The 57671-nt window shown below is 56.1% G+C and carries 51 protein-coding genes and 1 riboswitch (2 of these 52 only partly in view); of the genes, 31 read left to right on the forward strand and 20 right to left on the reverse strand.

Going from position 1 to position 57671, the window contains the following annotated elements:
• From iolE to WH298_RS23075, 3 genes are all read left to right on the forward strand, one after another.
• Nucleotides 1-58, forward strand: partial view of a myo-inosose-2 dehydratase gene (iolE, locus tag WH298_RS23065; protein WP_202883446.1) — the 3' end only. It extends 854 nt beyond the left edge of the window; the window shows 58 of its 912 coding nt (coding positions 855-912); its start codon lies off the left edge, out of view; its stop codon occupies nucleotides 56-58.
• A complete protein-coding gene (locus WH298_RS23070) occupies nucleotides 58-867 on the forward strand; it encodes an SDR family oxidoreductase (RefSeq protein WP_180824206.1) in 810 nt (269 codons plus the stop codon). Before iolE ends, WH298_RS23070 begins: the two co-directional genes overlap by 1 nt.
• Before the next feature lie 68 nt (nucleotides 868-935).
• Nucleotides 936-1268 carry a hypothetical protein gene (locus WH298_RS23075; RefSeq protein WP_180824207.1) on the forward strand — a complete coding sequence of 111 codons (333 nt, stop codon included), beginning with the start codon at nucleotides 936-938 and terminating at the stop codon, nucleotides 1266-1268.
• 10 nt (nucleotides 1269-1278) lie between these two features.
• On the opposite strand, the gene WH298_RS23080 is transcribed toward WH298_RS23075, so the two are convergent.
• Nucleotides 1279-2712, reverse strand: coding sequence for an amino acid permease (locus WH298_RS23080; RefSeq protein ID WP_180824319.1), 1434 nt, complete (start codon nucleotides 2710-2712; stop codon nucleotides 1279-1281).
• Nucleotides 2713-3261: 549 nt separating this feature from the next.
• On the opposite strand from WH298_RS23080, the gene WH298_RS23085 reads away from it, so the two are divergent.
• A complete protein-coding gene (locus WH298_RS23085) occupies nucleotides 3262-4536 on the forward strand; it encodes a Glu/Leu/Phe/Val family dehydrogenase (RefSeq protein WP_049851172.1) in 1275 nt (424 codons plus the stop codon).
• Nucleotides 4537-4774: 238 nt separating this feature from the next.
• Here the strand turns inward: WH298_RS23085 and WH298_RS23090 are convergent, their stop codons facing one another.
• Nucleotides 4775-5065 carry a hypothetical protein gene (locus WH298_RS23090; RefSeq protein WP_049851171.1) on the reverse strand — a complete coding sequence of 97 codons (291 nt, stop codon included), beginning with the start codon at nucleotides 5063-5065 and terminating at the stop codon, nucleotides 4775-4777.
• A 379-nt stretch (nucleotides 5066-5444) separates the two neighbouring features.
• On the opposite strand from WH298_RS23090, the gene WH298_RS23095 reads away from it, so the two are divergent.
• On the forward strand, nucleotides 5445-5657 hold the full coding sequence (locus WH298_RS23095; RefSeq protein WP_007891215.1) for a hypothetical protein: 213 nt from the start codon (nucleotides 5445-5447) through the stop codon (nucleotides 5655-5657).
• Nucleotides 5658-5711: 54 nt separating this feature from the next.
• Here the strand turns inward: WH298_RS23095 and WH298_RS23100 are convergent, their stop codons facing one another.
• Complete coding sequence (locus tag WH298_RS23100; RefSeq protein WP_180824208.1) at nucleotides 5712-6620, reverse strand: LysR family transcriptional regulator; 909 nt, start codon at nucleotides 6618-6620, stop codon at nucleotides 5712-5714.
• Between the two features lie 110 nt (nucleotides 6621-6730).
• Here WH298_RS23100 and WH298_RS23105 point away from each other — a divergent pair, with 110 nt between their 5' ends.
• Complete coding sequence (locus tag WH298_RS23105; protein WP_180824209.1) at nucleotides 6731-8098, forward strand: DHA2 family efflux MFS transporter permease subunit; 1368 nt, start codon at nucleotides 6731-6733, stop codon at nucleotides 8096-8098.
• A gap of 163 nt (nucleotides 8099-8261) precedes the next feature.
• Here WH298_RS23105 and WH298_RS23110 read toward each other — a convergent pair whose 3' ends face one another.
• Nucleotides 8262-8873 carry a hypothetical protein gene (locus WH298_RS23110; RefSeq protein ID WP_180824210.1) on the reverse strand — a complete coding sequence of 204 codons (612 nt, stop codon included), beginning with the start codon at nucleotides 8871-8873 and terminating at the stop codon, nucleotides 8262-8264.
• 241 nt (nucleotides 8874-9114) lie between these two features.
• On the opposite strand from WH298_RS23110, the gene WH298_RS23115 reads away from it, so the two are divergent.
• Nucleotides 9115-10419 (forward strand): MFS transporter, encoded by a 1305-nt coding sequence (locus WH298_RS23115; RefSeq protein WP_007891220.1) that lies wholly within the window; start codon nucleotides 9115-9117, stop codon nucleotides 10417-10419.
• Nucleotides 10420-10471: 52 nt separating this feature from the next.
• Here WH298_RS23115 and WH298_RS23120 read toward each other — a convergent pair whose 3' ends face one another.
• From WH298_RS23120 to WH298_RS23145, 6 genes are all read right to left on the reverse strand, one after another.
• The gene (locus tag WH298_RS23120; protein WP_180824211.1) at nucleotides 10472-11038 is read right to left on the reverse strand and encodes a hypothetical protein; all 567 of its coding nucleotides are present in this window, start codon (nucleotides 11036-11038) and stop codon (nucleotides 10472-10474) included.
• Nucleotides 11039-11160: 122 nt separating this feature from the next.
• Nucleotides 11161-11820, reverse strand: a complete 660-nt coding sequence (locus WH298_RS23125; protein WP_180824212.1) for an SDR family oxidoreductase — start codon at nucleotides 11818-11820, stop codon at nucleotides 11161-11163.
• 69 nt (nucleotides 11821-11889) lie between these two features.
• Nucleotides 11890-12606 (reverse strand): GNAT family N-acetyltransferase, encoded by a 717-nt coding sequence (locus WH298_RS23130; protein ID WP_180824213.1) that lies wholly within the window; start codon nucleotides 12604-12606, stop codon nucleotides 11890-11892.
• Nucleotides 12607-12641: 35 nt separating this feature from the next.
• Nucleotides 12642-14444, reverse strand: a complete 1803-nt coding sequence (locus WH298_RS23135; protein ID WP_180824214.1) for an ABC transporter ATP-binding protein — start codon at nucleotides 14442-14444, stop codon at nucleotides 12642-12644.
• Nucleotides 14441-15883, reverse strand: a complete 1443-nt coding sequence (locus WH298_RS23140) for a M81 family metallopeptidase (protein WP_180824215.1) — start codon at nucleotides 15881-15883, stop codon at nucleotides 14441-14443. Before WH298_RS23140 ends, WH298_RS23135 begins: the two co-directional genes overlap by 4 nt.
• Before the next feature lie 11 nt (nucleotides 15884-15894).
• The gene (locus WH298_RS23145; RefSeq protein WP_180824216.1) at nucleotides 15895-17028 is read right to left on the reverse strand and encodes an ROK family transcriptional regulator; all 1134 of its coding nucleotides are present in this window, start codon (nucleotides 17026-17028) and stop codon (nucleotides 15895-15897) included.
• Nucleotides 17029-17345: 317 nt separating this feature from the next.
• On the opposite strand from WH298_RS23145, the gene WH298_RS23150 reads away from it, so the two are divergent.
• From WH298_RS23150 to WH298_RS23170, 5 genes are all read left to right on the forward strand, one after another.
• Complete coding sequence (locus WH298_RS23150) at nucleotides 17346-18881, forward strand: ABC transporter substrate-binding protein (protein WP_180824217.1); 1536 nt, start codon at nucleotides 17346-17348, stop codon at nucleotides 18879-18881.
• Between the two features lie 18 nt (nucleotides 18882-18899).
• Nucleotides 18900-19820, forward strand: a complete 921-nt coding sequence (locus WH298_RS23155; RefSeq protein WP_180824218.1) for an ABC transporter permease — start codon at nucleotides 18900-18902, stop codon at nucleotides 19818-19820.
• The gene (locus WH298_RS23160; RefSeq protein WP_007891230.1) at nucleotides 19820-20686 is read left to right on the forward strand and encodes an ABC transporter permease; all 867 of its coding nucleotides are present in this window, start codon (nucleotides 19820-19822) and stop codon (nucleotides 20684-20686) included. The genes WH298_RS23155 and WH298_RS23160 overlap by 1 nt, the downstream gene beginning before the upstream one ends.
• Entirely contained in the window at nucleotides 20683-21624 is a 942-nt protein-coding gene (locus WH298_RS23165; RefSeq protein ID WP_180824219.1) for an ROK family protein, read from the forward strand. Before WH298_RS23160 ends, WH298_RS23165 begins: the two co-directional genes overlap by 4 nt.
• Nucleotides 21625-21835: 211 nt before the next feature.
• Nucleotides 21836-23068, forward strand: coding sequence for an MFS transporter (locus WH298_RS23170; RefSeq protein WP_007891232.1), 1233 nt, complete (start codon nucleotides 21836-21838; stop codon nucleotides 23066-23068).
• Between the two features lie 119 nt (nucleotides 23069-23187).
• Here the strand turns inward: WH298_RS23170 and WH298_RS23175 are convergent, their stop codons facing one another.
• Nucleotides 23188-24063: a LysR family transcriptional regulator gene (locus WH298_RS23175; RefSeq protein ID WP_007891233.1), complete on the reverse strand. Its 876-nt coding sequence runs from the start codon at nucleotides 24061-24063 to the stop codon at nucleotides 23188-23190.
• Nucleotides 24064-24186: 123 nt separating this feature from the next.
• Here WH298_RS23175 and WH298_RS23180 point away from each other — a divergent pair, with 123 nt between their 5' ends.
• A complete protein-coding gene (locus WH298_RS23180; protein ID WP_007891235.1) occupies nucleotides 24187-24912 on the forward strand; it encodes a pirin family protein in 726 nt (241 codons plus the stop codon).
• A 187-nt stretch (nucleotides 24913-25099) separates the two neighbouring features.
• The gene (locus tag WH298_RS23185; protein ID WP_007891237.1) at nucleotides 25100-26413 is read left to right on the forward strand and encodes an MFS transporter; all 1314 of its coding nucleotides are present in this window, start codon (nucleotides 25100-25102) and stop codon (nucleotides 26411-26413) included.
• Nucleotides 26414-26542: 129 nt separating this feature from the next.
• Here the strand turns inward: WH298_RS23185 and WH298_RS23190 are convergent, their stop codons facing one another.
• Nucleotides 26543-26980: a 6,7-dimethyl-8-ribityllumazine synthase gene (locus WH298_RS23190; protein ID WP_180824220.1), complete on the reverse strand. Its 438-nt coding sequence runs from the start codon at nucleotides 26978-26980 to the stop codon at nucleotides 26543-26545.
• Between the two features lie 319 nt (nucleotides 26981-27299).
• Nucleotides 27300-27419: riboswitch (TPP riboswitch) on the forward strand.
• A 129-nt stretch (nucleotides 27420-27548) separates the two neighbouring features.
• On the opposite strand from WH298_RS23190, the gene WH298_RS23195 reads away from it, so the two are divergent.
• From WH298_RS23195 to fepB, 8 genes are all read left to right on the forward strand, one after another.
• Complete coding sequence (locus WH298_RS23195) at nucleotides 27549-28493, forward strand: FAD-dependent oxidoreductase (RefSeq protein WP_180824221.1); 945 nt, start codon at nucleotides 27549-27551, stop codon at nucleotides 28491-28493.
• Nucleotides 28477-28674 carry a sulfur carrier protein ThiS gene (gene thiS / locus WH298_RS23200; RefSeq protein WP_007891245.1) on the forward strand — a complete coding sequence of 66 codons (198 nt, stop codon included), beginning with the start codon at nucleotides 28477-28479 and terminating at the stop codon, nucleotides 28672-28674. Before WH298_RS23195 ends, thiS begins: the two co-directional genes overlap by 17 nt.
• 3 nt (nucleotides 28675-28677) lie before the next feature.
• Nucleotides 28678-29436, forward strand: coding sequence for a thiazole synthase (locus tag WH298_RS23205; protein WP_007891255.1), 759 nt, complete (start codon nucleotides 28678-28680; stop codon nucleotides 29434-29436).
• A gap of 11 nt (nucleotides 29437-29447) precedes the next feature.
• Nucleotides 29448-30413, forward strand: coding sequence for a HesA/MoeB/ThiF family protein (locus WH298_RS23210; protein WP_180824222.1), 966 nt, complete (start codon nucleotides 29448-29450; stop codon nucleotides 30411-30413).
• The gene (locus WH298_RS23215) at nucleotides 30410-31126 is read left to right on the forward strand and encodes an ABC transporter ATP-binding protein (RefSeq protein WP_180824223.1); all 717 of its coding nucleotides are present in this window, start codon (nucleotides 30410-30412) and stop codon (nucleotides 31124-31126) included. Before WH298_RS23210 ends, WH298_RS23215 begins: the two co-directional genes overlap by 4 nt.
• Nucleotides 31110-31844, forward strand: a complete 735-nt coding sequence (locus WH298_RS23220; RefSeq protein WP_180824224.1) for an ABC transporter permease — start codon at nucleotides 31110-31112, stop codon at nucleotides 31842-31844. Before WH298_RS23215 ends, WH298_RS23220 begins: the two co-directional genes overlap by 17 nt.
• 9 nt (nucleotides 31845-31853) lie before the next feature.
• Nucleotides 31854-32783: an ABC transporter substrate-binding protein gene (locus WH298_RS23225; RefSeq protein ID WP_180824225.1), complete on the forward strand. Its 930-nt coding sequence runs from the start codon at nucleotides 31854-31856 to the stop codon at nucleotides 32781-32783.
• Nucleotides 32784-33054: 271 nt separating this feature from the next.
• Nucleotides 33055-34005: a Fe2+-enterobactin ABC transporter substrate-binding protein gene (fepB, locus tag WH298_RS23230; RefSeq protein ID WP_238344515.1), complete on the forward strand. Its 951-nt coding sequence runs from the start codon at nucleotides 33055-33057 to the stop codon at nucleotides 34003-34005.
• Here fepB and entS read toward each other — a convergent pair.
• From entS to fes, 4 genes are all read right to left on the reverse strand, one after another.
• A complete protein-coding gene (gene entS / locus WH298_RS23235; RefSeq protein WP_180824227.1) occupies nucleotides 34002-35264 on the reverse strand; it encodes an enterobactin transporter EntS in 1263 nt (420 codons plus the stop codon). The two genes, fepB and entS, sit on opposite strands and share 4 nt — an antisense overlap.
• A gap of 105 nt (nucleotides 35265-35369) precedes the next feature.
• A complete protein-coding gene (locus tag WH298_RS23240) occupies nucleotides 35370-43796 on the reverse strand; it encodes an amino acid adenylation domain-containing protein (protein ID WP_180824228.1) in 8427 nt (2808 codons plus the stop codon).
• Between the two features lie 104 nt (nucleotides 43797-43900).
• Nucleotides 43901-44122: an MbtH family protein gene (locus WH298_RS23245; RefSeq protein ID WP_049851145.1), complete on the reverse strand. Its 222-nt coding sequence runs from the start codon at nucleotides 44120-44122 to the stop codon at nucleotides 43901-43903.
• Nucleotides 44115-45473 (reverse strand): enterochelin esterase, encoded by a 1359-nt coding sequence (gene fes, locus WH298_RS23250; protein WP_180824229.1) that lies wholly within the window; start codon nucleotides 45471-45473, stop codon nucleotides 44115-44117. Before fes ends, WH298_RS23245 begins: the two co-directional genes overlap by 8 nt.
• 276 nt (nucleotides 45474-45749) lie before the next feature.
• Between fes and WH298_RS23255 the strand changes: the two genes are divergently transcribed.
• The gene (locus WH298_RS23255; protein ID WP_180824230.1) at nucleotides 45750-47936 is read left to right on the forward strand and encodes a TonB-dependent siderophore receptor; all 2187 of its coding nucleotides are present in this window, start codon (nucleotides 45750-45752) and stop codon (nucleotides 47934-47936) included.
• Between the two features lie 172 nt (nucleotides 47937-48108).
• The gene (locus WH298_RS23260; protein WP_007891284.1) at nucleotides 48109-48594 is read left to right on the forward strand and encodes a hypothetical protein; all 486 of its coding nucleotides are present in this window, start codon (nucleotides 48109-48111) and stop codon (nucleotides 48592-48594) included.
• 58 nt (nucleotides 48595-48652) lie between these two features.
• Here the strand turns inward: WH298_RS23260 and WH298_RS23265 are convergent, their stop codons facing one another.
• From WH298_RS23265 to WH298_RS23280, 4 genes are all read right to left on the reverse strand, one after another.
• The gene (locus WH298_RS23265; RefSeq protein WP_180824231.1) at nucleotides 48653-49282 is read right to left on the reverse strand and encodes a LysE family translocator; all 630 of its coding nucleotides are present in this window, start codon (nucleotides 49280-49282) and stop codon (nucleotides 48653-48655) included.
• A gap of 72 nt (nucleotides 49283-49354) precedes the next feature.
• Nucleotides 49355-49888, reverse strand: coding sequence for a GNAT family N-acetyltransferase (locus WH298_RS23270; protein WP_009128267.1), 534 nt, complete (start codon nucleotides 49886-49888; stop codon nucleotides 49355-49357).
• Entirely contained in the window at nucleotides 49869-50180 is a 312-nt protein-coding gene (locus tag WH298_RS23275) for a type II toxin-antitoxin system TacA family antitoxin (protein WP_009128269.1), read from the reverse strand. Before WH298_RS23275 ends, WH298_RS23270 begins: the two co-directional genes overlap by 20 nt.
• A 213-nt stretch (nucleotides 50181-50393) precedes the next feature.
• Nucleotides 50394-50705, reverse strand: coding sequence for a PTS lactose/cellobiose transporter subunit IIA (locus WH298_RS23280; protein ID WP_180824232.1), 312 nt, complete (start codon nucleotides 50703-50705; stop codon nucleotides 50394-50396).
• Between the two features lie 168 nt (nucleotides 50706-50873).
• On the opposite strand from WH298_RS23280, the gene WH298_RS23285 reads away from it, so the two are divergent.
• The 7 genes from WH298_RS23285 to WH298_RS23315 form a co-directional block, all read left to right on the forward strand.
• Nucleotides 50874-52208, forward strand: coding sequence for a PTS sugar transporter subunit IIC (locus tag WH298_RS23285; protein WP_049852816.1), 1335 nt, complete (start codon nucleotides 50874-50876; stop codon nucleotides 52206-52208).
• 9 nt (nucleotides 52209-52217) lie between these two features.
• On the forward strand, nucleotides 52218-53645 hold the full coding sequence (locus WH298_RS23290) for a glycoside hydrolase family 1 protein (RefSeq protein WP_180824233.1): 1428 nt from the start codon (nucleotides 52218-52220) through the stop codon (nucleotides 53643-53645).
• A 9-nt stretch (nucleotides 53646-53654) separates the two neighbouring features.
• Nucleotides 53655-53972 carry a PTS sugar transporter subunit IIB gene (locus WH298_RS23295; RefSeq protein WP_009128277.1) on the forward strand — a complete coding sequence of 106 codons (318 nt, stop codon included), beginning with the start codon at nucleotides 53655-53657 and terminating at the stop codon, nucleotides 53970-53972.
• A 78-nt stretch (nucleotides 53973-54050) separates the two neighbouring features.
• On the forward strand, nucleotides 54051-54824 hold the full coding sequence (locus WH298_RS23300; RefSeq protein WP_180824320.1) for an FCD domain-containing protein: 774 nt from the start codon (nucleotides 54051-54053) through the stop codon (nucleotides 54822-54824).
• Between the two features lie 503 nt (nucleotides 54825-55327).
• Nucleotides 55328-55960 carry an RraA family protein gene (locus WH298_RS23305; RefSeq protein WP_049852819.1) on the forward strand — a complete coding sequence of 211 codons (633 nt, stop codon included), beginning with the start codon at nucleotides 55328-55330 and terminating at the stop codon, nucleotides 55958-55960.
• Nucleotides 55961-56014: 54 nt separating this feature from the next.
• The gene (locus WH298_RS23310; protein ID WP_049852820.1) at nucleotides 56015-57355 is read left to right on the forward strand and encodes an MFS transporter; all 1341 of its coding nucleotides are present in this window, start codon (nucleotides 56015-56017) and stop codon (nucleotides 57353-57355) included.
• A gap of 41 nt (nucleotides 57356-57396) precedes the next feature.
• On the forward strand, nucleotides 57397-57671 hold the 5' portion of the coding sequence (locus tag WH298_RS23315) for a hydantoinase/oxoprolinase family protein (protein ID WP_180824234.1). Its footprint extends 1813 nt past the window's final position; the window shows 275 of its 2088 coding nt (coding positions 1-275); it begins with the start codon at nucleotides 57397-57399; its stop codon lies off the right edge, out of view.

Here is a 57671-nt window from a genome sequence, read left to right on the forward strand (position 1 = left end):
AACACTTCGTTCGGCGCTCGACGCAGCCGGTTATTCAGTCATTTCAGGAGCACTATGATGAACCAGTTAACAGGTAAAGTGGCCGTGGTTACCGGTGGTACGCAAGGCGTGGGCGCAGCGATTGCGCGTCAGTTTACGCAGTTGGGTGCTAGCGCAGTGGTGATTTGTGGTCGCAATCAGGAGAAAGGGACCAAGGTTGCCGAGCGTTTAAACGGGGAAAGTGAAACTAAAGTGGATTTCGTGCGCGCGGATTTATCTAACGTAGAGGATTGCCGTCACGTCATCGCCACCGCAGATAAACTGCATGACCGCGTCGATATTTTGGTTAACGCCGGCGGCATGAGCGATCGCGGTACCATTTTAGATACCGATCCCGAACTCTTCGACCGCATCTTCGCCACCAACGTACGCGGCCCGTTCTTCCTGATGCAGGAAGCCATCAAGCTGATGCGCCGCGATAACATTGCGGGCAGCATCGTGAATATCTGTTCGATGTCATCGCTGGCGGGGCAACCGTTTATCGCCGCGTACTGCTCTTCCAAGGGCGCGCTGGCCACCCTGACACGCAACACCGCCTACGCCTTACTGCGTAATCGCATTCGTGTGAATGGCCTCAACATTGGCTGGATGGCATCGGAAGGCGAAGATCGCATCATGAAGCAATATCACAGCGCAGAGGATAACTGGCTGGAGAAAGCGGCGGCGTCTCAGCCGTTTGGCCGCCTGATCCAACCGGAAGAAGTGGCGCGCGCGGTGGCATTCCTCGCCAGCGAAGAGTCCGGATTGATGACCGGCTCAATGATTGAGTTCGATCAGTCAGTCTGGGGTGGCTACGATCAAGCTGCTGCACCTGCTTCCCCGCTTTAAGCGCTTTCCTCAGCCTGTGAAAGCAGGCTGGTTCCTCATTTTTATCGACTCATAAAAGAGGATGCGACATGAATCTAAAACAACTCGATAGCATTGCTCACTTTTACCATCAGCTACTGCTTCAGGTTCGCTTTCTGAAATTCAGTAAGCGGCGAACACCAGAAGAGGAGAAAAAAGAGTTGCTGGTTCAGTGGCTGCTTAAAGAGAAAAAATTGAAAACCTTTGGTGAAGAGTGTCGCCATGAGATCGCCTATATGATCCTCGAAATAGAGAGCAGCAGTCTCAGCGACTTTGAAAGCAAAGTGGAGCATCTTGAGACGAACTGCGCTGCTATTCGACTGGAGATGGAAATGAGTCAGGCGCTAAAGTGGGAAACGTCAGCAAAATCGGGTTACGGCTAAGATGTCTGCCTCAGGACGAGGCAGATTTGGCGTTCAACTCACCATTCAACGATCGGGCCCGCTTCTCCTTCACCTTCCAGACCAACCACAACGCAATAAACCACGTCGGCGAAACCGCTAAAGCGGCGAGCGTGTCGGGATCGAACACCATAATCACTACCGAGAACAGGAAGAACATCAGCGTGGCCCAGGCCATGACGACGCCACCGGGCATTTTAAATTTCGATTTTTGATGCAGATCCGCACGTTGCCGGCGATACACCAGATAGGACACCAGAATCATTCCCCAGCAGTAGATCACCAGAATCGCGGCCAGGGTGGAAACGATGGTGAACAGCGTAGAGACATTCGGCACAAGGAACAGCAGCAGGGTACCGCTCAGCATACAGAAGCAGGAGAACAGCAGGCTGCGCAGCGGAATGCGCGTGGTGCGCGACAGAATGCGGAATTGCCCGTGCGCATGCTTCTCAACCGACAAGCCATACAACATGCGGGTACTGGAGTAGACGCCACTATTGGCGGAAGACATCGCCGAAGTGAGCGCCACGAAATTGATGATCGCTGCCGCCGCAGGCAGGCCTGCTTTAGCAAACAGCGTGACAAACGGGCTGGTGTCAGGCGAAACGCCCTGCCAGGAGGTGACCGCAATAATCACCATCATCGAGAGCAGGTAAAAAACCACAATACGCAGCGGCAGAGCGTTGATGGCGCGCGGCAGAATTTTCTCGGGATCGCGCGTTTCCGCGGTCATGGTGCCTAACAGCTCAATCCCGGTATAAGAGAAAATAGCGATTTGGAAACCTGCGAGAAAGCCGGTGATGCCATGCGGCATAAACACGGCGGGATCGGTCAGATTATGTAGCGATGCGGTAACGCCATCAGGCGAGGTCCAGCCGGTAAACACCATCCATCCACCGGTTAAAATCAGCGCAATGATGGTAATCACTTTGATCAGTGCGAACCAGAACTCCGCTTCACCAAAGGCTTTCACCGACAGCATGTTAAACAGACAGAGAATGCCTAAGGTAAATAGTGCCGGTATCCACGCCGACATTTCCGGGAACCAATACTGCATATAGGCGCCGCATACCACCACGTCGGCAATGCAGGTGACGACCCAGCTCAGCCAATATGACCAACCCAAATAGAAGCTGGCTTTCGGCCCGAGATAATCACCGACAAAATCGGCAAATGAACGATAGTCCAGCCGGGTCAGCAGCAACTCACCCATCGCGCGCATCACCATATAGCTGAAAAAACCGACCAGAATGTAGATGATCAAAATAGAGGTTCCGGCAACGGCAATATTGCGTCCTGCTCCCATAAACAGCCCGGTGCCGATGGAGCCTCCCAGCGCGATCATCTGAATATGACGTTCGCTGAGCCCGCGCTGCAGTTTTTGCGGGGCGTCATTAGCCCGAGCAGGCTGAATCTGCTCTCGTATCGGTTTGTTAGACACAATAATTCCTTCAGTCTGGCAAAGAGGCGCATAGCGATGCCTGCCCGCAAGCATCAGTGGCAAGTTAGGGTTTTATTCTTTCCGCAAAGGCATAGCTAAACGAATCTGTTAAGCGCAGTGAAACAGGCACGTTTAAATAGTTGAAAGAAAAACAAAACTAATAAAAGCCTAATTCATGATCGATATTTCCCGCTGAGTTTCACTCATCGTGGTTGCCTGAGTTAACAAAGTCAATGCGATAAAATAACACTTTATTCACTTTTTGATGACCATCAAAGAACTGAAAAATAGGAAAAAAATCCAATATTATGCAGTTTAGTGAATATTTTATGCATAAAAATGCACGCATTAAGGGGGGCGTTTCAATGCTTATTTATTCATTCACCAACGCGGTTTGGCATGGAAAAAATTAATGATTTCTTTTTTCGTCGTGATTCTGTTTTTTTAAAAGTGCTAAATTAAAGCCTGCCTAGTGCAATGCATTACCTTTCCACGTCTTTCCAATATAAATAACTCTGAATAAACAGGCTTCTCATGGAAAAGTTATCTTACGCGTCTGAAAGCAGTACATCTCCCTGGACTACCTACCTGAGCCAAATTGACCGCGTTGCGCCTTACCTCGGTGAATTGTCTCGCTGGATTGAAACGCTGCGTCATCCCAAAAGAGCACTGATTGTCGACATCCCGGTACAGATGGATGACGGCTCCATCCGCCACTTTGAAGGCTATCGCGTGCAGCACAACTTATCGCGCGGGCCAGGCAAAGGCGGCGTGCGTTACCATCCAGCGGTAGACCTAAACGAAGTGATGGCGCTCTCTGCCTGGATGACCATCAAGTGTGCGGCGGTCAACCTGCCATATGGCGGGGCAAAAGGGGGCATCCGCGTTGATCCTCATGCGTTATCAGAAGGTGAACTTGAGCGATTAACTCGCCGCTACACCAGTGAAATTGGTCTGATTATTGGGCCTCAGAAAGATATTCCAGCGCCAGATGTCGGTACCAACGGCAAAGTCATGGCCTGGATGATGGACACGTACTCGATGAACCATGGCACTACCATTACGGGCGTGGTGACCGGTAAACCGATCCATCTTGGTGGCTCGCTAGGCCGTGAAAAAGCCACTGGCCGCGGCGTATTTATCACCGGACGTGAAGTAGCGCAACGCTCTAACATCACCATTGAAGGTGCACGCGTGGCCCTGCAGGGCTTTGGTAACGTAGGTAGCGAAGCAGCCCGTCTTTTTGCCGAAGCCGGGGCGCGCGTGGTGGTGATTCAGGATCACACCGCTACCTTGTTCAACGAGGGCGGGATCGATTTGAATGCGCTGAGTGCGTGGCAGATTGAGCACAAGCAGATCGCCGGTTTCCCCGGTGCGCGTGAAATCGAGAAAGAGCAATTCTGGACCACGGCGATGGATATTCTGATCCCGGCGGCGCTTGAAGGGCAGATTACGCGTGAGCGTGCGGAAATTATCAGTGCAAAACTGGTACTTGAAGGGGCGAACGGCCCAACTTACCCGGATGCCGATGATGTACTGGCCAACCGTGGCGTGCAGGTGGTACCGGACGTGATCTGTAATGCCGGCGGGGTAACAGTCAGTTACTTCGAGTGGGTGCAGGATATGGCGAGTTTCTTCTGGAGCGAAGACGAAATTAATAAGCGTATGGATCGCATCATGACCGAAGCGATGATTCACGTTTGGGATAAGGCGGCAGAAAAACGCTGTTCACTGCGCACCGCCGCTTATATTGTTGCCTGCGAACGTATTCTTCTGGCACGTAAAGATCGCGGTATTTATCCTGGCTAATTTACTTTGTTGTTAACGCTGCTGTGCAAAACCGGGAGTGATACCATTTCCGGTTTTAAACTTCCTCAAATAACCGGCTTCATCAAAAAACACACTCTGTCTATAGTCGTAATATTACGCTTCGCTTTAATTGCTTTTTTTTGAATTAAACCCAGTGCATTTATTTGATTAATGTAAGAAAAGCTAAATGCATTGATAAAACGTCATCGCCGCTGCGAGAGGACGTTTATCCTGTCGTTCATGCCAGATTTACCCCACGCAGGCCTGACCAGCAGCGCGCCGCCGACTGGGTAATCATCACCGAGGGCTCCTCGCTAAACTCACTCACTAACGTAACAATTCTGTCGGTTAAACTCCTTATATTTTCACTGCCTACATAAACATATTCATTGGTGGGTAAAACGTAAGCATAACCTTTCTCACAGACCAGGCTACGCGAAAATCCATGTTCCAGCATGGCATACAGCAGTTCAATTTGCGTGCCTGCTGTGGGATCTTTCAGTTCGATGCGAATAGTGTAACTGAGCATAATGTCATCTCCGGCTAAATGAAATTTAAGTTTACTTAATTTTAATTCGTCCGAAAATTTTATTTCCAGTTTAAGATAAATCCTAACGAGCATTGAGCTATAAGCGAAGGGTGCAGGTTATTATTTTTAGTAATTATTGGCACTATTAAGCGCAGCGATATTCATTCATATGATATTAAATTAATTAACCTGGCGTTTATTCCGTTCGGCTTATTTAGTTTGTTATTTAATTAGAGGTGGCTGACTTCATAGGGCTATAATTAATTTATGGCTCATTCTGATTTGGTTGCTAAAAAAGCGTGCAAGACAGTTTCCGCAAAGGGCGATTTTTAAGAGTGGTGTTAATCCTATTTATCTTATGCCTCATGTGGAGTAGCAGATGAAATTAACCGTAACCGATTTCTACGTGTTTAGTCGGGAAGATGCTGATGGCTGCTGCTATCTTCATCGTGATGGCTGCCGTTTGAGCCCTGCCTACAACAATCGTGTGTTTATGGGATCCTTTTATTCGTCTGAACACGCCTGGCAATATTTTTATACCCATCACGGCGAGCACCGGGCAGCGCTTTGTCTGTTGTGTATGAAAGAGTGAGGTCAAGCTCACTCAGCCGAAACATGCCACAAACGGTGGGTATCACAACTGCCCCTAAAGCGGTTGCTGCGCAAAGGCCTCTTTAAGCGCATCAATCGCACAGCGAAGCCGCTGGGGCATCGCGGCGGTTTTCAACCACACCGCGTAAATCGGTAGGCTGTTACTGCGCGTTTGCGGCAAGACCTCAATCAGCTTTTTCTCCTCAATATCCCGACTGACCAGCCAGCGTGGCAACTGGGCGATGCCGTAACCTTGCTGCGTCGCCGCATACACCGCGCTCATGCTACTGAAGCGCAAGCGCTCGTCCGGCTGCCAATAAACCATCTCTTCCTGCGCGTTCTTCAGCAGCCACGGCTGGGATCGCCCTTGCTCAAGCAGGGTCAGATGCGGGAAGTGGGCCAGATCGTCAGTTTGTGCCAGCGCTTTACCCGCTGCCAGCAGTGCAGGGGCGGCGCACAGCAGCAGCGGTTGCTGGCCGATGAGGCGCGCGGTGAGATCGGCATGATGCCCAGGCGCGCCGATCCGTATCGCCAAATCCACACCTTCCGCTGCCAGATCGATACGCTGGGTGGAGAGTCGCACATCCAGTGACAAACCTTGCCAGCGTTGGGTGAGAGGCAATAACACCGGCATCACCCATTTTTCGCCCAGCAGAGGCGGAGCCGCGACGCGCAGCTGTCCTGTGGGTTCGCTGGCATGTGACATCAGCCGATTCTCTGCCGCGTCGAGGCTGGCGAGGATCTGCAAACAATCCTGGTAAAACTGTTCACCTTCACTGGTGAGCGACAGTGAACGGGTGGTGCGCTGGAACAGCTTTACCTGCAAACGTGATTCGAGGCGCGCCACCGCCTTTCCCACCGTTGAGCGTGATAATCCCAACTGCTCGGCTGCCGGGCTAAATCCACCGGCCTGCGCGGCCTGCACAAACGCGCGGATGCTGTTCAACCTGTCGACGTTAATCATCAGTAAGCTCGCTTTATTGGCGATTTTAATTCGTCAGTATGGCGAATTAATGGCGTAACTGGCGAATTAAAATCGTGGCAGGCTAAGGTTTTCCTCTTTGGAAACCTGGCATGACCCGTCCAATCTCACACTCTCCGGCAACCTTGATCAGGCTACAGCTCGGTATCTGCCTGGCCAGCTTTCTCGGCTGTATAGATTTCACAATTGTTAATACCGCGTTGCCCGCGCTACAGCGGCACTTTGGCGGTGATATTGAAGATGTGCAGTGGGCGATGACGCTGTTTGTGATGGCGCTCTGTTGCTGCATGGTGATGTCCGCCAGGCTGGCTGAGCGTTTTGGTGCACGTCGGGTGCTGTACGCTGGAATGTTGCTGTTTGGTATCGCCTCGCTGGGCGCTGGACTGGCATTTAACCTGCTGGCATTGAATATCTTTCGCTTGCTGCAGGGGGCGGGCTGCGCGGTGCTGTATACCGTTAGCGCCACTATTCTGATGGAGACGATGCCTGCAGCCAGACGGGGGAGCGCGCTTGGCTGGCTGTTTGCTGCCAACGGCCTCGGGTTGGCGCTGGGGCCGGTGGCGGGCGGCGTGCTGGTCAGCTGGCTGGGTTGGCGTGCGGTGTTCTTGCTGAATGTGCCACTGCTAGCGCTGAGCTTCCTGTTTTGCTGCGGCAGCGTGGCGGCATCAAAAAGATGTGCTGACACCCGGCTGGATATACCCGGCTGGCTGCTGATGACCGCTGGATTGGTTCCATTGCTAATCTGGACCAGCCATGTCACGCGCTGGGGCATGTTATCGCTGCCGTCAATTTTAACACTGACGCTATCGCTGCTGTTGCTGCTGGCCTTTGTCATGGTGGAGAGACGTTCGCTGCAACCGGTCATCGATTTCCGCATGCTGCGTAACAGCGGCTTTGCGGCCGCTTGTCTGTTGTCGGTGCTGCTGGCGATATTTTACTGCAGCGCATTTATGCTGATGCCGTTCCGATTGATTGCCATTTTCCATCTAAACGATGCGCAGCTTGGTCTGATGCTGCTGCCGGTGACGCTGGTGATGGCGCTAATTTCGCCCTTAGCCGGTCGTCTTGCCGATCGCTTAACGGCCTGGCCGGTGATGGCGGCAGGATTTGCCCTGCTTACCGCTTCTGCATTGCTGCAGAGCATAAGCAGCGCATCGTTATCCCATTACATGCTGGCATTTGTATTGATGGGAGCTGGCTGGGGCGCAATTCTTGGACCCTCAGTCGCCGCCGCGCTCAGCGCATTACCTGCGGCGCGCCATGCGCAGGGAATAGGCATCTCCTGGACGCTGCACAATCTCGGTGGCGCGTTAGGACTGGCGATAGCTACACAGATCTATCAAACCGCTGCGACCTTAGGTTTTCAAGCAGTGATGTGGGGGTTGGCGGGCAGCGCGCTGCTTGGCACGCTGGTAGCGATAAAGGGCGGAAGCCGTACTATGAGAGAAGTGGCTGAGTGATTTATTGGAGAGGATATACAAGCCTTATTTGTTATTAACGTGTTGTAACATTAGGGCATATTGGGCAGCCAGCTAATACCCTAAAGAAATTTTATCCACTTCATCAAGTGAACCCTGAATTATGTATATTATTTCCAAGGGTTCGTTAAAAATGTCACTTATATCAGTTTATCTGATAGGAGAGTATGATGGTTAACGGATGACCGTCTACGCTGTAGCTTGTTTCATTATCCAGAGATAAAATATTGCCACTATAAACTACGCGTACGCTATCTTTCGCGTCTTGTGTAATAGACGAAATACTGCCGTAACCTTCCATAAATGGAATCTGTTTTTTTAATTCCATTAGTAAATGCTGATTGGTGCCGAGTAAATGATCCGAAAGGTAGTAGCGATAAAGGGTGGACACTGTCGCGCCGCCGCTGTCGTTCATCGTCGTATAGAGCCATAAGTGGTCACTGATTCGATGGCTATTTTGTAATGTATCGTTGGCGCGATTATCACTTTGTGTATTTAGCCATAGCAAGCTGATGACACCTATCAATAGGCCAACTGTAATGGCGCAATGCAGCCATTTAGTAACCGAGTTGACGCGCATATTCGATGCCCTCACGGATAGCTCGTTGATCGATAGGGTCATCTCCATAAGGGGCATCGCCGTACCATCGGTTCCATTTTCCCCTTGCAGATGCCATTCCGTGCTCCTAAAATTTTCCCCGTTCTGACGATTATCATAAAACCTCCGTTTTATTGCGGGTATTAAAATAAATCTCACTAATGTGCTATACCCTTCATTCCAGAATAAAAATCATCCCGTTTGTCTGTTAAAACAGGATGCCTGCATTTTAGCGGCTAACTTTTTTACACCCTAAGATTTTGCAGTTGAATTATCTCTGCGCTACGCATTTATCACAGGTAATGGAGTTTGATCCTGTCTAAACAGAAATGCTTTGAATCTGTTGGTACTGTAACGATTATCTATTTTAATCCCTCACTTTCTCACGAGAGACTGCCGCATGCCGAAGCCCCACACTACATCTGATGCCCAGAAGCGCGCGTTGATCGCCGGTTCTGTGGGTAATTTCATTGAGTGGTATGAGTTTGCCGTTTACGGCTTTCTCGCCACGGTGATCGCGCAAAACTTCTTTCGTCTGCAGGGCGAAGCGGAGCTGACCGGTCTTATCCTGACCTATGCTTCCTTTGCGGTGGCCTTCTTTTTCAGGCCGTTGGGGGCGATATTTTTTGGCCGCATGGGCGACCGCCTTGGGCGCAAGCCTACGCTGATTTTCGTCTTGATCATGATGACATTGGTGACGACAGCCATTGGTCTCATTCCTGTCTATGCCAGCATTGGCGTGGCGGCACCGCTGATCATTACCGGGCTGCGTATTCTGCAGGGCCTGTTCGCTGGTGGAGAATACGGCGGCGCGGTTTCCCTGATGACGGAATTCGCGCCCAAAGGAGAGCGCGGACGCTACGGCGCCTGGCAATCTTTCACCGTGGCATTAGGCCTGCTGGCGGGGGCAGGCATTGTGGCACTGCTCTCTGCGCTATTGACGGCGGATGAGATGCACAGCTGGGGCTGGCGTATTCCGTTCTTCCTCGCCTTGCCGATGGGTGCAGTAGCGCTGTGGTTGCGCTATAGCATGGAAGAGACGCCGAGCTTTGTGCGTCAGCAACAGGCCAAACAACAGCGTCAACCTCAACCGGTTAGCGCCAGCGTGGGGGCAACGTTAAAAACTATCTTGCTGGCAATTAGCCGCGTGATGGTGTGGTCGGCGGCGGGTTATACCTATCTGGTGATTATGCCTACCTATTTACAGTCATCGCTGCACACCGGTTTTAATCAGGCGTTGCTGATTGCGGTGATCTCGAATCTTGGCTTTGCGGCGACTATCATTCCGGCGGGCATCCTCAGCGACAAAATCGGTCGGCGCAGCGTAATGGTGATCGCGGCATGCTTATTACTGGTGCTGGCGCTTCCATTATTGAAAGTATTACAGGCCGAATCTTCAACGCTGCTGATTAAAGCGATGGTGGTGTTTGTTGCGGGTGGAATTGTCGGATTGCTGGCCGGACCGGGCCCGGCGATGTTGGCGGAAATGTTCCCAACGCGCGTGCGCTACACCGGACTTGGACTGGCCTATTCATTATCCAATGCGATTTTCTCCGGCTGTGCGGGACTGATCATCACCTCGCTGATTAAACAAACGGGTAATCTGGATATTCCGGCCTGGTACATTATGGTGACCGCCGCGATCAGTATTCCAGCACTAATGACGCTAAATAAGAGAGATCATTTACGATCGCTGGATGAATAACAGTGAAGTCTGATGTAAAAGGGCGCCTTTGCGCTGCGCCCGGTGAAACCAATTAACTGCCGCCAACAAGGTGAGTACAACGTTTATTCACATCCCAGCTCGGTTCCGGCACCGTTTGGAATTCGGTAAAGACATTCGCGGGATTGGTCTTAGCCGTAATGGTGTACGACTGTGGAATTTCGCGCGCACCGTAGCGTGGGGCGAGGAAATAGCGCTTACCCGGTTTTGGAATCAACGAAACCCACTGGGTTATCACATAGCCAGATGGGTTATAGAGGTACTGTCCGGCGACCACGGCATTGGGTCCGCCGCCGGTCAGCTGCTGAAAAGCAACCAATCTGTTTGGCGGGACTTTACGGGTGATGACGCTGCCATCGGCGCCCAGCACGCTGGAGTCTAATTCGTAACGTTCAACGCGGTCATAACAATCGCCTTTCTTTTCATAGAAAGCGACATAAAGTGTGCCGACATGGCCTTTATATTCCTGCACCACCAAGGTTGCAGCATCAGCACCTGAATAATCTTTGTAGTCGAGCGGTAACAGCGCGGAGCAGCCTGCAAGTAGGCTAGCCGGAATAAAGGCCACCAGGCGTGACAATGATTGAATGGATAACAGCATGCGGTATTCCTTCCCTTATAAAATAACCGCAGCTGTTATCGGCACATTGTCGGTAAAGTTGATGGTAAAACGAAAAGCTATTCGGCCAATCCCGCCAGCCGAATAATGAGATGCAATAGGTTTTAGTGGTTTACCATTTGCTTAACCGCTTCCTGCACCGGCACCTCTCCACCTGTCAGCTCGATGATGATGCGGCTGACGCCTGGCTGCTCGACCAGCTCTGCCAGCGTAGCCGCGACGTCATCTCGGGAGATATCGCCATAAGGGATCGCCAGCCCGGCGCGCACCAGGCCGCTGCCTTTCTCATCCGTCAGCGTGCCGGGGCGCAGGATCACCCAATCAAGGTTACTTTCCGCCAGCGCGACGTCTGCCATCTTCTTCACGCGCATGTAGTTTTCAAAGGTGGCGGAGAGGTTCTTCGCTCTGCCGGCTTCCGGAAACGCCGAAACCAGCAAAAAGCGTGCAATGCCGGCCTGCTGCGCGGCGGCTACGGCGGTGTTTAATCCTTCGCCGTCAATAGCGTTTGTCATCTCTTCGCCACCTTTGCCGCCAGCCCCGGCGGTAAACACCACCACGTCGCTGCCCGCCATCAATGCTGCGAGAGAAGTCACATCCAGCGCGGTTAAATCGCCGTTAATCGGCTCGGCGCCCAGCTCACGTAACGGCTGTTCCTGTTCGGCTTTACGGAACAGTGGATGGGCAACATGGCCCTTTTTAGCCAATAGGGCAGCAAGGCGGCGACCAATATTTCCCGCACCGCCAATGATAAATACCTTGGACATATAGGCCTCTCTGGTGGGTTTGAAAGCTGGCAAGTGTAGGATGCGATTGTGGTTAGCGCCACTGGCGGCTTATGGAACACGGGTTGGGTCTGGAAAAAAACAGCGCAGTTTCTGCCGCTCGCGCCCGCTCTCATCGATATTCTCCGCCGCCAGCCAGCGGCTTAATGCCTGCTCAATCACTGGCCATTCGCTATCAATAATCGATAACCAATCGGTATCGCGATTGCGCTGTTTGCGCGTCATCGCCTGACGGAAACGGCCTTCGAAGGTAAATCCCATGCGCTCTGCCGCGCGACGCGATCCCTGATTCAGCGAGTCACAGCGCCAGGCGACGCGGCGATAACCCAGCGCGAAGGCCTGTTTGAGTAATAGAGTTAACGCCTCGCTGCCCAACACGTTGCGCTGCATCAGCGGCGACCAGGTGACATGGCCAATCTCGATTGCCCCGTTTTGCACATCGATATTGGCAAAGCACACCGCACCTACAGCCTGTTGGCGTGCATTGTCGATCACCGCATAACACACCAATGCGCTGTCGCTAATTTTGTTGAAAATCCACTGTTCCATCTCGATTAATGATTGCGGTTTGGCAGCGCCCAGCCAGGTCCAGTCGCGATCGTCCGGTGCCAGCGAGAAGGCAGTAAACAGCGCCTCGCTGTGCACCCGCTGCAGCGGGGCAAGCTGACAAAAGCGGCCCGTTAGCACTGCCGTGGGAGGAAAAGTGGCGGGTTGCCAGTCGGGTAAAGCCACACCAACGGGCTGACCATATTGATTGAGTCGCGTCACATCATCTCCTGACTATGCGATTAGTGAATGTGAGTTTACTCCATCACCCAATGCCCAGCGCTCACCTCGCGGTAGCGGCGCGTTTCCGGGACAAATCCCAGCGCGCGCACCGGACTTTTTAGTTCGCTGATGTCAATCTGACGTTTCACATGACGACGAGCCGGATCGGGCACCGGCACCGAGGACAACAGTTTGCGCGTGTAGTCATGCTGCGGGTTTTCAAAGATAGCCGCACGCGGGCCAATCTCGACGATCTCCCCCAGCAGCATCACCGCGACGCGATGGCTAATGCGCTCTACCACCGCCATATCATGTGAAATAAACAGATACGACAAGCCAAGACTCTGCTGCAGGTCGAGCAGTAGATTGATGATTTGCGCTTTCACCGTGACATCCAGCGCCGACACGGATTCATCGGCGATGATCATTTTAGGATCGAGCATTAAAGCGCGCGCGATGCAGATGCGCTGGCGCTGGCCGCCGGAAAATTCATGCGGATAACGTTTCATCATGCTGGCGGCCAGGCCAACGCGCTCCATCAGTGACGCCGCTTTTGCGCGCGCCTCGGCTTTGCTGCCTAAGCGATGCTGCAAAAAGGGTTCGGTAAGCGCCTCCAGCACCGACATACGCGGATTAAGGCTGGCGAACGGATCCTGGAAAATCATCTGCATGGCGCGGCGCAGGGTGCGCAGTTCATTGGCGGAGAGATTCAGCACGTCGTAACCATCAAAGGCCACTTCGCCCGCCGCTGGCGTGACAAGTCGGGTTAACGATCGTCCGGTGGTCGATTTGCCGCAGCCCGATTCGCCCACCAGCGACAAGGTTTCACCCGGCATTAAATCAAATGAGATGTTCTCCACTGCATGCACCGCGCCGGTTTTGCGGCTAAACACCCCTTCATGGATGCTGAAGCGGGTGCTGAGATTTTTCACTGATAGCAGCGGCTGGCGCGGTGTCGCGGCAGCTGCGGCGACTGCCGTTGCCTTCTCATCAAGGGAGAACTTACGCGGGCCATCAATGCCGCGCATCGCACCTAACTGCGGCACGGTGGCAATCAGCGTGCGGGTATAATCGGCGGCGGGTGCCGAGAAGATGGCGGCGGTGGTGCCGGTTTCTACTACATCGCCCTGATACATCACTAATGTACGATCGGACACTTCGGCAACCACGCCCATATCATGCGTGATAAACAGCACGGCGGTGCCTTCCTCTTCCTGCAACGTTTTAATCAGGTCGAGAATTTGCCCCTGAATCGTCACGTCGAGCGCGGTAGTGGGTTCATCCGCAATCAACAGCTTTGGCCGCAGCGCCAGCGCCATGGCAATCATCACGCGCTGACGCATCCCGCCGGAGAAATGGTGCGGATAATCATTAAAACGTTTGGCGGCATTCGGGATGCGTACCTTCTCCAGCAGACGAATCGTCTGTTCACGCGCGGCACGTTTACTGATTTTGCGATGATTGATCAGCGCTTCCGCAATCTGATTGCCGATAGTGAAGGAGGGATTGAGGCTGGTCATCGGCTCCTGAAAAATCATCGCCACCGCGTTGCCCCGCATATCGCGCATGGCGGACTCGCTCAGCGTCAGCAGATCAACGCCATTTAGCATAACCTTGCCGCTTACGCGCGCGTGGCGCATGTTGAGTAAGCGCATAATCGCCATTGAGGTAACGCTTTTGCCCGATCCCGATTCACCGACGATCGCCAGCGTTTCACCCGCCGCGACGGTTAACGACACATTTCTCACCACCTCGCGCCATTGATGGTCAACGCGGAAGGCGACCGTCAGATTTTCAATGCGCAGAACCGGTTCGACTGCTGCTGAGGCGCTGTTCATTTCGCTGCCACAAAACGCGCTGACAGGTGGCTTACCGGCAGGAAGCTGAAGTCGGTATCAAACGGGTAAGCAGGCTGCAATTTGCGCTTGCGTGTTAAGCGTTCCACATACTGATCGACTACGCCTTCCGACAGCGCCATTAAATTGGGATTAGCCAGCGGCGCCAGCTCCGGCGACAAATAGCCCGATTTGACCACCACGATTTTGGCGCTTGCCGGATCGAGGCCGAGCAGGGCGAAATCCGCCAGATTGTGATAGGGACGGCGACGATCGGCCACCACCAGCGTAATGCCGTCGATTTGCAGCAGCGCCTGTTTCGCCAGCGAACGGGCATCGTCGCTAAGATGCTTCACCACGAATTCGCCTTGCACTTTTCCGCCTGCCGGATCGAGTGAGGCACCCACGCTGAGCTGCAGCGTGGCGCCCACGCCAGCGGCAAACGCCGCATCGGTGGCGGGTTTATCGGTAATTCCTGCCACGATAACGTCTTGCGCCCGCTGGCGAATCAGTTCGGCCAACACATCAGCACGATCGCCCACGCCGCCGCCGGTAGGATTATCACCAGAATCCGCCAGAATGACCGGTGTGGTTTCACTGGCGATGGCCATGGTTACGCACTCTTCAATGCTGCCGGTAACGCAGCCAAAACTGAATTCCTCGCGTGCCTGCCAGTAAGCCAATGCCAGTTTGGCGGCTTGCTCAGATAACACATCGGCGTCGGTACCGGTCATGATTGCAGCGGCGGTGGCACGCGGTTCATCGGCCCAAACGTAGCCAACCATCAGCGACGCATCCCAGATGTGTTCCAGCGCATTAATTGCAGGTAACCGTGCATACAAACTTTTGGCTGGCTCATCTTCCGTGCTGGTACGTTCACCGGGCAACACTACTGGAATCGGCGCCCACACCACGCCCGGTTTAACCCCGCTTTGCAGGCTTTTAACCAGCATCGATACCGAGCGGCGCATGGTCTCTTCCACATCAATGTGCGGCGCAGTGCGATAGGTGGAGAACATATCGATGGCATCGATGATACGCTGCGTAACATTGCCATGCAGATCGTAGCTCACCGTAATCGGGCAATCTGCGCCTACTAACTCGCGGGTGGCGCTGATCCAGTCGCCTTCGGCATCTTCCATGCCTTCAACGTACACCGCACCGTGCATGGCGAGATAAACGCCATCCACCGGTAAATGTGCGGCCAGGCGCGTCAGGAAATCGTGCTTAAAATCTTCGTAGGTGATGCGTGCCACCGGGCCGCCGGCGATGGCGCGCGCGTGGAAGGTGGGCAGAAACTCGGCATCATAATCCTGCAGAAAGGCAAAGTAGGGGTTGGTAATCAGGTCATCACCGCGCACGATGCGGAAGTCGTCGGCATAATTCAGCACCGGATTGTAAGTACTGCACTCAGTATGAATTCCACCAAAAGCAATGCGCATAGCAGCCTCCGCTAGTCGGGTAAGTGAATGATAAAACGATACGCCGCCACACTGGCCGCGGCTCTGGCCCAGCTCTCTTCATCAATGACCATGCTGGATATCGGCGTTTTGCCGATAATCGATGGCAACACGTGGCTATCAATCGCCTGCAGCACCACGGTTTTTAGCAGCCCGTCAAACGCATCGGGCTGATGGGCAATCACAATCATTTCGGGGTCATTCATCTGGATTATGTTGGCGATCGCCAGGCCCAGCGCATGGCCGGCCTGATGTAAAATTGCGATCGCTGCGCTGTTGCCTTTCACCGCCAGCGCCTCCAGCTCGGCAATCGAGCCGCTCTCCAGCGCTTTATCGCGCATACTTTCGCGAATGGCGGTTAACGACGCCAATGTATCAAGGCAGCCGCGTTTGCCGCAGCGGCAGGGACGCCCGCCTGGTTCGATGGTGCAGTGGGCAATTTCACCGGCGCCGCCGTGCGCCCCGCGATGCAGTTGCCCCTGAAAAAAGTGCGCCGCGCCAATGCCATCACCATGGGAAATCAGGCTGAAATTGCGCGCCTTTTTCGCCACCCCGAATATCTTCTCGCTCACCGCCAGCGCTTTGGCATCGTTCTCCAGCGAAACATCCAGCCCGGTTTGCTGTTTCAACAGCTCGGCGAGCGGCACATTCTTCCAGCCCAGCAGCGCCGACTGCACGCAAACAGCCTGATTTTCATCGACAAAGCCGGAGAGGGTAACGCCAAGACCGATCAGCTGATCAGGCGAAATCGCTTTTTGCGCAATCAGCGCCGGAATCGCAGCTGCAATGGTCACCGCCAGCTGCTGAGGATCGAGATTCAGCGCCATGTCGGTGGAAGCCAGGGTGCGGCCATGCATATCAATCAACACTAAAACCACGCGCTCACCGAGCAGCGAAGCACCGAGAAAATAGGCGCTGTCGGCGCGCATTTTTAATAAAATTGATGGACGACCCTGCCCAGTAGATTCAGCAGCACTCTCCTCCAGCAGTCCGGCGCTCAGCATCTCTTTTACCAGCGGACTAATTGCGGCTTTGCTCAACTTCATCTTTTCCGCCAGCGCGGTGCGGCTCATCCCATGCGAGGCAATAAGCAAACGTAAAATTTGTTGCTGATGGGGATTGAGCATGCGGGTTCTCACAGCGTTAACACTTATGCGCTGACAATAATAAGGCCAGAAAACAAATACAACGATATTTAGTTAATTTTCTGAATGCAGATCTAATTATAAGTAAATTATATGAACCTACGTCTTGGCTTTTGTTTAGGGATTGTGGCTTATATAGCGCAATGTTTATCAACAAAGCAGTAGATATCGTATCGCTGCCCGCACATTTCGTAGCGGCGCAATTTATTGCGCAATAAATTGCGCCGCTACAGGTGGTGCGTGGTGGTAATGACGTGCATTCATTCACCGATCGTTTCAATGATTCATTGAGGGCCTTCATGGAAAGCAAACATAAGCATTTCAAGGTACTGACGCTGGCCGGTTGTCTATTGGCGTCACTGGCGAGCGCCTCCGTTTTCGCCAGTCAGCTGGTGATCATGCAAAACGAACCGCCGCGCAGCATGGACCCAGGCAACCAAACCGCGACCTTTACCGGTACGGTGCTGGATCCGATGTATGAAGGCCTGACGCGTCTCGGTGATGACGGCAAAATCATTCCGGCATTAGCGCTGTCGTGGACATCCGATGAAAGCGGACTCAACTGGACATTTACCCTGCGGCCCAATGTGAAATTCCATGACGGCACGCCATTTAATGCCGATGCGGTAGTAGAAAACTTTCAGCGCCATTTAAATACGCAGCGCGGTTTAGCGGGCAGCGGCAAAATTCGCACCTTTATTCAGGATGTGAAGAAAAAAGACGATCTGACTGTCACGTTTCAGCTGAAAAAAATTAACCCGGCATTTTTAACCGTATTAGCCTCTGGTCCGGGTTTAATGGTGAGCCCAAAAGCGGATAAAGACGGCACAATTAACAATAAAGCTGACGGCACGGGCCCGTATAAATTGCTGCAATATAAATCCGGCGAATATGTGCTTGAACAAAAGAATACCGACTATTGGGGAAAATCCTCCGGTCCGGATGAAATTAAATGGACGTGGAGCAGCGAACCTTCAGTAATGAATATGGCGCTGCAATCGGGGCAGGTCGATATTATTAACCCGGTGCCGCCGCAGTTTGCTGGCATGTTGAAAAACAATGCCAACGTCAATCTGAAACAGTCGCCGGGTGCGGCGGTGTTCTGGGTCGATCTCAATACCCAGAGCAAAGCGCTCAGCGATGTCCGCGTGCGCCAGGCGTTGAATTTCGCCACGGACCAACAGGCGCTGGTCAAAGCCATCATGTTTGGCTATGCGCAACCGGCTAACTCTGCGCTGGCACCGGTTGATCCAAACTACGACAAGAATCTGCACGACTATCCGTACGATGTGCAGAAAGCCAAAGATCTGCTGAAAGCGGCGGGCTACGCCGATGGCTTTGCGCTTTCGATTGCGGTACAGGCGCCGGATGCGCGCACCGCGCAGGTGTTACAGGGCATGTGGAGCAAAATTGGCGTAAAACTTACCGTGCGCCAGATGGAGAGCGGCGTATGGACCAAAGCCGCCTTTGCCGATGGCAAAGAGAAAGCCGCGCAGGGGACCGATGCGGTGCTGGCATCCTGGTCTTCCGGCTTATACGGCTCAGACCTGCAGTTGCGTCCGTTGTATCACACCAGCAGTTTCGCGCCGGGCGGCGCCAACCTCGGCTTCTTTAGCGACAAACAGACGGATGAACTCATAGATACCGCAGCCTCCACGCTCGACGATGCCAAACGCAAAGATCTCTATTTCCAGGCACAAAAGCAGATCAGCGGATTAGCGCCGCAGGTGCTGCTGTTCTATCAGGACGATCTCTATGCCGCACGTAAAAATATCAGCGGTGTGATCATGCAGCCGGGCGGACAAATTGTCGTGCGCGATGCGGTGAAGCAATAAACCAATGGCTGATGTGAAATGAAAGCGTACGTCGCAAAAAAGGTGCTTTCGCTGCCGCTCATTATCTTCGGCGTGTCGATCATCGTGTTTATCGCCATCCGTGCGCTGCCGGGCGATCCGGCGCGGCTGATGGCCGGCCCGGAAGCGCCGCAGGAAGCGGTGGACAGTATGCGCGTGCGGCTGGGGCTGGATCAGCCCTTGCCGCTGCAATACGTCAAGTTTGCCGGGGAAGCGCTGCATGGCAAACTCGGATTGTCGCTGCAGTCGCAGCGTCCGGTGATGACGGAAATCAGTGAGCGGTTGCCCTACACCTTATCGCTGGCGGCGCTGGCTTATCTGCTGGCGATTGCGATTGGCGTACCGGCGGGGATGACTGGCGCAATTTATCGCCAGCGCATTCCCGACCAAATCGTTATGGTGCTAACCATCGCCGGTGCGTCGATTGCTAACTTCTGGCTGGCGCTACTGGCGATGAACTACTTTGCCGTAGAGCTGGGCTGGCTGCCGCTGCTGGGCGCTGATTCATGGAAAAACTACATCATGCCCACCGTCACGCTGGCGATCTTGCCGATGGCGATGATTGCCCGCATGACGCGTTCCAGCATGCTGGATGTGTTGAGTCAGGATTACATTCGCACCGCCAAAGCCAAGGGATTGTCCTCTGGCAGCATTCACTGGAAGCACGCGCTGCGTAATGCGCTGATCCCCATCGTCACCATTGTCGCCCTCAACTTCGGCAGCCTGATTGGCGGCGCGGTGGTCACCGAATCGGTGTTCAACTGGCCGGGGATTGGCCGCTTGCTGGTGGATTCAGTGCGTTACCGCGACTATCCGGTGATTCAGGGCGTCACCCTGGTTGCCGTAACCGGCGTGGTGTTGATGAACCTGGTGGGCGAAATTTTGATTGGCTTGCTCAACCCGAAAATAAGGTTCGACTGATGAACAGTATTGAAAGCGCCGCGCTGCCGCCGCGTTCGCGCAGCCGAAACCTGCTCAGAATCCTGATCGCCAATCCGTCAATTGCCATTGGCGGCGCGCTGGTGCTGCTGGTAGTCCTCGCCGCCGCGCTGGCTCCGCTGATTACCCATTGGGATCCGGTCGAGCAGGATTTACTTAATACCTTACAAGCGCCTTCGGCCGCACACTGGTTTGGTACCGACGATTATGGTCGCGACATTTTTTCACGCGTGATTTACGGTGCGCGCATCACGCTGTTTGAAGTGAGCCTCAGCGTGGCAATATCCATGGTGATCGGCATTCCGCTCGGCATCATCTCCGGATTGGCCGGGCGCAAGATTGATGCGCTCATCATGTGGGTGATGGATATCATCTTTGCCTTTCCCGGCATTGTGCTGGCGATTTTGATTGTTAGCGTATTGGGCGAAGGACTCACCAATATGCTGATCGCCATCTCGCTGTTCTCGATTCCGGTGTATGCGCGCCTGAGCCGCAACCTGACCCTTGGTCTGAAGAATATGGAGTACATCGAAGCGGCGCATATGCTTGGCGTGCGCTATCCGCGCATCATCACGCACTATATTTTGCGCAACTCAATTGGCCCGCTGATTGTCCAGTCGACGTTAACGGCGGGCGCAGTGGTGCTTTCTGCCGCCAGCCTCTCTTTCCTCGGCTTAGGCGTGCAGCCGCCAATGCCAGAGTGGGGTACAATGATGAGCGACGGGCGCAACTTCCTTGGCCTGAATATCTATGTGTCACTCTTTCCCGGATTGGCGATTTTGATTACCGTACTGGGCTTCAACGTGCTCGGTGATGGATTACGTGATGTGATGGATAAACGTTTATGAGTGAACAACCTGCGGTAATTTGCCTCGATCTGGGCGGCTCATTTATCAAGTTAGGCGCGATGGATGCGCAGGATCAATTAACCCTGCTCGATCAGCAACCGATCCCAGCCGCCAGCTGGGAAGATTTCACCGCGCTGGTTAGCCAGATGATTGTCCAACATCAGGCGCATTTTGCCACCCATAGCCCGCTGGCGATCTCTACCGCCGGCATTGTGGCGCCAGAGTCAGGCGAGATGTTTGCCAGTAACATTCCCGCGTTTCATCAGCGCAGTCTGGCTAACGAACTGGGCGCGCTGCTGCACCGCCAGGTGGTGGTGCATAACGATGCCGACTGCTTCACCCTGGCCGAAGCGTTAGCCGGTGTCGGCAAAGGGCATAAAGTGGTGTTTGGCGCCATTCTCGGTTCAGGCGTGGGCGGCGGATTAGTGGCGGATGGCCGCATTATTACCGGACAAAATGGTTTGACCGGCGAATGGGGACACGGGCCGATTACACTCACCGAAGTGGAAATTGATGGCACAACTGTGCGCCTGCCGCGCCTGAGCTGCCCATGCGGACAAAAGGGCTGCCTCGACAGTTACGGAGGCGCGCGCGGTCTTGAGAATCTGCATCAGACGTTACATAACTGCACCGCCAGCAGCGTTGAGATTATTACACGCTGGCAGCAGCAGGATGCGCTGGCACAGCAAACCATCAAGGCGTGGCTACAGCTGGTCGGTCAGCCGCTGGCATACAGCATCAATATCACCGGCGCCTCATGCGTGGTGGTGGGGGGCGGATTGGCGTCCGTAACATCGCTGATCGCAGCATTGGACGAAGTGGTGCAGGGCTATGTATTACGCCGCACCTCACAGCGTTTAGTGATCCCCGGCGAGTTCGCGCATCACGGCGGCATGATGGGCGCCGCGCTATTGGCCCGGCAAAGTCGCCAATACTGAATTCAGGCACGTTTTGTAGCGGCGCGATTTATCGCGCGAATCATTGGCTGCAGTGTGCCAATTCCTATTTTGCGCAATAAATTGCGCCGCTACGGCATGTGCGGGTTTTTACGCTATCATATGCCGCTTACTTAACTCAGTTGCGACGATGGTTGCTGTTTAATGCGTCCACGATCCTGACTGAGTTCTTCACCTGTGGTTCGGAAAACTCATGTCATCAGTACAACCCCAACTTACTCAGCTGCCGAATGAGGCATCGCTGCCGCGTCAGAGCGTGCTGAAGGCCCTGTTCGCGCTCGGCACCGGCGGCTTTGCCATTGGTACCGGCGAATTCGTCATCATGGGCCTGCTGCCCGATGCAGCCAAAGGCCTCAACGTATCGATTCCCTCCGCTGGGCATCTCATCAGTATTTATGCCCTCGGCGTGGTGATTGGTGCGCCACTGCTGGCGGTGTTAGGCGCGCGCGCCTCACGTCGTAACTTCCTGATGACGCTGATGGGCCTGTTTGCCGCCGGTAACCTGCTGAGTGCGATTGCGCCCGGCTATTACTCGATGCTGCTGGCGCGTTTCCTTGCCGGTTTCCCGCACGGCACCTTCTTTGGCGTGGCGGCGCTGGTGGCTGCTGGCCTGGTCGAGCGCAAAAAGCGCGCGCAGGCGGTGTCGATGGTGCTGTTTGGCCTGACTATCGCCAACTTACTCGGCGTGCCCGCCGTCACTGCCATCGGTCAATGGTTCGGCTGGCGTGATGCGTTTGCCATTGTCGGCGGTCTGGCGCTGGTGACCTTACTGTTGATTTGGCTGTGGGTGCCGAACGTGGCTGGCGACAAACAGGCCAGCCCGCTGCGTGAACTCTCCGCTTTGACGCGCAAACAGGTGCTTCTAACGCTGGCGATTGGCGCGGTGGGCAGCGGCGGTTTGTTCTCGGTGTTTAGCTACGTTAAACCGACCATGACCGAACTGGCGCAGATGCCGGTGAGCTGGATTCCCGCCGTGCTGGCGCTGTTCGGGCTGGGCATGATTATCGGCAACATTGCCGGTGGCCGTCTGGCCGATCGCGGCATTGAAAAGACCATCCGCATTTTGCTGATCTGGTCATTTCTGGTGCTCAGCGCCTTTGTGTTTGCCGCGCACTATGCGCTGGCGGGTGCCATCAATGTGATGCTGGTGGGCACCATGGTGGCGCTGGCGGCGGTGCTGCAAATCCGCTTGATGGACGTCGCCGGTGATGCGCAAACCATGGCGGCAGCGATGAACCACTCGGCGTTTAACCTGGCGAATGCGCTCGGCGCGTGGCTGGGCGGCGTCACCATTTCAGCTGGCCTGGGCTGGCAGTCAACCGGTTGGGTGGGCGCGATTCTGGCGGTGTTAGGCCTGCTAATTCATGCGGTGGCGATGCGCGATGCGCGCCGTAAATCCATCACTTTTGCTCACGAAAGTCACTGATACTTATTAATAAGCACACACCGTAGCGGCGCAATTTATTGCGCATTGCCAGGATGGGCATAGTGCCTCCATTGGTAAACGCGATGAATCGCGTCGCTACGTTTGGTGCAAGTCATTGATTACGCCAGCTTCTCCTGCAAAAAAGCCATAAACACCCGATTAATTTCACTGCGCTGGCGATGCTGTGGATAAAGCGCATTCAGATTCAGCGTTGCCGGTTGCCACTCTTCCAGCACTGTAATCAGCTCGCCACTGGCTAATGCCGGCGCCACGATGAACTCGGGCAGCAGAATCAGCCCCAGCCCGGCAACGGCCGCATCACGCAGCATCTCTCCGTTATTGCTGACCATCGGCCCTTGCACGCTAATCACTTTGCGCTCATCGCCTCTAAACAGTTCCCAGCCCGTTTGGCTTTCGCGCCCGTAGCGCAGGCACAAATGCTCGGTGAGCGCTTCTGGCGTGCGCGGTGCGCCGGCGCCCTGCAGGTAGGCCGGACTGGCGCAAATCACTCGCCGGAACTCGCCGAGTCGTTTGGCGATCAAACTGGAATCGGGTAGCGTGCCAATGCGGATCGCCATATCGAAACCTTCGCCCACCATATCGACATAGCGATCGGCCAGTTCAACCTGGAACTGCAATCCTGGATGCAAGCTGAGAAACTCGGCGATAAACGGCGACAGATGGCTGATGCCAAACGACATCGGCACGCTGAGGCGGAAACTGCCTTGCAGCGCCTGACGGCGTCCCGATACCGCCAGCTCGGCTTCCTGCACATCATCGAGAATGCGCTGCGCGTGCTGCGCAAACAGCTGTCCGTTATCCGTCACCGATAACTTACGCGTATTACGATTGAGCAGACGCGTGCCAAGCGACTCTTCCAATGCGGCAATACGGCGGCTGACATATTGTTTCGACAGCATGAGCTGTTCGGCGGCGGCGGTGAAGTTACCGGCTTTGATTACGGCTACATAAATGCGGAGATCTTCAATCTGCATATTGTCCACTCATCGGTGACACTCATTGTCATTTGAACGCATTGTTAGGCAAAACAGTTTACGTATACTTATCTGCAACGGGAAGGGTAATCGCCCTCCAACAGCACATTTGAGGAGCAGATCATGATTGAACAACGCCTGTCAGAACAACGCGGAGTGGGTGACCACGGTTGGTTGAACTCACATCACACTTTTTCATTCGCTAACTATTGGGATCCGCAACAGACCGGCTTCTCCGATCTTCTGGTGATCAATGATGACCGCGTTGCCGCGGGCCGTGGTTTTGGTGCGCACCCGCACAACAATATGGAAATCATCTCCTATGTGCTGGAAGGCGCGCTGGAGCATAAAGATTCCATGGGCACCGGTTCGGTGATTGTGCCGGGCGATGTGCAGCTGATGAGCGCCGGTAGCGGCGTCACGCACAGCGAGTTTAACCACTCGAAAACGGATAAGGTGCACTTCCTGCAGATCTGGATTGTGCCTGCTGAACGTAACACGCAGCCGGGTTATCAGCAGGTTTCCGTGGCAGAGAGTGACAAGCGCGGCCAGCTGCGTTTGATCATTTCGCCAAACGGCGACAACGGTTCGCTCAGCGTACATCAGGATATTCGTATTTATGCCGGACTGTTTGACGGAGCAGAGCAGCAGACTTTCGAACTGGATGCCGATCGCTACGCCTATATTCACGTGGCACGCGGCAGCATCGAAGTGAACGGCGTGACGTTCAAAGAGGGCGACGGTGCACGGGTTCGCAACGAAACTGCGCTGCAGTTCGCTAACGGTGATGATGCGGAAGTGCTGGTATTTGATTTGCGTCCGCTGGAAGTGAATCATCCGCAGCGTTAATGATTAAAAAGAGCGCAAAGAGCAGTGCGAGCCATCGCGCTGCTTTTTTTTATGCGCGATCACAGCGTATGTAACACTTTTTCTTAACATTAATTGCAGTGATTAAGATCGCAATAATTATTTCCATACTCTCTTTAATAGATAGCCATTGAACCTAAGCATCATGGCTAAACATGGAGAGGGCAGCATGCACGAAAAAATCCCCGGAACGCGTTGGTATCGCGTCATTGCCCCAATTCTTATCACCTGCATTGTTTCATTCATGGATCGCGTCAATATCAGCTTCGCGCTGCCTGGCGGTATGGATCAGGATCTGGCGATCACCAGCCAAATGGCCGGTGTGGTCAGCGGCATCTTCTTTATCGGTTATCTGTTTTTACAAGTGCCTGGCGGTCGTATCGCGGTGAATGGCAGCGGGAAACGTTTTATTGCCTGGTCGCTGGCCGCGTGGATGGTGGTCTCCATCGCCACCGGGTTTGTCACCAATCACTATCAGTTGCTGGCGCTGCGTTTCGTGCTGGGTATTTCCGAGGGCGGCATGCTGCCGGTGGTATTAACCATGGTCAGCAACTGGTTTCCGGAAAAGGAGCTGGGACGCGCTAACGCCTTTGTCATGATGTTCGCGCCGCTGGGCGGCATGTTCACCGCCCCGATATCGGGCTACATCATTAACGTGCTGGACTGGCGCTGGCTGTTCATTATTGAAGGTCTGCTTTCTGCCGCTGTGCTGCTGGTGTGGTGGCTGGTGATCGCCGATCGTCCTGAGGATGCGCGCTGGTTACCCGCCCGAGAAAAAGAGTATCTGCTGCGCGAATTGGCACGTGAAAAGGCCCAGCATCTTAAAAAGGAACCGGTCAGCAAAGCGCCGTTAAAAGCGGTGTTCCGTAACTCGGGTCTGATGAAGTTGGTGGCGCTGAACTTCTTCTACCAAACCGGGGATTACGGTTACACGCTGTGGCTGCCGAGTATCCTGAAAAATCTTACCGGCAGCAATATGGCGGGCGTTGGCTTGCTGGCGGCGATTCCGTTTGTCGCCACAGTTCTGGGCATTTACGCCATTTCCTGGTTGAGCGATCGCACCGGCAAGCGGCGTTTGTGGGTGATGGTATCACTGTTCTGTTTCGCCGCTGCGTTGCTGGCTTCGGTGGTGCTGCATGACAACGTCGTCGCCGCCTACATCGCGCTGGTGGTGTGCGGCTTCTTCCTGAAAGCGGCGACCAGCCCATTCTGGTCGATTCCCGGACGTATCGCCGCGCCGGAAGTGGCAGGTAGCGCACGCGGTGTCATTAATGGTTTAGGCAACCTGGGCGGATTCTGTGGGCCGTATCTGGTGGGCATCATGACGCTGCTGTACAGCCAAAACGTGGCGATTTGCTGGCTGGCGGGATCGTTAGTGATCGCGGGCATCTTTACGCTATTACTGCCAAAAGCGTGCGATATCAATCCTTCCGAGCCGCGCCGACATTTGAAGGAAAATCATTTGATGAGTGTGAAACATTAAGTCGAGGCAAGTCAGGAAGGGGGACGGATAATTGCCGTATATGCAGCTGGCACTATTCTGAAATTTAACCTTGGGTAGGCGGAATAATTAAAAAGGGAGCAGCTAATTCGTTGCTCCCTTTTATACGTTTCAATCAATCGAAAGATTATGAATAGCCAGCACAGCACGCGCGGCTTCTTTGCCTTTCTTGATGAAATGCTCGGTATAGAAGTTTTCGATGACCTCAACCGGCTGGAAATTATGCGGGGTTAATGACACGGAAAACACCGGCACGTTGGTCGTCAGCTGTACGTTCATCAGGCCATCCACCACGGCTGCCGCGACGAAATCATGGCGATAGATACCGCCGTCCACCACCAGCGCCGCGCAGACAATCGCATCGTATTTGCCGGTTTCTGCCAGACGCTTAGCCAACAGCGGCATTTCAAATGCGCCAGGCACTTCCAGCACTTTTAATTGCGCTTCAACGGATTGATCGGCTAATTCTTTTTCGAAACCCACCAGAGCGTTATGGACAATTTCTTTGTGCCATCCGGCTTTAATAAATGCAATTTTAATATTGTTCATGATTATTCCGACATCACCTGTAATTTGTTCGCGCTATTAAATTAAGAGAGAAATCCATACTCTCAGCAATAATGTGTTTGTATACCATATGTTACGTTTATGATCCACCGACGCGAAACCCGTCATACTTCGAGCTGCAGGTGCGTTGGCTGCGCGTGTCCACCCCAGTCACATACTTCAGTATGCTCCTGGGGATGAACCCACTTGCCGCCTTCCTGCAACTCGAATTATTTTGGGTTTAAGTATGGAGAAAACAATTTAACCACACCCTTAATGTAGTTATTCCGCGCTTGACGGCGACCATCGCCTGCAATACAAATAGACGCGTCGGGGGAGTCTCGCCACAGAGACTGAGAGGCTAATAGCGCACTGCGCGGCTTAGCGACCCTTTGAACCTGACCCAGTTGATACTGGCGTAGGAAGACTGACAGCTTGTTAGTTTGGCTGTCTGGCGCTAAGGCAAGCTCGATGGTTGGCGCCCTTTCCCTTCTCCTGTATCTGCGGGTCTCAGTCAACACTGAGAGGCCGATGTGAACTTCCCCTTTTTAAACATCCTGGAACAGGCGCTGTGAGCCGCTGGAGCGTGCTCGGCTGCGGCGTGGCCGGCTTGTGCGTGGCAACGTTGCTGGCGGAACGCGGTGAAGACGTTGAGGTGATCGGCGATGCATCGCGGCGTCCGGCTTCCTGGTTTGCGGGTGGCATGCTGGCGCCCTGGTGCGAATCCGAAAGCGCACCGCGCGAGGTGATCTCCCTTGGACAGCACTCTGCCGCGTGGTGGCAACAGCGCGTCAGCAGCGTCGAGCATCAGGGTACGCTGGTGGTGGCGCCGCCACGCGATAGCCAGGAACTCAACCGTTTCGCCCGCATGACCGAGCAACATCAATGGGTCGATCCCTGCCACATCGAACCGGCGCTGGAAGGGCGCTTTGCGCGCGGTCTGTTCTTCGCTCAGGAAGCGCATCTCGATCCGCGCCTGGCGCTGCAGGAGATGCGTGAAAAGCTGATCGCCCACGGCGTAGTCTTCAGCTCGCATGCGCCAAGCGGTCAGATTATTGATTGTCGAGGTATCCATGCGGCGCCCGAACTGCCGCGCCTGCGCGCAGTGCGCGGTGAGATGCTGATTTTGCACAGCGATGAGGTGCAGTTTTCCCGTCCGATCCGCCTGTTGCATCCGCGTTTTCCCTGCTATCTGGTGCCGCGTCGCGGCGGCCATTTCATGCTCGGCGCCACCATGGTTGAGAGCGACGATGCCAGCCCAATCAGTGCCCGCGCCATGATGGAGTTACTCAGCGCCGCTTACGCTATTCATCCGGCATTAGCGGAAGCGCGCGTCATCGAGAGCGGCAGCGGGCTGCGTCCGGCCTATCCGGCCAATCTGCCGGAAATTCACTTTCAAAATGACACCTTTTATCTCAACGGCATGTATCGCCACGGTTTTCTGCTGGCACCGATGCTGGCAGAGCAGCTGATGCAGCGCCTATCTGGAGAGCAATCCTATGAACATTCAGCTTAATGGCCGCGCCATCAGCACCCAGGCCACCAGCCTGAGCGAATTGTTGATCGAGCAGCAAATTGATGTGGCCTGCGTGGCCACCGCCTTTAACGGCGCCTTCGTGCCGAAAAGCCAGTACGACACGCAGCTGCTGGATGAAGGTTGCCAGCTGGAAGTGCTGTCACCGATGCAGGGAGGCTAAGCGATGTTTTACGATCATGATCCCCAATCACGCTTCCTACTCGGCACCGCGGGCTATCCTTCGCCGGCGATTTTACAGCAGGCGATTGCCGCGTCTGGCAGCGAAATCATCACCGTTAGCCTGCGACGTGAAGGCGCTGCCGGTGCAGCATTTCGCGATCTGCTGACCGGACTCAACATCCGCGTGTTACCGAACACCGCCGGCTGTCACACGGTGAAAGAGGCGGTCACCACCGCACATATGGCACGGGAACTGTTCAATACCGCGTGGATCAAGCTGGAAGTGATCGGCCACGCCGACACGCTGCAGCCCGATCCGTTCGCGCTGGTGGAAGCGGCGCGCATTCTCTGTGCAGACGGCTTCCAGGTATTTCCCTACACCACTGAAGATCTGATCGTTGGCGAAAAGTTGCTGGCGGCAGGCTGTGAACTGTTGATGCCGTGGGGCGCGCCGATCGGTTCCGGCCAGGGATTGCGCAATATCGACGGCCTGCGCGCGATGCGCGCCTGGTTTAGCGATGTTCCGCTGATCATTGATGCCGGGATTGGTGCGCCGTCGCAGGCGGCGCAGGCGATGGAGATGGGTTTCGATGGCATTTTGCTGAATACCGCGGTCGCCAAAGCGGGCGATCCCATCGTGATGGCCAACGCTTTCCGTCAGGCGATTGAAGCCGGGCGAGCGGCATGTAGCGCCGGATTGATGGAGAAGCGCGATATGGCGAGTGCGTCCACGCCCATCTTTGGCCTGGCAAATCTCAACTGATGGGCGGCGATATGGAACGCTATCAACGCCAGATGATGCTGCCGGAAGTGGGTGAAGACGGGCAGCGCAAACTGCGCAACGCGCGCGTAGTGGTGGTGGGTGCCGGCGGGTTAAGCGCGACGCTGCTGCCGCAGCTGGTGGGCGCGGGCGTCGGCCATATTCGGCTCTATGACGACGACGAAGTGGCGCTGCATAACCTGCATCGGCAAACGCTGTTTACTCTGCAGGATATCGGCCAGCCCAAGGTGCTCAGCGCACAGCAGGCATTACAGCAGCGTAATCCCGAGGTGCAGATCGACGCGCTGCAGCAATCACTGAGCGCCAGCAATGTGCAGCAGGCGTTGGCGCAGTGCGATCTGGTGATCGACGCGGCGGATAATTTTGCCGTCACCTATCAGCTCTCCGATGCGTGCATGCTAACGGGCATCCCGCTGATCAGCGCCTCGGTTCTACGCAGACAAGGTTACGTGGGCGGTTTTTGTGGCGGAGCGCCGAGCTATCGCGCGGTATTTCCCCGCTTGCCCTCCTCGGCGGCGAACTGCAACACCGCAGGCGTGATGGGTCCGGCGGTCGCTGCATTGGGCGCGATGCAGGCGCAGATGGCGCTCAGCGTGCTGCTTGAGCTGCAGCCATCGCCGCTTGGCTGTCTGGTGAACTGCGATTTTGTTAACTGGCACTTCCGCCCGTTCCGCTTTGATCAGGCCGAAGAACCGCAACAGGCGGTGCCGTTTATCGATCGGCAACTGCTGGCGGCGGATGACTGCATTGTCGAACTGCGTAGCCATGAAGAAGCGCCAGTCAGCGTCGCAGAGAGCGTTGAACGCCTTCTGCCGCAGGCGATCGCCACATGGCAGCCACCGACGCAGCAACGCATTGTACTGGTGTGCGCCAGCGGCATTCGTGCCGCGCAGGCCGCCGCAGTGTTGGCGCAGCGTGGCTTTAACCAGCTGGCGATTCTGGCGGCAAATCGCCCATGAGCCACGACATTTTTTTCAACGACGTGAGCTTTAGCTGGGGCGATAAACCGCTGTGCCAGCAGCTGAATCTGCAGCTGCGCGGCGGCAAAACCACGGTGATGCTGGGACGCAGCGGCATCGGCAAAAGCACGCTGCTGCGCTTGATCGCGGGATTACTTCAGCCGCAACAGGGCGCGGTGCAGGGATTGAGCGGCAATGTGGCGTGGATGGGGCAGCAGGATCTGCTCTATCCGTGGCTGACGGTGCTGGAAAACGTGATGCTATCGGCACGACTGGGCGGTGAAAAAGCAGATCGTCCGCGCGCGCTGGCGCTGCTGGAGCAGGTAAAGCTCAGCGAGGTGGCACACGCACCGCCGCATCAACTCTCTGGCGGTATGCGGCAACGCGTGGCGCTGGCGCGCACGCTCTATGCGCAGCGTGAGGTGGTGCTGATGGATGAGCCGTTCGCCACGCTTGATGTGATGACCAAACTTAGTCTGCAGACGCTGACCGCACGCTTACTGCAAGGCAAAACCGTGTTGCTGGTGACCCACGATCCCCTTGAAGCCTGCCGCATGGCCGATGACATTTTACTGCTCGATGGCCAACCGCTGGACATCGAAAACTGGCCGGTGCCTGACGGTGTAACACCGCGACCGTTCGATGATCCCGGCGTGTTGCAGGCGCAGGCGCAACTTTTCTCCCGATTGAATACTCATGAAAACACTGTTTAGCGCGATCTATTTGTGCGTGGTGCTGCTGTGCGGCTGGCTGCTGGCGCGTCACAGCGGCGTGCCGACCTTTTTACTGCCCGCTCCGCAGGCGGTGCTTGACGCGCTATGGCTGCATCGCCAACTGCTCTGGCATCACACGTTGTATACGCTGGCGGAAATTGTGCTGGCGCTGCTGCTCGGCGTGGGTGCCGGCGTGACGCTGGCGGTGCTGATGGCCGCCAGCCCGCTGTTGCGTCGCGTGCTGTTTCCGCTGGTGACTGCCAGCCAGGCGATCCCGGTATTTGCCCTCGCGCCGCTGCTGGTGCTGTGGCTCGGTTTTGGCATTGCGTCGAAAGTGGTGGTGGCGGCGTTGATTCTGTTTTTTCCGCTGTGCTTGTCACTGTTCGATGGGCTGTGCCGCACGCCGAGCGGCTGGCTGGAGCTGGCGCAAACCACCACGCCATCGCGCTTCCGCATCTTCTGGCGCGTGCGCTGGCCCGCCGCCTTACCGCAGTTTTTTTCCGGCTTACAGATGGCGGCAGTGCTGGCACCGATCGGCGTGGTAATCGGTGAGTGGGTTGGGGCGAGTGAAGGGCTGGGCTATCTGATGATGCAATCGAACGCTCGCCTTGAAACCGCCACCAGCTTTGCTGCGCTGCTGCTGTTACTGATTCTGGCGCTGCTGCTTTCCGGCAGCGTAGCGCTTATTCGTAAGAAAACCCTCTGGCAAACTCTATAAGGATGCACCTTGAACACCCTACGTATCGCCATCACCGCTTTGCTGCTGCTGACGACCAGCAGCGCGCACGCTGCAGAGAAAGTTCGTCTGCTGCTCGACTGGTTTATCAACCCGAACCACGCGGCGATTTTTGCTGCCCAGCACAGCGGCGCCTTTAAAAAAGAGGGGCTGGAGGTGGAGATGATCGCACCAGCCGATTCAGCATCCGTGCCGCTGCTGCTGGCGGCGGGGAAAGTCGATCTCGCTATCAGCTACCAGCCGCAGCTGTATACGTTGGTGGAGAAACAGGTGCCGGTGATCCGCGTCGGCACCATGGTCAACCAGCCGTTGAACACGCTGACGACGCTGTCGAGTGATATCCACTCGCTCAAGGACTTTGCCGGGAAAACCCTGGGCTACGCCGTGCCGGGCACCGAGGATGTAGCGATCCGCAATATGCTGAAATCGCAGGGCGTTGATGCCGATAAAGTGAAGCTGATTAACCTGAATATGGACGGTGAATCGGCGCTATTGACGCACAAGATTGATGGTGCGATGACCATTTTCCGCAACTATGAGCTGTTGGATCTGCAGGACAAAGGCGCCCATCCGACGGTGTTCAAGCCGGAAGATCATGGTGTGCCAGCGTACGACGAGCTGATCATTTTGGCGAACCAGAAAACAGCGGCGCAGGATAAACGTATTCCGGCGTTCCTGCGCGGTCTGGATGCCGGCGTGGCGTGGCTGCGCGCGCATCCGCAAGAGGCGTGGCAGGCGTTTATCAAGCAATATCCGGAGCTGAACACCAAACTGAATCATCAAGCGTGGCAGGCGACGCTGCCGTACTTCGCTGCGCACAGCGCAGAGTTTGATCGGGCGCGCTATCAGGCATTTGGCGAATATATGAGAGCGAATGGGGTGATTAAGGATGTGGCGCCGATGAATCGGTATTCATTGTAGTGCGATAAGGAGTGGCGCGGTAAGGTGCGCTGGGTCCCTCACCCCAGCCCTCTCCCGCGCGCGGGAGAGGGGGCCTATGGTGCTCACCATAAATATCGCCACTCCACCTAAACATTCCACTCCACCTAAACATTATTCTCTACCTAAACATCCCCTCTCCCGCTTGCGGGAGAGGGCTAGGGTGAGGGCATCCGCTCTCCAATTTCCCTTGCACACCGCTGTATTTTTGATAATGATATTTATTCTCAACTATCAAGTCATGGACAACCTGATGCGTTTCCCCGCTCTTTCTCTGCTGCTCAGCCTATTTGTTATCTGCACTAACGTCCAGGCCAACGCCAGCTGGCCGCGCACCATCGAAACACCGCAAGGCCCATTTACGTTGCAACAGCCGCCGCAGCGTATTGTTTCGACCAGCGTCACGCTGAGCGGCACCTTGCTGGCCATTAACGCGCCGCTGATCGGCTCTGGCGCCACCAGCCGCAACAGCAGCGTCGCGGATGCGCAGGGCTTCTTTACTCAGTGGAGTGAAGTGGCGAAAGCGCGTCAGGTAAAACCGCTGTATGTGTCGCAGCCGAACGCCGAAGCGATTGCTGCCGAAGCCCCGGATTTGATTGTGATGGCCGCTACCGGCGGGGATTCGGCGCTGCGTCTTTACGATCAGCTACGCACCATCGCACCGGTTTTAGTGATCGATTACGGCGATAAGAGTTGGCAGGCGCTGGCCTTGCAGCTGGGCGAGATCACCGGTCACGACGCGGATGCGCAACAGGTCATTACGGCGTTCGATCAGCGCGTTGCCGCGGTGCGCAAAAAGATTACGCTGCCGCCGCAGCCAACCTCTGCCTTGGTCTATTACGAAGATGGGCGGGGTTTAAACCTGTGGACACCGGCGTCGGCGCAGGGCGCGTTGTTAAAGGATTTAGGTTTTACCTTAGCCGCGCCGCCCGCCAGTTTCCAGGGCAGCACCAGCATGGGCAAGCGCAATGACATTATCCAGATGAGCGGGGAAAACATGGCCGATGGCATCACCGGCAACACCCTATTGCTGTTTGCCGCCGATGAAAAAACCGTGCCGCAGGTGGCGAAGAATCCGTTCCTCGCCCATTTGCCAGCGGTGCAGCAGCACGACATTTTTGCCATGGGTAACGACACTTTCCGCCTTGATTACTACAGCGCCAACAATATGCTCAGCAGCATCGAGCGGCAGTTCTCGCATTAAGCATCGGCGGTGGCCGGCTGCGGTGTCTCCGGCTGATGGTTAAGACGCGCGGTGCGCAGGCCGCGCGCCGCCAGCGACAGCAGGACCAACAGGCCCGCGGCCAGGCCGCCAAACCACAGCACGCTGCTCAGCGGCGCCAGCGCCCGTGCCAGCGCGCCTAAACCCAGCGCACCCACCGAATCGCCGGTGACATCCTGTGCCGTTCCCAGACTGTTCACGCGGCCCAGCAGCGCATCCGGCGTATGATGCTGCGTCAGCATAAACTGCAGCAGCGAGGCGATGGCGTTACTGTAGCCGTAACACACCAGCGCCAGCAGCGCGGGCAGCAAATGGCTGTAGAGACCGAGCGAGGCGATGCAGGCAAACGCCAGCAGCGCGCAGCCAATCAGCACCAGCCCCGGACGCGTTAACTGTCGCACCCAGCCGCTGGTAAACGCGCCAATCATCGCACCCAGCGGCACCGCCGAGTACATCAAACCTAATGCCGAGGCATCGGCGTGAAACGCCAGCGCCAGCGCCGGGAACAGGATACGCACCGCACCGACCATGCTCAGCAGCAATCCAACCAGCACCACCGCGCCGACCACTTTATGCTGGCAGACAAACTGCATGCCGCTCGCCAGCGCGCGCAGCGGATGCTCTGGCTCCTGCTGTTCAGGCTGCATCGTCGGTAAACGCACCAGCGGAATTAGCGTGGCGAGCGTGCCGATAGCGGCGACGGCAAAGGCCCAGCCGACGCCTGCTGCGACGATGATCATGCCGCCGAGCGCGGGTGACAGAATCGCGCCGAGGCGTACCGTCAGCATGCTGAGTGCGCCGGCTTCCGCCAGATGTTCGCGACCGACAATTAGCGGGATAACCGCCATCAGCGCGGTCATGCCGAGGGCGCCAAAGAAGCCATCCCAAAAGGCGAGGAAATAGAGCGCCAGCAGCGAAGGCGCCGGGCTGAAGGCATTCAGACTGAGCAGCACAAAGCCGATACCGCAGGTGCCGCGTGCGAACAGAATCAGCTTGCGGCGATCGTAGCGATCGGCCAGCACGCCGCCGAGCAGCAGGCCGATAAACATGCCGATGCCATCGAGCATCACCGCCACGCCCACCTGCAGCGTGGAACCGGTCATCGCCTGAATCTGCACCGGTACGCCCACTGCCAGCATGCCGAGCGCAAACACCGATAGCATGCGAGCGCAGAAAATCGCGCGGAACGATGCGTTGTTTTTCAACAAACTAAAATCTAAAAATATCGAGGGCTTAGCCATATATCTCCAACAATAAATCCCATTTGCATCACCCGTAGCGGCGCAATTCATTGCGCGTCTTTAAAAAGAGCGCGATAAATCGCGCCGCTACGGTGTGTGCCTTGTTTAACGCCCAGCTAACAGCTGATTTATCAACGGCCCCAACACTTTCAGCGAATCCGCTGAGAGAATATCGGCGTGTTCGCAATCCAGCGGGAACAGGGTGAGCTCATCCACAAACGGCGCCCAGCTGGCGCGGACATCCATATCCGGCGGCACGGTTTTTTGCGCCATAAACAGCGTGGCGCTGCCGGCATAACGCGGGGTGCGCGCTTCCGCCAGGCGCGCTACGGCGTCTTTGTAGTTGGCCACGATGGTGCTAAACATCGCCGCTTTCTCCGCCCGCAGCTGTGGATCGCGTTCGTCTTCGGTCGCGGCCATAAACTCGGCCTGCTCGCGTGCCACTTCGCGCTCCGCCTCATCGGCATCCGGCGTGCGCCAGTCCTGACCTTCTGCCGGATAGGTATCCAGCAGGCCGAGGAAGGCCACCTCTTCACCTAACGCCTGCAAACGTGCGGCGATACCTTGCGCCAGCGTGCCGCCGAGTGAATAGCCGAGCAGGAAGTAAGGCCCGCGCGGCTGCTGCTGGCGGATCGTCGCCAGATGCTGGTCGCACATCGCCTCCACGCTGTGACACGCCGCAATTACCCCGCCAGGGCGCGGCGATTGCAGGCCGACAATTGGGAAGTCGCCGTCCAGATAGTGCAGCAGGGCGCTGTACTGCCAGGCGAAACCGGATGCCGGATGGATACAGAACAGCGTGGGGCCGCTGCCTGCGCGCAGCGGCAGCCGTTCACCGTTGCCGCCGGTTTCGCTGCTGGCGTCGCCGTCGAGCAGCGCCGCCAGCTTCTCCACGCTGCGTGCCGCGATGATCTGCCCAATACTCAGCGGCGGCACATCACGACGACGCAGTTCTGCCGCCAGGCGCATTGCCAGCAGCGAATGGCCGCCGAGCGCGAAGAAATCGTCATCGGCGAACACGCTGTCGCAGCCCAGTAGCTGTTGGAACAGATCGGCCAGCAGATGTTCGTTGGCGCTGTCCGGCACTCTACCGCTGCGCGTGCTGAGCTGCGGCATCGGCAGCGCTTTGCGATCCAGCTTGCCGTTGGCGCTCAGCGGCAGATCGTCGAGCAGCAGATAGCTGACCGGTTGCATATGCGCAGGCAAACGTTCTGCCAGCTGCTGCTTCACGCGCTCAATGTCCAGCGTGGCGCCCGCATCTGCTACCAGCCAGCCCAGCAGCTGACGGTTATCGACGCCCGGTGTCGACTGCTGCGTAAGGCTGCGCGCCGCAACGACGGCCTGCGCCACGCCTGGCAGCGCGACTAACGCCTGTTCGATTTCGCCCGGCTCAATGCGCTGTCCGCGCATCTTCAGCTGATCATCGCTGCGCCCCAGATACTCCACCGCACCGTCGGCGCGCCAGCTGGCGATATCGCCGGTGCGATACATGCGTTCCCCTTCGGCAAACGGCGCGGCGACAAAGCGCTGCGCGGTGAGATCGGCACGATGCAAATAGCCATCGGCCAGTTGCACGCCGCTGAGATAGAGATCGCCTGGCACGCCAACCGGCACCGGACGCAGCAGGCTATCCAGAATATGCAGCTGCGTGTTCCACACCGGACGACCAATCGGCACGCCCGGCCCGTTCAGCCCCTCCAGCGCGCTGCCGCTGGCCGGTTGCCAGGTGACATCGACGGCGGCTTCTGTCGGGCCATACAGATTGTGCAGCGGTGCGGTAATCAGCGCCTGATAGCTGCGCGCCAAATCGCACGCCAGCGCTTCACCGCTGCAGAATACGCGACGCAGGCTCGGGCAAGCCTGGTCAGTTTGTGCCGCCAGATGGCCGACAAACGCGGCCAGCATCGAGGGCACAAAGTGCAGGGTGGTGACGTGATAGTCGTCGATCAGCTGCCACAGCGCCTGCGGATCGCGATGCGCCTCCGGCGGTGCCATCAGCAACTGCGCGCCGGTCATCAGCGGCCAGAAGAACTCCCATACCGACACATCAAAGCTGCACGGCGTTTTCTGCAACACCACATCGTCGGCGCGCAGTGGATAGCTGGCCTGCATCCAGCGCAGGCGGTTGACGATGGCGTGTTGATTCACCACCACACCTTTCGGTTTGCCGGTGGAACCCGAGGTATAAAGGACGTATGCCGGGCGCTGGGCATCCGCTGGCGGCAGGCTGTGGCGGGCCTGCGCCTGGCTGGCGGCTAAGGCATCAAACAGCATCAACGTACCAAAGCTGGCAAAGCGGCTCTCCAGCGCGGATTCGGTGATCACCACCCATGGCCGCGCATCGTCCACCATATAAGCCAGACGCTCATCGGGATAACCGATATCCAGCGGCAGATACGCCGCACCCGCTTGCAGAATGGCGGTGAGCGCGATACTAAGGCGAACCGAGCGCGGCAGCGCCACGGCAACGATATCGCCCGGCATCACGCCCGCTTCAATCAGACGATCCGCCAGTAATCTTGCCTGACGCTGCATTTCGCCGTAGCTCAGCTGATGTTCAACGTCCAGCAGCGCCAACGCGTCCGGGGTACGCGCCGCCTGCTGGGCAATCGCCTGCTGCAGGGTTTCGGTTTCCAGCTGCACGCCAGTGTTGTTGACCCAGGCAAGCAGCGATTGCTCAGCCAGCGTTTGCAGTCGCCACTGCGCCAGCGGCAGATCCGGCGTGGAGACCAGCTGCTGCAGCAGCAGTAACAGCCGCTCGGCGAGGCGTTGCGGCTCAGTGACGCAGTCGCGATACTCCATTAACAGCGTCAGCTGTTCGCCCGGCAGCACCAGCAGCGTCAGCGGATAGTGCGTGTAACCACGGTTGTGAATCGCTTCGCAGCGCACGGCAGCATGGGCATCCAGCAGCGTTTGGTTGTCCGGATAGTTCTCCACCACCAGCAGGGTATCAAACAGCGTACCCGCGCCGACCAGCTGCTGAATCTCGGCCAGACCGAGACAATCTTGCTCAATCAGTTGAATTTGCTGCGCCTGGTGATCGGCCAGCTGCTCCAGCAGTGGCCGCTGATGATCGAACCGCATGCGTACCGGCAGCGTGTTGCTGAACAGGCCAACGTGCTCATCGATGCCATCGATATGACCAAAACGACCGGATACCGGGGCACCAAACACCACATCCTGCTGGCCGCTGGCGACGGACAGCATCAGGCCCCATAAGCCCTGCATCACGCTGTTCAGGGTTAATCCGCGTGCGCGGCATAGCGCATAGAGGTCGCGCTCCAGCGTGGCATCCAGCGTAATGCGCTGCTCATGAACCGCGCTGTCGGCGGCCTGCGGATAGAGCAGCGTCGGCCGCACCTCGCGCAGACACGCCTGCCACTGCTGACGCGCTTCATCGCTGTCGCGCTGGCTGAGCTGACGCACAATATCGGCGTAACTGCTGCTGTGCGCGGGCAAGGTTTGCTGGCGCAGCGCACAAAGCAGATCGTGGAGGATCACCGGCGTTGACCAGCCATCCACCACCAGATGATGCGCATTGAGCAGCAGCGTCCAGCGCAGGCCGTCGCGATGGGCGATTAATGTGGCCTGCAGCATCATCGGCTGGTTGAACAGATCCTGCGCCAGCGCCTGATGCTCCAGCGCCAGCAGCGCCTGATCTTCGTCTTCATCAGTCAACTGATGCACCTTCAGCGGCCAGTGCAGTTCACCTGCTGGTAACAGCTGCAGCGGCTGCAGGCTGAGTTCGGCGTCGAAGCGTGCCGCCAGCTGTGGATGACGGCGCAGCACCGCGTTCAGCGCCTGCTGTACCGAGGTCACATCGATAGCGCCGCTCAGCGTTAGGCGCGTTAACGAGTTATAGCTGCCTTGCTGCGCGCTGGTTTGTGCGTGGAACAGCAGGCCTTTTTGTAACGGCAGCAGCGGCAACGCATGGCTAAAAGCGCCGTGACGCGCATACAGCTGTTGCAGCACTGCATCGTCGATGCCTGCAAGCGCGACGTCGGCGGCGACCAGCGTGTTGGCGGCCTGTTGCGGCTGCTGGTGAGCCAGCGCCATTAACGCCTGTGCGCCGCTGGCCATGGCCTGATGCAGACTTTCAATCGCTTCGGCGTTCAGCACGCCGGCGGCCCAGCTCCAGTTAAGCGCCAGCTGCGTCGCGTGAGATTGCTCCTCGACGAAGACGTTGAGTTCCAGCGCGTGCTGCAGCGGCAGCGCCTCATCCTGCAGCACCGCAAAGGTGTCGCGGAACTGCTGCGCAGTGCGCTGTGGCGACCAGTAACCGCTGCGCTGCGTGAAGCGGCCGAGGTAGTTAAATAGCACCTGCGGCGCATGTTGTGCCGCCAGCTGGGCCAGCGCCACACTACGATGCGCATCGAGCCAGCGCAGCTGACCGTAACCGATACCGCGATCCGGCACCGCGCGCAGCACCGCTTTCACCGCGCGCACGCTGTCATTGAGCGGCGCGTGTGGATTGTCTGGCAACGGCAGCAGCAGCGGGAACTCCGCCGTCAGCCAGCCGACGGTGCGCGCCAGATCCTGCTGCGCATGCAGTTCAGCGCGACCGTGCGACTCCAGCGTGACGCGTTGCAAGGCGCTGCCGTTATGCTGGCGCAGCGCAAGGGTCAGCAGCGTCAACAGTAACTCTTCGCTGGTGGCGCGATAATGGTGCGGCAGCGTGTTGAGCAGCGCATGCGTGGTGGCTGCATCCAGCAGGGTGCGTTGATGCTGTTGGCGATCGCTGAGCTGTATGGCGCGCTGTCCAATGGGCGGCAGCGGTTCAGCCAGCATCTGTTGCCAGAAGGGCATTTCGTTAGCGCGCGCTGTGAGGTTCGCCAGCAAGGACGCCGACCAATCATGCAGCGAGGTTTCCTCGGCGGGAAGAGTCAGCGGCGTGTTATTCAGCAGCGCTTCACCGGCCAGTTGCAGCTCATCCAGCAACACACGCCAGGAAACGCCATCAACGATCAGATGATGCAGCGTCAGCACTAGTGCGCAGCTGGCGCCATGTTGTTGCAGCAGCGTGGCTTTGAGTAGCGCACCGGCCGCCGGATCCAGCGCGTTAGCATCCTCGCTAAACGCCTGCTCCGCCGCGCTATCGCGATCCTCCACGGCCAAGGCGCGTACGCGGGCAGGGCGTGACGCCAGCGTTTCGCCGACCACCAGCCGATCGCCGCGCGTGAAGGCATTGAGTGCCGGATGCGCCTGCGCCAGTTGATCGATCAGCTGTTCTACCTGCGCGAGCTGTAACTGCGGCGGCACCGACAGCAGCACGCCATGCGCGAAGCGTGCGTTGATGCCCGCTTGCGCATTGAACCAATGCAGGATCGGCAATCCGCCCAGCGCGCCCTGCTGCGCCACGCGCTCGCCGCTGGTGTGCTGCGCCAGCGGCTGTAAATCACGCGCCATGCGTGCAGCGGTACGTTCAGCGAAGATTTCGCGCGGACGCAGCAGATAACCGGCGCGGCGCGCGGCGGTGCTAAGTCCCATCGCCGAAATGCTGTCACCGCCGAGCGCAAAGAAGTCATCTTCGGCACCTACGCTTTCCAACCCGAGCAGGCCCGCGATCGCCGAGCAAATCAGCTGCTCCTGCGGCGTGCTGGCGGCGCGGCCTTGGCTCTGCTGCGCCTGTTGCGGCTTCGGCAGCGCCTGACGGTCAATCTTGCCATTCACGTTAAGCGGCAACTCCGCCATCACCATCAACACCGGCGGCACCATGTAATCCGGCAGCTGAGTGGCGAGCTGCGCCAATAAACGCGCGTTGAGCGCGCTATCCGCACGTAGCGCGTCATCCTGCACCGAGCAGTAGCCAATTAAGCGATGCGTCGCGCCCATCACTTCGGCGATCACCACGGCGGTACTGACTTCCGGCAGCGCCACCAGCGCGTTCTCTACTTCACCGAGTTCGACGCGGAAGCCGCGCACTTTAATCTGGTGATCGGTACGGCCAATAAAGGCCAGCTGGCCATCCTGACGCCAGCGCATCAGGTCGCCGCTGCGATACATCACGTCGCCCGCGCGGAACGGGTTGGCAACAAAGCGTGCGCTGGTGAGATCGGGACGACGCAGATAGCCGCGCGCGATGCCGGTTCCGGCGATATACAGTTCGCCAGCACACCCGATGGGCACCTGACGCAATTGGTTATCCAGCAGATAGACTTCGCTGTTTCCCACCGGACGACCAATCACCGGCTGCGGCGAGGCCATGACATTGGCGCCGAGCGTATCGATGGTGTATTCCGACGGGCCATAATAGTTGTGGATCTCCATCTGCTGCTGTTGCTGCATCAGCTTCCACAGTGTCGGCGTCGCCGCTTCCCCGCCAATCATCACAAACGATGGGCGATGGTTGTCGGCTTCCAGCAGGCCGCTGTCGATCATCTGCGAGAAGAACGACGGCGTGATATCCAGCAAATCGACCGGCACCGCATTCATCTGCTGAATCAATCCCCAGGCATCGCGGCGCAGATCTTCGTCAAAGATATTCAGCTCGCAGCCCATCAGCATGCAGAACAGCGGTTCCCACGAGGAGTCGAAGGAGAATGACGCGGTGTGACCGGCGCGCATGCGGCGCGGGCTATTGGCGCTAAAGCGCGCAATCGCCGGGCCGAACAGGTGTTCGCGGTGCGACAGGAACAGATTGAGCAAGCCCTGATGGGTGCTCATCACGCCTTTGGGACGTCCGGTCGATCCCGAGGTGTAGATCATGTAAGCCAGATCGTCGCCGCACAGCTGGGTGACCGGCGGACAACTGGCGTGGGCGTTAAGTTGATGGTTTAGCGCTACATCATCGATGCACAGATGCGGCAGCACCGGCATCTGTGCCAGCGTGCTGGTGTGTGTCAGCAGCAGTTTAGGCTGTGCGTCATCGCACATCAGGGTTAAACGTTCGCGCGGGTAATCGAGATCGAGCGGCATATAGGCCGCGCCGCTCGCCAGCACACCAAAGATGGCCACCAGTGAATCCACCGAACGCGGAATGCCAATGGCGACTACGTCGTCAGCGCGCAGACCGCGGGCGATCAGCAGATGCGCGAGCTGCATGGCGCGATCGGCGAGCTGGCGATAGCTCAGACTATGCTCGCCGCACACCACCGCGATCTCATCGCCATGCTGCGCGGCACGTTGCAGCAGGATATCCACGATAGTGGTGGTATTGGCGGGTGGCAGGATAGTTGGGCCGCTAGACCAGCGCTGCAGATCGCGTTGCTCCTGCGGTGCCAATAATGACAGTGCACCAAGGGTGAGTGTGGGTTGTGAGGCGAGCTGACTTAACAGATGGCTGATGCGATCGGCGTGACGTTGTAGCGTTTGCCCATCGTAACGTTGCGGATTTGCCACCAGCGTCAGCTGCAGTGCGCCATCGCGGAAGCCCACTTCAAATTCCAGATCGTCAACCGGGCCCATCGCCAGCGTATGGGTGGCGGCAGGATGACCATCGAATTGCAGATCGTCGTGATAGACCTTGACGTTAATCACCGGACCATACAGCGCCTGGCTGCTGCCAACCAGACCCAAATCACGACGCAGTTGCTCCGCCTCATAGCGCTGATGGCGGCGCGCTTTGCGGATTTCACCCTGCAGCTGCTGCACCAAATCCGGCAACGTCATCTCATCGCTGACGCTAAAAATCAGCGGCAAGACGTTCACCACCGGTCCGAGCGTTGAGATTGCCGCTGAACCCATGCGACGCATAAACGGGAAGCCAATCGATAAGCGCGCACGATGGCTCATGCGTGCAAGATAAGCGACCAACAGGGCGCTGACGATATCGCCTTCGCTGCTGTCAGCGAGCTGTGGTTGTTGGCGCAGCGCTGCCAGCTGCGGCAGCGTCATCTGACAGCTGATTGGGCGCGCGCCAGCAGCGGTCACGCTTTCGCTGGAGAGCGAAAGGGTTTCCGGCAGCTCCGCTGCGTAGCTATGCCAGTGACTGGCTGAGCGAGTAAAGGCGGCAGAATCTTGCCACTGTTGATACTCCTCAATCACGCTGGTGAAGGGGGTAAACGGCGTGGGCGCTGGCATTTCACCGGCACACACGGCGGCGTAGATCGCCGCGACGCGCTGGGTCAGCGCTTCAAAGCTGAAACCATCCACCAGCAAATGGTGATAACGCTGATACCACAGCCAGCTGCCGTCGCCGATGCGCAGTAGCGCGTGGCGATAGAGCGGTTTGTCGCCGTCGGCAGGCAGCTCAGCGGCGAGATCCGCCTGCATTAGCTTGTGTGCCTGGCTGCTGGCGTCGGCGCGCTGGCTGAAATCGTGCCATTCCGGTGCGATGGGTGCTTGTGCATTGAACCACTGCGCTGGATTGCCCTCATCGTCGAGACCAAAGCGCGCCTGCACGGTATCCGCTTCGGCCATCGCCTGACGAATAGCGCTATCCAGCGCGGCGCGGTTGATGTTGCCGTGCAATACGCTGTAGTGCGCCACGGTAAATTGATTGCGCTGCGGCGCAATGCTGTCAGCAATCCAGATGCCGGGCTGCGCCGCCACCAAAGGATAGGCCGCAGAGGGAGGTTGTTTGTACGTTGCCAAAGGACAATTCCTGTCTGATTCCCGTCATCCTTCAGGCTGCAGCGGCGTTGGCTGCAACCCGAAGGATGATGGGAATAAATTAATTAAATGATTAAAAGTGAAAATCAGGCTGCGGTAGACGACGTCTGTTGCGTCGCTGGTCGCATGTCGTGCCAGTTGGCTTCAATAAACGCGATGGCGGCGGCACGCGTTAGCGGCCCTGCCACGTTATGCCAACCCGCCGGTACCGGGGCAAACGCTGGCCACAGGCTGTATTGCTGGCGCGCGTTGAGCAGCACCAGAAAATCCAGCGCATCGTTATCAAACGGATTTTGTTGTTCAGACATGATGAGTACCTTCAGAGGGTGAGGTTGGGGAAAGAAAATCGGCCAGCAGCCAGCGGCAGCCGTCGATCAAACCGCCACGCCAGCACAGCGCATCGTGCCCTCCGGCGTAGCGGCGAAAATGTAATTCATGGCCTGCAGCCTGAAGCACCGGGGCGATCTGCTGGTTGACGTACACCATGTCGGCCTCGCGATCGCCCACTTCCTGAAAGATCTTCAGCTTGCCCGGCGGCAGCGTGCCTTGCTGCAGACGCTGTAGCAGCAGGCCAGGCGCGTGATGCTCGCGGTTGGCGTAATCGCGGATGTACTGCAGATTGGGCCACCAGAAGGAGCCGGATTGGGTCAGAACGCGGCCAAAGCGCTGCGGCCAGTGCAAACCGGCATAGAGCGCGGCCAGTCCGCCGTAACTTTGCCCAGCCACCAGCGTGCGATTGGCGTCGCTGCTGAACGCGGCGTGCTGGCGCGCCAGCGGTAGGAGTTCCTGCTGCACTGCTTGCCAGAAGGTGGCGTTGCACGGCAATTCAGCTTCGCGATGCTGACTGTCGATGACATCGATAAACAGCCAGCAGGTCGGCGGCAGTTCGCCATCCGCGGTGACCTGATCCAGCGCGCTGAAAATCGGTTGGCCATACACCCAGTTTTGTCCGTCGAGCAGAATCGCCAGCGGACGCTGTTCAGGCCGATCGGTTTGCCCGGTGCTGTACAGCCAGACGTTGCGCGTCACGTTGAGCAACTCGCTGTGCCACTGCAAGGTTTGCAGCGCATCAGGCCAGGTTTCAGCCAGTCCGGCATCCAGCGCGCGCCATGCGGATTGATCCGGCGCATCCGGCATATGTGCGTTGCTCAGGGCAAAGCGTCGGCTGCTGAGAAACGGCGGCGTGGGGTTGAGTTTGTCGGGAATCGCCAGCGGCATCAGCGAAATCCACCATTTGCGCTGCAGCGCGCGACACGCCTCTTCGTCGCCACAAAACAGCGGTGGCAACTGCTGCGCGGTGGCGGGGATCAGGCTGTAACTGCCGCGCCAGTCTGACTCAATATGCGTCGACCAATGCCAGACGTCGCTGTCGCCCACCCGCAGCAAACTTTCCGGTGCTTCGCTGTGGTGATCGGTAACGCCGTTAATATCGACATACACCCGTTGCGTGGATGAAAGTGCGGAGTGGCCTTCGGGATCGCGCCAGAAGAAGTGCATGGTGGTTTGGCCGGTGTCGTCACGCTCCACCAGCGGCGTTCCGGCGGCGTAAAGCCGCTGCCACCAGCCATCTTCACCCACATCTGCCTGCTGCAACCATTGCGCAACTGTCCCGGCGGGCAACCACTCATCTGTCATTTTATCTGCGCTAGCTAGAAACATCCTGCAATCCATCTCCACATTTTGTTCATGATCTTTACTTAATCAAAGCTAATGCAAATGCTATTGATAACGATTTACATTTGCAATATGATTTTTCGCGCCTAATAAACCTTCGTATTTTCAGTGGATTATTTTGTGAAGGACGTCACGCAGGGAGATTAGGACCGTAAATAACTCAAGGCAGTAATATTTCAATCCGTTACAGCCGCGCCGTTGGGCATGGCGAACGAACGGATTATTTCATCTACAAGGCAGTTTGAAACAGAGATGGCAACTATGTCCGTTAACGCAAAAAAATCAGCAATACCTGCTGTGGCACTGCAATTCAGATTCAATCGGTTATATCTCTCCCTGGCCTCAATTTTGTTGCTGGCACCTGCGGCATTCAGCGCGGCCGCGGAAGAAACCCTTACCGTGAATGCCGATACGCGTGAAAGTGTGACCTCACCGCTGCAGGGTTATGTGGCGAAAGAGAGCGCGGCAGGCACTAAAACATCCACGCCGCTGCGTAAAACGCCGCAATCCATTTCGGTGATTACGCGCGAGCAGATGGACGACCAGGCGGCGGCCTCGGTGGCAGATGCGCTGAGCTACACCAGCGGCGTGCTGACTAACTATCGCGGCAACTCCAATCGTAACGATGAGATCATTGCGCGCGGTTTCCGCTATGCGCCGAAGTTCCTGGATGGGCTGAGCTATGGTTTGTCCGGTCAGGGGGGCGCAGCAGGGCAGATCGATCCCTGGCTGCTGGAGCGCGTAGAGATGATTCATGGCCCAGCCTCGGTGCTGTACGGCCAGGTGAATCCGGGCGGTATTGTTGCCATGACCAGCAAACGCCCGACCGCGCAGAGCATTCACAAAGTACAGCTCAGTAGCGGCAATCAGCATTTGGGTGAAGCGGCGTTTGATTTCGGCGGCAAGCTGAATGATGACAACACGCTGTTCTACCGCCTGAACGGCATCGCCAGCACCAAACATGAGTTCGTCAAAGACAACAAACAGCAGCGAATGGCGATTGCGCCAGCGATCACCTGGCTGCCCAATGCCGATACCAGCTTCACGCTATTGACGATGTATCAGAACGAGCCAAAAGCGGGCTATCGTAACTTCCTGCCCGCCAGCGGGACCTTGAAAGAGAGCAGCGCAGGCTTCATTCCTTACGACTTCAACGTTAGCGATCCGAGCTTCAACGAAGCCAAGCGCGAGCAGACGTCAGTCGGGTATATCTTCGAGCACAACCTGAGCGACAACGTCAGCTTCACGCAGAATTTGCGCTACAGCAACATGGACGAATCGTACAAATATCTGGTGTATACCTTTGATGCCGATAACGATCACTCGATCAACCGTCGTCCGCAGCACGACAAGATCAAGTCGAAAGAGTTGGGCCTGGATAACCAGCTGAAAGCCACGTTTGATACCGGCAATGTCGCGCACACTGTGCTCGGCGGGCTGGATTACAAGTGGAGCGACGTCGATAACAAACTGTGGCTCGACAGGGGCGATCAATACATTCTCGATTGGGCTAATCCTACGCGTATCAGTATTAACGAGAACGATCTGACGCTGACCACCAGCACGCGCAAGAAGCTCGATCAGGTTGGCGTTTATCTGCAGGATCAGCTGGAGTGGAATCAGTGGAATCTGCTGCTGTCGGGGCGTAATGACTGGAGCGAAATTCGCACCCAGGATCGCACCGATAACAGCGAATCCCAGCAGAATGACAACAAGTTTACCGGCCGCGCGGGTTTGCTGTATGCGTTTGATAACGGGATTTCACCTTATGTCAGCTACAGCACTTCATTTGAGCCAAACCTGAGCAGCGGCGCACCGGGCACCGATCCGTTTAAACCGACCACCGGCGAACAGACGGAAGTGGGCGTGAAGTATCAGCCGGTTGGCTGGGATGCGGTCTTTACCGTTTCGGCATTTGATATCACGCAGAAAAATATCACTGCCTACAACAACGTGACGGGCTATAACGAGCAGATCGGTAAAGTGCGTTCGAAGGGTATTGAAACCGAAGCGCATGCGCAGATTACGCCTGAGATCAAACTGTTGGCCGCCTATACCTACACCGATGCGGTGACCAAAGAGAGCAGCATCACCGAACGTATTGGTCACTCACCGTCGAGCATTCCGCGTCATGCGGCGTCAGCGTGGGGCAGCTATACCTTCCTTGATGGCGTACTGAACGGCTTTACATTGGGTAGCGGCGTACGTTACACCGGCACCACGCCAGCGGATGAGACCGGCACCGACAACGTGCCGCACTACACGCTGTATGACGTGATGGCAAAGTATGAGCTGGGTGAAGCGATGAATTCGCTGCGCGGCACCACGCTGCAGCTGAACGTTAATAACGTAGCGGATAAGCACTACGTAGCCTCTTGCAGTAACTCCAGCGCCTGCTTCTACGGCAGCGGTCGTTCGATCGTCGCCTCGGTTAACTACAGCTGGTAATTCCCGCGGCGGCCTGACCGGCCGCCGTTTCGTTGCACATCGCGTGCGGCACGCCTGCCAATGAAACATTTCCTGACCGGTTTTCGGAAAATACTGTATTTGTGTGACTGTCATCACTCTGCAAGGCACGCTAAAATGAACGCTTCTCATTTAGCAGGGGTTTTTCGTCACGATGTTATCGCGTTTCACTTTGGCCACTCTGATGGCAACAATCATGCTTACCGGCTGCGCTCGCCTTGCCGCCGTTACCGGTACATCCACTGACACCACAGCCGCCGCTGATACCTCCGCGGCCCAGCCTGCGACCGGCGCACCCATCGACAACAATGACTCGCCTTCTCCCTTTGAGACCGGCCCAACGGTAATCAACGTTTCGCATCTGGTCACGCGCACCGATGACGGCTCTTCCGTTTATGTAACGGTTGATGGTCAGGATGCCGGTTTGTTGAAGAAGGGTGAGAAGCGCGAGATTCGCGTGGCGCCGGGTAAACACCAGATTGGTGGTTACGTGCAGACGCTATTTGGTTTTGGCAAAGTGACGATTGCTTCCGTGGATGTCACCACCGATCCAAACAGCCCGAAAAACGTGGTTTATTCTGTTACGCGTCAGAAGCCAGCGTTCAGTGAAACCGACGCTACACCGCCGAATAATTCCTGATTTTGCTCTGAGCGCCGCGTGCTCTGTAGGGTCGCCATTTATGGCGACCGTATCGACCTCAGCTGCGACTGAACACCAACTTCAAACCCGCAACGGTAAAGCAACAGGCCAGCAGCGCATCTAATCCACGGCGGATGCGGCGATAGAAGGCTGCCATCACTGCGGTGGAAAACAGCAGCGCATAGCCCCCAAACACCAGCACGCAAATTGCCGCACAGCCAGCGATAATCATCGGTAAGGTTGACGCAGCGGCGCCCGGTTTAAGCGCTACCGACATGATGGCTACCCAGGTCAGGATCGCCTTGGGATTGCCGACGTGCATTAAAATCCCCTGACGGAACATTGTGCCAAAACGCGCTTTTTCGTTGCCCGGCGCTAATTCCCCGACATCCGACTTACGCAGTGCCGATTTTCCAGCCTTATAGGCCAGCCACAGCAGATATAAACCACCGCCAATCTTCAGCACAATCAGCAGTTGCGCGAAGGTAGCCAACACGGTGAGTACGCCGCAGGCCGCCAACAGCGCCCACATCATCGAACCGCCAATCACGCCACTGGCTAAGGCTAACGCCGCGCCGCGTCCCTGTTTCATGGCCGTGCCCATAATCGCCATGTTGCTGGGACCCGGACTGGCGGTGGCGACGAAATAAGTGGTGTAGATCAAAATCAATTCATGTGAAAGCGCCATAGGTTCCTCTGCAATGGCTTTGTTAACATTCTGTTATATCGGCCAGACGGCTGCTTTCCTAATGAATATGCTTCATGCCGCCAGAATGTGTTGAATCGCCAGAAACATCGGGATTGCGCCAAATACATTTGGCGGCTCATGCAATGTTACAAACCCCAGACGGGTGTAAAAATTCACGGCTTGCGGTTCGGCATCCAGATAAACGCCTTTTACAGGCAATGCATCATGAATTATTTTGACGTGGTCGAAGAATGCCCCCAACAGATCCTGGCCATAACCTCTCTTTTGTTCACGGATTGCCACTCCCAGCATGACTAAGCGCACAACGCCTACTTCAGCTGGCATTGAACCTGACAACACACCAGTAAGTTTCTGCTTCAATAGGGAATAAGCGCTGAACGTACATATTCCTAACAGCTCGCCTGTGTTAGCGTCGATCAACGCTTTAGCTGCGCAGTTTCCATCTTTTACGCTTTTTTTAAGCGAGTTGCGTACAAAGGAATTAATGATTGCATTGCCGCAATCGAAGTGTTTATTGCCGGGATAGGTGATGTCTGCCTGGTAAGCGCACACCATAACGTCGGTGCTATTTGTCGACTTTTCCATCTGCTCTTTTCCTTCGCATCAACGCTTGTAATGCCAGCGTCGGAGCTGCAGGTTCAGACATGAGCTGATTCACTTGCTGCCAACTCTCTTCAGAAAGCTGACGACGTCGCTGATTATCCAAAACGGTTTCTGCACGCTCAAGCGCCGCATTTAAGATAAAGGCACTCAAATCTAATCCTGCAGCGGTAGCTGCTTCCTTAAGAACTTCTTTAAGATTTGAACTGGTTTTTAATTCGACGCGCGCATCTTTAACAGCGCGCGTATCGGTACTAAGTGCGGGTACTTTTGGCATAGCGAGAGCCTCGTAGAGTAAAAACGCCTCCTGTTGACGTCAGTCCTTAAACTTATGCAGCGTTGCATTATGAGTGATGTCTTTCAATTCAGTTAGCCTTGTACGGCTGATAACCGTATGTGGACAAATTACCCTTACCGCATAATCATGTCAATGCGTACGGTTAATAGCCGTATTAAATTCATCCTCCATTTGGATTTTGCTGTTTTAACTTCAGTGACCTTGCAACTCCTTACGCAACAGCACTAACTCGCCCGCCAGGTCGCGGCAGAGCATCGCCATCATTAGATGATCCTGTGCATGCACCATAATCAGCGTGACCGGCACTTTGCCGCTGCCTTCATCGGCGCCAATTAACGCAGTTTGGATCTTATGCGCCGCCTTTGCAGCTTCGTCCGACGCCGCTAACGCGTCATCCGCCCCTTGCCAGTCGCCTTTGCGAGCTTGCTGAATCGCCATCATGGCTTGCGATCTCGCCTCACCGGCATTAATCAGCAACTCCATCATCGTTTGTTCAAAATCCATAGCCGCCTCACTTATTGGTATGCCAAATTAACGTTAACGATGCTACCGGAATACCAAAAAGAGGTTCCGCGAGCAGGATCACAGAAATTAATCACGATAATCGCCATTTTGGTATGCCACGAACCATCAAGCTCATGCATAACACTTAAAACCGCTGAGGGTTGACCAATGTCTCTACAGGAACGTCTTATCGATTCACTGGGTAGCTTTGCCACGCGATTCAACAGCTACCGCTACATCATGGCGATCAAAGCCTCGTTTATTACCTTGATGCCGGTGATTATTGTCGGTGCTTTTTCGGTGCTGATTTCTAACATGGTGCTCGATCCGAAAAATGGCCTCGCCAGTTTCGCGTCACTGTCGTTTCTCGCCGATTTAAAACCGATCACCAGCAGTATTAATTACGCGACGCTGAGCTTTCTGAATATTGGTGCAGTGTTCCTGATTGGTATTGAACTCGGCCGCATCAACGGCATTAAAACGCTGTTTCCGGGCTTATTGGCGATCATCTGTTTTATCTCCGTCACGCCCACCACGCTGCAAATGCTGGTGGACGGGCAGATGCATGTGGTCACCGATGTGTTGGCGAAGCAGTTCTCCGATACCAAAAGTCTGTTCCTCGGCATGTTTATTGCCATTCTCTCGGTGGAGATTTATTGCCGGCTGGAGCAGGTTGAGCGGCTAAAAATCAAGATGCCGGATACCGTGCCGCCGAACGTGGCCGCGTCATTTTCCGCGCTGATTCCGTCGATCATCACCGTCACGCTGGTGGCTACCTTTGGCTTTATCTTCCATCAGATCACCGGCATGTACCTGTATGACGCCGTATATAAAGTGGTGCAGCAGCCGCTGGAGTCAGTGGTGCAGAGCCTGTGGGGCATTCTGCTGTTGATGTTTGTTGCCCAGCTGTTTTGGGTGATTGGTATTCACGGCAACCAAATGGTGAAACCGATTCGCGAGCCGCTGCTGCTGGGGGCAATTCTGGTCAACATGAACGCCTTCGAGCAGGGTAAGGAAGCGCCAAACATCATCACCATGCCGTTCTGGGATGTGTATATGAGCATTGGCGGTTCAGGCCTGACGATTGGTTTGTTAACCGCGGTGATGATTGCCACCAAACGTAAAGAGATGCGTGAAATCGCCAAACTGTCGTTTGGACCGGGCCTGTTTAATATTAATGAGCCGGTGATTTTTGGTATGCCGATCATGCTCAATCCCATTCTTGCCATTCCCTTCATCATTACGCCGCTGGTTACCGGTTCGATTGGCTATTTCGCCACGGTGATGGGTTTCGCCGGTAAAGCGGTGGTGATGGTTCCCTGGACCACGCCGCCGATTATCAACGCGTGGCTCTCTACCGCCGGTTCGATGGGCGCGGTGGTGACACAAATTATCTGCATCGTGGTTTCGGTATTGATTTATCTGCCCTTTGTCAAAGTGGCTGCGCGTCGAGCTGAAGCGGCGGAAGCGAAAAATTTGCAGGCAGAGCTGGCACAAAATTAAGGAGAACCTATGAGTAAGCACACCATTAGGCTGCCGGAAGGCTTTATTCTCGGCGCGGCGGCGTCGGCCTGGCAAACCGAAGGCTGGAGTGGCAAAAAAGCGGGGCAGGACTCTTACCTCGATGCCTGGTATCAGCAGGATCGTCATGTCTGGCATAACGGTTACGGGCCGGCAGTGGCGACGGATTTTATCAACCGGTTTCGCGAAGATGTGGCGTTAATGAAAGCGGCAGGGCTGACGCACTATCGCACCTCCATCAACTGGTCACGTTTTCTCACCGATTATGAGAACGCGATTGTTGATGAAGAGTACGCGGCCTATTACGACCAGTTGATTGATGAGATGCAGCGCCAGGGCATTGAACTGATGTTATGCCTCGAACATTACGAACTGCCGCTGCAATTGCTGGAGGCGTATGGCGGCTGGCAGTCAAAGCATGTGGTCGAGCTATTTACGCGCTATGTCGAAAAGGTGTTTGCCCGCTACGCCGGAAAAGTGACGCGCTGGTTTGTTTTTAATGAGCCGATTGTGGTGCAGACCCGCGTCTATCTTGATGCGATACGCTGGCCCTATGAGCAGAACACGCATAAATGGATGCAGTGGAATCACCATAAAAATCTTGCCACGGCGAAGGTGGTGAAACTGTTCCGCCAGCAGGGATACGCCGGCACGATTGGCACCATTCTTAATCCTGAGGTGACTTATCCGCGATCGTCGGCCGCGCACGATGTTCAAGCCGCGCAACGCTACGATCTGTTTTATAACCGGGTATTTCTCGACCCGGCGATCAAAGGCACCTATCCCGCTGAAATGCTGCAGCTGCTGGCTAAACATGACGTGCAGTGGGACGCGACGGAGGAGGAGCTGGCGATCATCGCCGCCAATACCGTCGATGAAGTGGGGCTCAATCTTTACTATCCGCATCGGGTGAAAGCGCCTTCTCGTGCCTGGCATCCGGAGACGCCGTTTCACCCCGCTTTTTATTACGAGCATTTTGAGCTACCGGGCCGCCGCATGAACAGTTCGCGCGGTTGGGAAATTCAGCCGCGCATTGTTTTCGACATGGCGCAGCGTATGAAAGAGGAGTACGGCAATCTGCCGTGGTTTGTGGCGGAGAGCGGCATGGGCATCGAAAACGAAGCGCAATTTAAGAATGCGCAGGGGGAAATTCAGGACGACTACCGCATTAACTTTATTGCTGAACATCTTTACCAGGCGGTGCGCGCGCGTGAAGCGGGCAGCAACTGTCTGGGCTATATGCTGTGGGCGTTTACCGACAATGTTTCACCGATGAATGCGTTCAAAAACCGCTACGGACTGATCGAGATTGATCTCGACAATCAACGCCAGCGGCGGATGAAGAAATCGGCGCACTGGTTCCGTCAGTTGCGTGACTCGCAGCAATTGACCCTCAATATTGACGATGAAGCCAAATAAGGACGACCTATGAAACGTATTATTCTTGCCTGCGCGGCCGGCATGTCGACTTCGCTGCTGGTCACCCGCATTGAAAAAGAGGCGATAGCACGTGGCCTTGCGTATCAAATTTATGCCATTCCCGAGCAAAACCTGCGTGAAGAGTTACAAAATTACGGCCAGGAGGTGGTCGTGGTGCTGCTGGGGCCGCAGGTACGCTTTAAGCTGGAGGAGAATAAAAAGTTGACCGACAGCTATCAGCTGCCGATTGCGGTGATTGATAGCGTGGCGTACGGCACGTTGAATGGTGCAAAGGTACTCGATCAGGCGCTGGCTTTGGTACACTAGCGCCCAGATAGCAGTAGGGTTCCGGCTCGCAGAGGATGCGACCGGACCTGGTGCACCATGATGGAAAAGGGTGAGAGCGTGGAAAAAGCCGGAGCGCCACAAGAGAAAAAGCAGTATCAGGAAATTGGTCAACATCTGCGTCAGCAAATCCTTGATGGCCATTATCCCGTTGGCTCACGACTGCCGCCTGAGCGCCAGTTAGCTGAAACCTGGGGCGTGAGCCGCACCATTGTGCGTGAAGCGTTGCTGATGCTGGAGCTGGAAGGCACCGTAGATATTCGCCAGAGCTCCGGCGTATACGTGATGCGCATTCCTTCCGCCAGTGAAGATGCAGAAGAGGCCTTTTTCCGCAGTGATGTCGGCCCGTTCGAGATGTTGCAGGCGCGTCAGCTGCTGGAGAGCAACATTGCGGCCTTCGCCGCCAAAATGGCCACCAAAGCCGATATCGAAAACCTGCGTCGTACGCTGGAGCAGGAGCAGCGCGCCATCGCACTCAATGACAGCAGCCAGGATAACGACAAGTTATTTCATTTGCTGTTAGCAGGCGCAACGCAAAATCAGATGCTGCTCGACACGGTCACCAGCGTCTGGCGTCATCACGAAGCCAGCCCGCTTTGGCAGCAACTGCGACCGCAGTATGAAACCCGCGCCTATCGCCTGAAGTGGTTAGGCGATCATCAAACGATTCTGGCGGCGCTGCGACGTCGTGATGTGATGGGATCCTGGCAGGCGATGTGGCAGCACCTGGAAAACGTCAAGAACACGCTGCTAGAGTTGTCCGATGCGGATGCACCAGACTTCGACGGTTATCTGTTCGAATCAGTGCCGATTTTCCAGGGAAAATTGATGTGATGATAATGAGTTAATCCAGGAAAACCGGCATAGCCTTTCGTAGGGTCGCCATTTATGGCGACCACTCATCCCTCTACGCACCGCAGCGGTGCAATTTAACTCTACCCGCAAATATTTAACCACTGAAAACTGCAGGCATTGTTTATTTGCTTATGATGATTTATTAACTCCTGCACTAATTTGTGACGCTCACCCCTCAATTTAATAAATAATGCACTGAATTTGTGCTGCTCATCATGAAATCGACATAAGAAAACAATATATCAGCGCATAAGCCGCTTTATTTCGATTTATGCCAGCTGCAGGTAATAAATAACTTACTAAAATTATTGTTATCTATCATATGTTTATTTGTGATTATTCCGAATAAGTTCCCCATCTCGTGGTTAATTTAAAACCTCGCACCTGTCATATTCATGTAAAAAAACCGTTGCATATCCATTTTTTAAAATGATAAAAGTTTCTCACTTGCTAATTATTTCTCATTTTAAAGGTGACCAACAATGGCTCTTGAAACGGCTGAAGTGCGTATTTCTACCTCATGGCAGCGCCCAGAGAATAAATGGCTGGCGGCATTTGCTGAATTTCCGGTTGCCAATATTGGTGACGCGATGGAAAGACTGAATATGTGCGATGGTGGCATTGTTCCGGTCTCCTCAAAAACGGCATTTGTCGGCTTTGCCTTTCCGGTGCAGGTCACGGCAGGCGATAACGCTGCGGTGATTCGCGCACTGGATTACATCCAGCCGGGCGACGTGATGATGATCAACGGCCAGGGACACATCGATCGGGCGCTGGTGGGCGAGCAATTGACGCAGCGTTTTCAGCATGCCGGTGCGGTGGCGCAGGTTATCGACGGCGCGGTTCGCGATCGCAGCGTGATTGAGTCCACCGGCTTACCCACATTCTGTCGCGGCACCACGCCGGCAGGTCCGTTCAAAAACGGTCCTGGCGTCATCGGTGAGCCGGTCGCGATTGGCGGCGTGGTGTGCTGCGCCGGCGATATTGTGGTTGGCGACGATGATGGCGTCATCATCATTCCGTTCTGGCGTGCAGAGGCGGTATTAGCGGCGGTGCAGGAAGTCGCACGCCGTGAAGCAGAGATGACGGCAGAAGTGACGCGTCAATATAAGTAAGCCTTTGGCTTCACGAATTCCGGGGATGTATCAACACACTTTCAGGGCAAACCAATGACGAAATCACATGCGGTAACAATGGATTACGCTTTGCCGAAGGACGGAACAACCAAAAATAACGTCGTACGTCGCGCCTCTCTGGCGGGCGGTGTCGGCTCGTTTGTTGAATGGTATGACTACGGTATTTACGGCTTATTAGTCAGCTCGCTGGTGCTGGTGTTTTCCGCCAGTGACATGAGTAGCAGCGACTCAGGCCTGATGCTGACTTACCTCGGCTTCACCGTGAGTTTTTTTGTTCGCCCCTTTGGCGGCGTGATCTGCGGTTATCTCGGCGACAGAATGGGGCGTCAGAAGCTGCTGGCGATTTTACTGCTGATGATTTCACTGGCGACAGCGGCAATTGGCCTGCTGCCCAGCTACGCCAGCATCGGCTGGGCGGCACCGGCGCTGCTGATTTTGCTGCGCATTGTGCAGGGCTTTTCTGCCGGTGGTGAAGTCTCCGGTGCGGGTTCGTTCGTCGCGGAGTACGCCGAAGATCACCGCCGCGCGATGGTGATGTCACCGCTGGTAATGGGATCGTTTATCGCTCTGCTGTTCGGCAGCTTGCTGATCAGTGGATTGATCAACGTGTTCGGCAGCGAGGCGATGACCGCCTGGGTGTGGCGCGTGCCGTTTTTGCTGGCTATTCCAATGGCGTTGATTGGCGTCTACATCCGCACGCGCATTGAAGATACGCCTCACTTTCAGATGGTAAAAGCCAACAAGCGCGTGGTGCGCAATCCGCTGCGTGAAGTGCTTTCCTCAAAGCGTCATCTGAAAGCGATTGGGCTGGCGATCACCTTGCCGGCGGTCAACGGACCTGGCTATTACATCCTTTTTGTCTACATGCCGACTTATCTGAACAAAGTAATGCACTTCCAGCAGATTCAAAGCCTGATGGTCACCGCCTGCGGGTTGATCACCATTATTGGCGCGATTCCGATGATGGCCTGGCTGTCGGATCGTCTGGGGCGTAAGCCGCTGCTGGTGGCCTCCGCTATCGCCATGGCGGTGCTGGCCTGGCCCTGTTTCTGGCTGTTGACGCTCGGCATGTTCCCGCTGGCGTGTATGGCGGCGATTCTGCTGGCCTTTGCCTTCGCCGGACATGCTGGCGTGATTCAAGCCACGCTGGCCGAAATGTTTCCTACCAACGTGCGTTACAGCGCCTACAGCATCGGTTTCAACCTCTCCACGGTGATCTTTGGCGGCTCCGCGCCATTGCTAATGACCTGGCTAATCGGTCTGACCGGCATCGCCAGTATTCCCAGCTATATGGTGATTTTCACCGCCGCGCTGACGCTCATCAGCACGCTGTATCTGAAAGAAACCGCCGGTAAGCCACTCGCTGCCGAGTGAACGCCGTAGCAATCAGCTCACATCTGGATTTCGAGGTCACTATGAAAAACGCGTCACCCTGGCGGATAGGGTTTGATATTGGCGGCACCTTTACCGATCTGGTGCTGTTGAATGATATCTCTGGCGAAGCGCTGCGGCATAAAACCCTCACCACGCCGGAGGATCCTTCGGAAGGTGCCTACACCGGCTTAACTCAGCTGGTGGAAATGGCCGGGCTTAAAGCCAACGACATCCATACCATCACCCATGGCACCACGCTGGCTATCAATGCGCTGCTGGAACGACGGGGCGCGAAGACCGCCTTGGTGGTCACGCG

The sequence above is a fragment of the Pantoea nemavictus genome, from assembly GCF_037479095.1.
In the GTDB taxonomy this organism is placed as follows: Bacteria; Pseudomonadota; Gammaproteobacteria; order Enterobacterales; family Enterobacteriaceae; genus Pantoea; species Pantoea nemavictus.

Bases quoted from the DNA above. Each gene is read 5' to 3' on its own strand.
- WH298_RS23070 (WP_180824206.1), top strand. From the start codon at position 58: ATGAACCAGTTAACAGGTAAAGTGGCCGTGGTTACCGGTGGTACGCAA.
- WH298_RS23075 (WP_180824207.1), top strand. From the start codon at position 936: ATGAATCTAAAACAACTCGATAGCATTGCTCACTTTTACCATCAGCTA.
- WH298_RS23085 (WP_049851172.1), top strand. From the start codon at position 3,262: ATGGAAAAGTTATCTTACGCGTCTGAAAGCAGTACATCTCCCTGGACT.
- WH298_RS23090 (WP_049851171.1), bottom strand. From the start codon at position 5,065: ATGCTCAGTTACACTATTCGCATCGAACTGAAAGATCCCACAGCAGGC.
- WH298_RS23095 (WP_007891215.1), top strand. From the start codon at position 5,445: ATGAAATTAACCGTAACCGATTTCTACGTGTTTAGTCGGGAAGATGCT.
- WH298_RS23100 (WP_180824208.1), bottom strand. From the start codon at position 6,620: ATGATTAACGTCGACAGGTTGAACAGCATCCGCGCGTTTGTGCAGGCC.
- WH298_RS23105 (WP_180824209.1), top strand. From the start codon at position 6,731: ATGACCCGTCCAATCTCACACTCTCCGGCAACCTTGATCAGGCTACAG.
- WH298_RS23115 (WP_007891220.1), top strand. From the start codon at position 9,115: ATGCCGAAGCCCCACACTACATCTGATGCCCAGAAGCGCGCGTTGATC.
- WH298_RS23120 (WP_180824211.1), bottom strand. From the start codon at position 11,038: ATGCTGTTATCCATTCAATCATTGTCACGCCTGGTGGCCTTTATTCCG.
- WH298_RS23125 (WP_180824212.1), bottom strand. From the start codon at position 11,820: ATGTCCAAGGTATTTATCATTGGCGGTGCGGGAAATATTGGTCGCCGC.
- WH298_RS23135 (WP_180824214.1), bottom strand. From the start codon at position 14,444: ATGAACAGCGCCTCAGCAGCAGTCGAACCGGTTCTGCGCATTGAAAAT.
- WH298_RS23140 (WP_180824215.1), bottom strand. From the start codon at position 15,883: ATGCGCATTGCTTTTGGTGGAATTCATACTGAGTGCAGTACTTACAAT.
- WH298_RS23145 (WP_180824216.1), bottom strand. From the start codon at position 17,028: ATGCTCAATCCCCATCAGCAACAAATTTTACGTTTGCTTATTGCCTCG.
- WH298_RS23150 (WP_180824217.1), top strand. From the start codon at position 17,346: ATGGAAAGCAAACATAAGCATTTCAAGGTACTGACGCTGGCCGGTTGT.
- WH298_RS23155 (WP_180824218.1), top strand. From the start codon at position 18,900: ATGAAAGCGTACGTCGCAAAAAAGGTGCTTTCGCTGCCGCTCATTATC.
- WH298_RS23160 (WP_007891230.1), top strand. From the start codon at position 19,820: ATGAACAGTATTGAAAGCGCCGCGCTGCCGCCGCGTTCGCGCAGCCGA.
- WH298_RS23165 (WP_180824219.1), top strand. From the start codon at position 20,683: ATGAGTGAACAACCTGCGGTAATTTGCCTCGATCTGGGCGGCTCATTT.
- WH298_RS23170 (WP_007891232.1), top strand. From the start codon at position 21,836: ATGTCATCAGTACAACCCCAACTTACTCAGCTGCCGAATGAGGCATCG.
- WH298_RS23175 (WP_007891233.1), bottom strand. From the start codon at position 24,063: ATGCAGATTGAAGATCTCCGCATTTATGTAGCCGTAATCAAAGCCGGT.
- WH298_RS23180 (WP_007891235.1), top strand. From the start codon at position 24,187: ATGATTGAACAACGCCTGTCAGAACAACGCGGAGTGGGTGACCACGGT.
- WH298_RS23185 (WP_007891237.1), top strand. From the start codon at position 25,100: ATGCACGAAAAAATCCCCGGAACGCGTTGGTATCGCGTCATTGCCCCA.
- WH298_RS23190 (WP_180824220.1), bottom strand. From the start codon at position 26,980: ATGAACAATATTAAAATTGCATTTATTAAAGCCGGATGGCACAAAGAA.
- thiS (WP_007891245.1), top strand. From the start codon at position 28,477: ATGAACATTCAGCTTAATGGCCGCGCCATCAGCACCCAGGCCACCAGC.
- WH298_RS23205 (WP_007891255.1), top strand. From the start codon at position 28,678: ATGTTTTACGATCATGATCCCCAATCACGCTTCCTACTCGGCACCGCG.
- WH298_RS23210 (WP_180824222.1), top strand. From the start codon at position 29,448: ATGGAACGCTATCAACGCCAGATGATGCTGCCGGAAGTGGGTGAAGAC.
- WH298_RS23215 (WP_180824223.1), top strand. From the start codon at position 30,410: ATGAGCCACGACATTTTTTTCAACGACGTGAGCTTTAGCTGGGGCGAT.
- WH298_RS23220 (WP_180824224.1), top strand. From the start codon at position 31,110: ATGAAAACACTGTTTAGCGCGATCTATTTGTGCGTGGTGCTGCTGTGC.
- fepB (WP_238344515.1), top strand. From the start codon at position 33,055: ATGCGTTTCCCCGCTCTTTCTCTGCTGCTCAGCCTATTTGTTATCTGC.
- entS (WP_180824227.1), bottom strand. From the start codon at position 35,264: ATGGCTAAGCCCTCGATATTTTTAGATTTTAGTTTGTTGAAAAACAAC.
- WH298_RS23245 (WP_049851145.1), bottom strand. From the start codon at position 44,122: ATGTCTGAACAACAAAATCCGTTTGATAACGATGCGCTGGATTTTCTG.
- fes (WP_180824229.1), bottom strand. From the start codon at position 45,473: ATGTTTCTAGCTAGCGCAGATAAAATGACAGATGAGTGGTTGCCCGCC.
- WH298_RS23255 (WP_180824230.1), top strand. From the start codon at position 45,750: ATGTCCGTTAACGCAAAAAAATCAGCAATACCTGCTGTGGCACTGCAA.
- WH298_RS23260 (WP_007891284.1), top strand. From the start codon at position 48,109: ATGTTATCGCGTTTCACTTTGGCCACTCTGATGGCAACAATCATGCTT.
- WH298_RS23265 (WP_180824231.1), bottom strand. From the start codon at position 49,282: ATGGCGCTTTCACATGAATTGATTTTGATCTACACCACTTATTTCGTC.
- WH298_RS23270 (WP_009128267.1), bottom strand. From the start codon at position 49,888: ATGGAAAAGTCGACAAATAGCACCGACGTTATGGTGTGCGCTTACCAG.
- WH298_RS23275 (WP_009128269.1), bottom strand. From the start codon at position 50,180: ATGCCAAAAGTACCCGCACTTAGTACCGATACGCGCGCTGTTAAAGAT.
- WH298_RS23280 (WP_180824232.1), bottom strand. From the start codon at position 50,705: ATGGATTTTGAACAAACGATGATGGAGTTGCTGATTAATGCCGGTGAG.
- WH298_RS23285 (WP_049852816.1), top strand. From the start codon at position 50,874: ATGTCTCTACAGGAACGTCTTATCGATTCACTGGGTAGCTTTGCCACG.
- WH298_RS23290 (WP_180824233.1), top strand. From the start codon at position 52,218: ATGAGTAAGCACACCATTAGGCTGCCGGAAGGCTTTATTCTCGGCGCG.
- WH298_RS23295 (WP_009128277.1), top strand. From the start codon at position 53,655: ATGAAACGTATTATTCTTGCCTGCGCGGCCGGCATGTCGACTTCGCTG.
- WH298_RS23305 (WP_049852819.1), top strand. From the start codon at position 55,328: ATGGCTCTTGAAACGGCTGAAGTGCGTATTTCTACCTCATGGCAGCGC.
- WH298_RS23310 (WP_049852820.1), top strand. From the start codon at position 56,015: ATGACGAAATCACATGCGGTAACAATGGATTACGCTTTGCCGAAGGAC.